52 protein-coding genes, 3 tRNA genes and 2 rRNA genes (1 of these 57 running past the window's edge) are annotated in these 57,671 nt (G+C 56.4%); 34 read left to right on the plus strand and 23 right to left on the minus strand.

Annotation, left to right across the window (positions count from 1 at the left end; translation table 11 throughout):
- From dnaA to rrf (QFX07_RS00080), 16 genes are all read left to right on the plus strand, one after another.
- Complete coding sequence (gene dnaA, locus QFX07_RS00005) at positions 1-1,701, plus strand: chromosomal replication initiator protein DnaA (RefSeq protein WP_279754404.1); 1,701 nt, start codon at positions 1-3, stop codon at positions 1,699-1,701.
- Positions 1,702-2,489: 788 nt separating this feature from the next.
- Positions 2,490-3,614, plus strand: a complete 1,125-nt coding sequence (gene dnaN, locus QFX07_RS00010; protein WP_279754405.1) for a DNA polymerase III subunit beta — start codon at positions 2,490-2,492, stop codon at positions 3,612-3,614.
- 205 nt (positions 3,615-3,819) lie between these two features.
- Positions 3,820-5,061, plus strand: a complete 1,242-nt coding sequence (recF, locus tag QFX07_RS00015) for a DNA replication/repair protein RecF (RefSeq protein ID WP_279741957.1) — start codon at positions 3,820-3,822, stop codon at positions 5,059-5,061.
- Positions 5,054-5,749, plus strand: a complete 696-nt coding sequence (locus QFX07_RS00020; RefSeq protein WP_279741956.1) for a DciA family protein — start codon at positions 5,054-5,056, stop codon at positions 5,747-5,749. Before recF ends, QFX07_RS00020 begins: the two co-directional genes overlap by 8 nt.
- A gap of 417 nt (positions 5,750-6,166) precedes the next feature.
- On the plus strand, positions 6,167-8,197 hold the full coding sequence (gyrB, locus tag QFX07_RS00025) for a DNA topoisomerase (ATP-hydrolyzing) subunit B (RefSeq protein WP_279754406.1): 2,031 nt from the start codon (positions 6,167-6,169) through the stop codon (positions 8,195-8,197).
- A 79-nt stretch (positions 8,198-8,276) separates the two neighbouring features.
- Positions 8,277-10,907 (plus strand): DNA gyrase subunit A, encoded by a 2,631-nt coding sequence (gene gyrA, locus QFX07_RS00030; RefSeq protein WP_279754407.1) that lies wholly within the window; start codon positions 8,277-8,279, stop codon positions 10,905-10,907.
- A complete protein-coding gene (locus QFX07_RS00035; RefSeq protein WP_279741953.1) occupies positions 10,907-11,488 on the plus strand; it encodes a DUF3566 domain-containing protein in 582 nt (193 codons plus the stop codon). The genes gyrA and QFX07_RS00035 overlap by 1 nt, the downstream gene beginning before the upstream one ends.
- Positions 11,489-11,687: 199 nt before the next feature.
- Positions 11,688-11,761 (plus strand) — tRNA-Ile (locus QFX07_RS00040).
- Between the two features lie 144 nt (positions 11,762-11,905).
- Positions 11,906-11,978, plus strand: a tRNA-Ala gene (locus QFX07_RS00045).
- 3 nt (positions 11,979-11,981) lie between these two features.
- Positions 11,982-12,098, plus strand: a 5S ribosomal RNA gene (gene rrf / locus QFX07_RS00050).
- Between the two features lie 556 nt (positions 12,099-12,654).
- Positions 12,655-13,884, plus strand: a complete 1,230-nt coding sequence (locus tag QFX07_RS00055) for an inorganic phosphate transporter (protein WP_279741952.1) — start codon at positions 12,655-12,657, stop codon at positions 13,882-13,884.
- 2 nt (positions 13,885-13,886) lie between these two features.
- Complete coding sequence (locus QFX07_RS00060; RefSeq protein WP_279741951.1) at positions 13,887-14,192, plus strand: hypothetical protein; 306 nt, start codon at positions 13,887-13,889, stop codon at positions 14,190-14,192.
- Between the two features lie 50 nt (positions 14,193-14,242).
- Positions 14,243-14,695, plus strand: coding sequence for a DUF3349 domain-containing protein (locus QFX07_RS00065; protein WP_279741950.1), 453 nt, complete (start codon positions 14,243-14,245; stop codon positions 14,693-14,695).
- 206 nt (positions 14,696-14,901) lie between these two features.
- Entirely contained in the window at positions 14,902-16,083 is a 1,182-nt protein-coding gene (locus QFX07_RS00070) for an acetamidase (RefSeq protein ID WP_279754408.1), read from the plus strand.
- Between the two features lie 91 nt (positions 16,084-16,174).
- Positions 16,175-16,247: transfer RNA gene (locus tag QFX07_RS00075), tRNA-Ala, on the plus strand.
- Positions 16,248-16,250: 3 nt separating this feature from the next.
- A 5S ribosomal RNA gene (rrf, locus tag QFX07_RS00080) occupies positions 16,251-16,367 on the plus strand.
- A 265-nt stretch (positions 16,368-16,632) separates the two neighbouring features.
- Here rrf (QFX07_RS00080) and QFX07_RS00085 read toward each other — a convergent pair.
- Positions 16,633-16,968: a hypothetical protein gene (locus QFX07_RS00085; RefSeq protein WP_070684764.1), complete on the minus strand. Its 336-nt coding sequence runs from the start codon at positions 16,966-16,968 to the stop codon at positions 16,633-16,635.
- Positions 16,969-17,141: 173 nt separating this feature from the next.
- Here QFX07_RS00085 and QFX07_RS00090 point away from each other — a divergent pair, with 173 nt between their 5' ends.
- Together QFX07_RS00090 and QFX07_RS00095 are read left to right on the plus strand one after the other, a co-directional pair.
- On the plus strand, positions 17,142-17,669 hold the full coding sequence (locus QFX07_RS00090) for a peptidylprolyl isomerase (RefSeq protein ID WP_279741948.1): 528 nt from the start codon (positions 17,142-17,144) through the stop codon (positions 17,667-17,669).
- Between the two features lie 158 nt (positions 17,670-17,827).
- On the plus strand, positions 17,828-18,610 hold the full coding sequence (locus QFX07_RS00095; RefSeq protein WP_279754409.1) for a rhomboid family intramembrane serine protease: 783 nt from the start codon (positions 17,828-17,830) through the stop codon (positions 18,608-18,610).
- 375 nt (positions 18,611-18,985) lie between these two features.
- On the opposite strand, the gene QFX07_RS00100 is transcribed toward QFX07_RS00095, so the two are convergent.
- The 5 genes from QFX07_RS00100 to QFX07_RS00120 all read right to left on the minus strand — a co-directional run bounded on the left by QFX07_RS00100 (position 18,986) and on the right by QFX07_RS00120 (position 23,485).
- Positions 18,986-19,804: a shikimate 5-dehydrogenase gene (locus QFX07_RS00100; RefSeq protein ID WP_279754410.1), complete on the minus strand. Its 819-nt coding sequence runs from the start codon at positions 19,802-19,804 to the stop codon at positions 18,986-18,988.
- Position 19,805: 1 nt separating this feature from the next.
- Positions 19,806-20,126, minus strand: a complete 321-nt coding sequence (locus QFX07_RS00105; protein ID WP_279741945.1) for a glutaredoxin domain-containing protein — start codon at positions 20,124-20,126, stop codon at positions 19,806-19,808.
- Positions 20,127-20,624: 498 nt separating this feature from the next.
- On the minus strand, positions 20,625-20,789 hold the full coding sequence (locus QFX07_RS00110) for a ribosome recycling factor (RefSeq protein WP_279741944.1): 165 nt from the start codon (positions 20,787-20,789) through the stop codon (positions 20,625-20,627).
- A 438-nt stretch (positions 20,790-21,227) separates the two neighbouring features.
- Complete coding sequence (locus QFX07_RS00115; protein ID WP_279754411.1) at positions 21,228-22,625, minus strand: galactokinase; 1,398 nt, start codon at positions 22,623-22,625, stop codon at positions 21,228-21,230.
- Positions 22,626-22,882: 257 nt separating this feature from the next.
- A complete protein-coding gene (locus QFX07_RS00120; protein WP_279754412.1) occupies positions 22,883-23,485 on the minus strand; it encodes a TetR/AcrR family transcriptional regulator in 603 nt (200 codons plus the stop codon).
- A gap of 296 nt (positions 23,486-23,781) precedes the next feature.
- Between QFX07_RS00120 and QFX07_RS00125 the strand changes: the two genes are divergently transcribed.
- The 4 genes from QFX07_RS00125 to QFX07_RS00140 all read left to right on the plus strand — a co-directional run bounded on the left by QFX07_RS00125 (position 23,782) and on the right by QFX07_RS00140 (position 27,823).
- Positions 23,782-24,726 (plus strand): biotin synthase, encoded by a 945-nt coding sequence (locus QFX07_RS00125; RefSeq protein ID WP_279754413.1) that lies wholly within the window; start codon positions 23,782-23,784, stop codon positions 24,724-24,726.
- A gap of 248 nt (positions 24,727-24,974) precedes the next feature.
- On the plus strand, positions 24,975-26,717 hold the full coding sequence (locus QFX07_RS00130; protein ID WP_279754414.1) for a cation:proton antiporter: 1,743 nt from the start codon (positions 24,975-24,977) through the stop codon (positions 26,715-26,717).
- 201 nt (positions 26,718-26,918) lie between these two features.
- Positions 26,919-27,446 carry a hypothetical protein gene (locus tag QFX07_RS00135; RefSeq protein ID WP_279754415.1) on the plus strand — a complete coding sequence of 176 codons (528 nt, stop codon included), beginning with the start codon at positions 26,919-26,921 and terminating at the stop codon, positions 27,444-27,446.
- A gap of 11 nt (positions 27,447-27,457) precedes the next feature.
- On the plus strand, positions 27,458-27,823 hold the full coding sequence (locus tag QFX07_RS00140; RefSeq protein ID WP_279754416.1) for an ATPase: 366 nt from the start codon (positions 27,458-27,460) through the stop codon (positions 27,821-27,823).
- Between the two features lie 151 nt (positions 27,824-27,974).
- Here the strand turns inward: QFX07_RS00140 and QFX07_RS00145 are convergent, their stop codons facing one another.
- The 6 genes from QFX07_RS00145 to QFX07_RS00170 all read right to left on the minus strand — a co-directional run bounded on the left by QFX07_RS00145 (position 27,975) and on the right by QFX07_RS00170 (position 33,919).
- Positions 27,975-28,499, minus strand: a complete 525-nt coding sequence (locus tag QFX07_RS00145; RefSeq protein WP_279741937.1) for a hypothetical protein — start codon at positions 28,497-28,499, stop codon at positions 27,975-27,977.
- A 161-nt stretch (positions 28,500-28,660) separates the two neighbouring features.
- Complete coding sequence (locus tag QFX07_RS00150; protein WP_279754417.1) at positions 28,661-29,434, minus strand: HAD family hydrolase; 774 nt, start codon at positions 29,432-29,434, stop codon at positions 28,661-28,663.
- Positions 29,435-29,616: 182 nt separating this feature from the next.
- Complete coding sequence (locus QFX07_RS00155) at positions 29,617-30,471, minus strand: PTS system mannose/fructose/sorbose family transporter subunit IID (RefSeq protein WP_279741935.1); 855 nt, start codon at positions 30,469-30,471, stop codon at positions 29,617-29,619.
- 11 nt (positions 30,472-30,482) lie between these two features.
- Positions 30,483-31,352: a PTS mannose/fructose/sorbose transporter subunit IIC gene (locus QFX07_RS00160; protein WP_279754418.1), complete on the minus strand. Its 870-nt coding sequence runs from the start codon at positions 31,350-31,352 to the stop codon at positions 30,483-30,485.
- Positions 31,349-32,329, minus strand: coding sequence for a mannose/fructose/sorbose PTS transporter subunit IIA (locus tag QFX07_RS00165; protein WP_279754419.1), 981 nt, complete (start codon positions 32,327-32,329; stop codon positions 31,349-31,351). Before QFX07_RS00165 ends, QFX07_RS00160 begins: the two co-directional genes overlap by 4 nt.
- Positions 32,330-33,049: 720 nt before the next feature.
- Complete coding sequence (locus QFX07_RS00170; RefSeq protein ID WP_279754420.1) at positions 33,050-33,919, minus strand: PRD domain-containing protein; 870 nt, start codon at positions 33,917-33,919, stop codon at positions 33,050-33,052.
- Positions 33,920-34,172: 253 nt separating this feature from the next.
- On the opposite strand from QFX07_RS00170, the gene QFX07_RS00175 reads away from it, so the two are divergent.
- The 7 genes from QFX07_RS00175 (at position 34,173) to QFX07_RS00205 (ending at position 42,458) form a co-directional block, all read left to right on the plus strand.
- On the plus strand, positions 34,173-34,916 hold the full coding sequence (locus QFX07_RS00175) for a response regulator transcription factor (RefSeq protein ID WP_279741931.1): 744 nt from the start codon (positions 34,173-34,175) through the stop codon (positions 34,914-34,916).
- A 93-nt stretch (positions 34,917-35,009) separates the two neighbouring features.
- On the plus strand, positions 35,010-36,665 hold the full coding sequence (locus tag QFX07_RS00180) for a sensor histidine kinase (protein ID WP_279754421.1): 1,656 nt from the start codon (positions 35,010-35,012) through the stop codon (positions 36,663-36,665).
- A 250-nt stretch (positions 36,666-36,915) separates the two neighbouring features.
- Positions 36,916-37,617, plus strand: coding sequence for a TetR/AcrR family transcriptional regulator (locus QFX07_RS00185; protein WP_279741929.1), 702 nt, complete (start codon positions 36,916-36,918; stop codon positions 37,615-37,617).
- 201 nt (positions 37,618-37,818) lie between these two features.
- Positions 37,819-40,614: an MMPL family transporter gene (locus QFX07_RS00190; protein WP_279754422.1), complete on the plus strand. Its 2,796-nt coding sequence runs from the start codon at positions 37,819-37,821 to the stop codon at positions 40,612-40,614.
- A 72-nt stretch (positions 40,615-40,686) separates the two neighbouring features.
- Positions 40,687-41,142 (plus strand): fluoride efflux transporter FluC, encoded by a 456-nt coding sequence (locus QFX07_RS00195; protein ID WP_279754560.1) that lies wholly within the window; start codon positions 40,687-40,689, stop codon positions 41,140-41,142.
- Positions 41,142-41,594, plus strand: coding sequence for a fluoride efflux transporter FluC (locus tag QFX07_RS00200; RefSeq protein WP_279741927.1), 453 nt, complete (start codon positions 41,142-41,144; stop codon positions 41,592-41,594). Before QFX07_RS00195 ends, QFX07_RS00200 begins: the two co-directional genes overlap by 1 nt.
- Before the next feature lie 222 nt (positions 41,595-41,816).
- On the plus strand, positions 41,817-42,458 hold the full coding sequence (locus QFX07_RS00205) for a VanZ family protein (RefSeq protein WP_279754423.1): 642 nt from the start codon (positions 41,817-41,819) through the stop codon (positions 42,456-42,458).
- A gap of 132 nt (positions 42,459-42,590) precedes the next feature.
- On the opposite strand, the gene QFX07_RS00210 is transcribed toward QFX07_RS00205, so the two are convergent.
- The 3 genes from QFX07_RS00210 to QFX07_RS00220 all read right to left on the minus strand — a co-directional run bounded on the left by QFX07_RS00210 (position 42,591) and on the right by QFX07_RS00220 (position 45,551).
- Positions 42,591-43,196: an aquaporin gene (locus QFX07_RS00210; protein ID WP_279754424.1), complete on the minus strand. Its 606-nt coding sequence runs from the start codon at positions 43,194-43,196 to the stop codon at positions 42,591-42,593.
- A gap of 446 nt (positions 43,197-43,642) precedes the next feature.
- Positions 43,643-44,872 (minus strand): acetylornithine deacetylase, encoded by a 1,230-nt coding sequence (gene argE / locus QFX07_RS00215; protein ID WP_279754425.1) that lies wholly within the window; start codon positions 44,870-44,872, stop codon positions 43,643-43,645.
- A gap of 136 nt (positions 44,873-45,008) precedes the next feature.
- Positions 45,009-45,551 carry a flavin reductase family protein gene (locus tag QFX07_RS00220; protein WP_279741923.1) on the minus strand — a complete coding sequence of 181 codons (543 nt, stop codon included), beginning with the start codon at positions 45,549-45,551 and terminating at the stop codon, positions 45,009-45,011.
- A 393-nt stretch (positions 45,552-45,944) separates the two neighbouring features.
- Between QFX07_RS00220 and QFX07_RS00225 the strand changes: the two genes are divergently transcribed.
- The 5 genes from QFX07_RS00225 (at position 45,945) to QFX07_RS00245 (ending at position 51,710) form a co-directional block, all read left to right on the plus strand.
- Positions 45,945-47,945 (plus strand): DUF6541 family protein, encoded by a 2,001-nt coding sequence (locus tag QFX07_RS00225; protein WP_279741922.1) that lies wholly within the window; start codon positions 45,945-45,947, stop codon positions 47,943-47,945.
- Between the two features lie 254 nt (positions 47,946-48,199).
- Positions 48,200-48,886 (plus strand): glycosyltransferase family 2 protein, encoded by a 687-nt coding sequence (locus tag QFX07_RS00230; protein ID WP_371567857.1) that lies wholly within the window; start codon positions 48,200-48,202, stop codon positions 48,884-48,886.
- Positions 48,887-48,888: 2 nt separating this feature from the next.
- Positions 48,889-49,266 (plus strand): DUF2304 domain-containing protein, encoded by a 378-nt coding sequence (locus tag QFX07_RS00235; RefSeq protein WP_279741920.1) that lies wholly within the window; start codon positions 48,889-48,891, stop codon positions 49,264-49,266.
- 50 nt (positions 49,267-49,316) lie between these two features.
- On the plus strand, positions 49,317-50,192 hold the full coding sequence (locus QFX07_RS00240) for a glycosyltransferase family 2 protein (protein WP_279741919.1): 876 nt from the start codon (positions 49,317-49,319) through the stop codon (positions 50,190-50,192).
- Between the two features lie 117 nt (positions 50,193-50,309).
- Positions 50,310-51,710: a hypothetical protein gene (locus tag QFX07_RS00245; protein WP_279754426.1), complete on the plus strand. Its 1,401-nt coding sequence runs from the start codon at positions 50,310-50,312 to the stop codon at positions 51,708-51,710.
- Between the two features lie 89 nt (positions 51,711-51,799).
- On the opposite strand, the gene QFX07_RS00250 is transcribed toward QFX07_RS00245, so the two are convergent.
- The 8 genes from QFX07_RS00250 to QFX07_RS00285 form a co-directional block, all read right to left on the minus strand.
- Positions 51,800-52,915, minus strand: a complete 1,116-nt coding sequence (locus tag QFX07_RS00250) for an acyltransferase (protein ID WP_279741917.1) — start codon at positions 52,913-52,915, stop codon at positions 51,800-51,802.
- Positions 52,916-52,976: 61 nt separating this feature from the next.
- The gene (locus tag QFX07_RS00255; RefSeq protein ID WP_279741916.1) at positions 52,977-53,969 is read right to left on the minus strand and encodes a glycosyltransferase family 2 protein; all 993 of its coding nucleotides are present in this window, start codon (positions 53,967-53,969) and stop codon (positions 52,977-52,979) included.
- Positions 53,970-54,010: 41 nt separating this feature from the next.
- The gene (locus QFX07_RS00260) at positions 54,011-54,307 is read right to left on the minus strand and encodes a hypothetical protein (protein WP_459741169.1); all 297 of its coding nucleotides are present in this window, start codon (positions 54,305-54,307) and stop codon (positions 54,011-54,013) included.
- A 104-nt stretch (positions 54,308-54,411) separates the two neighbouring features.
- Entirely contained in the window at positions 54,412-54,990 is a 579-nt protein-coding gene (locus QFX07_RS00265) for a glycosyltransferase family 2 protein (RefSeq protein WP_459741170.1), read from the minus strand.
- Positions 54,991-55,096: 106 nt separating this feature from the next.
- Entirely contained in the window at positions 55,097-55,309 is a 213-nt protein-coding gene (locus QFX07_RS00270; protein ID WP_459550500.1) for a phage holin, read from the minus strand.
- Complete coding sequence (locus QFX07_RS00275; RefSeq protein WP_279741914.1) at positions 55,302-55,526, minus strand: hypothetical protein; 225 nt, start codon at positions 55,524-55,526, stop codon at positions 55,302-55,304. The genes QFX07_RS00270 and QFX07_RS00275 overlap by 8 nt, the downstream gene beginning before the upstream one ends.
- Before the next feature lie 194 nt (positions 55,527-55,720).
- Positions 55,721-56,320 (minus strand): hypothetical protein, encoded by a 600-nt coding sequence (locus QFX07_RS00280; protein WP_279741913.1) that lies wholly within the window; start codon positions 56,318-56,320, stop codon positions 55,721-55,723.
- Positions 56,321-57,349: 1,029 nt separating this feature from the next.
- On the minus strand, positions 57,350-57,671 hold the end of the coding sequence (locus QFX07_RS00285) for a peptidoglycan amidohydrolase family protein (protein ID WP_279741912.1). It continues 329 nt past the right edge of the window; 322 of the gene's 651 nt are visible here — the last part of the coding sequence; the start codon falls outside the window, past its right edge — the gene reads right to left on this strand; the stop codon is at positions 57,350-57,352.

The raw sequence follows: 57,671 nt of genomic DNA on the forward strand, positions 1-57,671 counted from the left end.
ATGACCGACTCCCTTCAGGCGCGCTGGGCGCATCTGATCTCTATTCTTGCCGCTGATCCGGCAGTGACGGCACGTCAGCGTGGTTTCGTGAATCTTGCGCAGCCTCAGGGTCTGATGGGTTCTTCTCGTCTCATCATTGAGGTGCCGAATAAGCTGACCCGTGCAGTCTTCGAGGAACAGATTAGTGCTTCGTTCCGTGCGGCTCTGCACGAGGCTTTTGGCCCCTCAACCACCGCGCTTTTCGATGTGAATGAGTCGATGCTTCCGGTTGAACCTGCAAGTCAGGACGTTTTCCAGGGTGAGCGTGAGGTTCCTGTTGAGCACCAGCCAACCCCTTCGATAACGACGGCTTCTGTGCATCCCGAGACGCCCGCTGGCTCGCGTGCCTTTGAGTACTACACGGAGCCGCATCCGGGTCCGGACCACTACGAGGTGCCCGCTGATGAGCAGGTCACCTGCCCCTCTATGCATGCTTTGGAGGCGGAGCGTGCCGGATTCCCCTCCGTACAGCAGCCCGCTCCGACAGCTCCTGTTGAGGCGCCATCTCCTCGCGAATACCCGACACCTTCTTTCGTTCCGGACGCCCCGGCGGTACCGGAGGCTCAGCAGGTGCATCCGCATGAAGACCCGGAAAACGCGCCGACTTGGGATAGCTCTGCCCGACTGAACCCGAATTACACCTTCGACACCTTCGTGATTGGTCAGTCCAACCGCTTTGCGCACGCAAGCGCTTTCGCAGTGGCGGAGCAACCCGGCATTGTCTACAACCCGCTGTTCATCTACGGCGGTTCGGGTCTGGGTAAGACCCACCTGCTGCACGCGATCGGCCACTACACCAAGTATCTGTACCCGAATTTGCGGGTGCGCTACGTGAATTCTGAGGAGTTCACGAATGACTTCATTAACTCGATTCGTGACGATGAGGGTTCGTCGTTCAAGCAGATTTACCGCAATGTCGATGTTCTGCTGATTGACGATATCCAGTTTTTGGCGGGTAAAGAGGCGACGATGGAAGAGTTCTTCCATACGTTTAACGCCCTGTATAACCACCAGAAGCAGATCGTGATTACCTCTGATTTGCCGCCGAAGCAGCTGACCGGTTTTGCTGAGCGTATGCGTTCACGGTTCGGTTCAGGCCTGAATGTGGATGTGCAGCCTCCGGAGCTGGAGACTCGTATCGCGATTCTGCGGAAGAAGGCTCAGAACGAGATTTTGCCGGTGCGCGATGACGTCATGGAATACATTGCGTCCCATGTCACGGCCAATATTCGCGAGTTGGAGGGCGCGCTAATTCGTGCGAGCGCTGCCGCCTCAATGAAGAAGCCGCCGGAGCCCATTACCCTGGCTGAGGCTGAGACTTATCTGAAGGATTTGCTCTCTGATACCGGTGGCGCGGAGATTACATCAGCACTGGTTTTGGCGACGGTGGCGAAGTATTTTGATGTCTCCATTGAGGATATGCAGTCGAAGTCTCGCACCCGTACACTCACGAATGCGCGTCAGGTGGCGATGTATCTTCTGCGTGAGCTGACCGAGATGTCTCTACCGCGTATTGGCAACGATTTGGGTGGCCGCGACCATACGACGGTGATGCACGCGGTGCGTAAGGTGAGCGCACAGATGGCTGAACGTCAGACAATTTTCAATCAGGTGACTGAACTGACGAATTTGATCCGCCAGGAGCAGCGCGCCGCCGGCTAAATGTGCTTTTCTCCCCGTTCCGTAGCTTATTTTGCGCCTCGACTAGATGTTTTATAGGATTCCGGGCGAGCATTCACGCTGGATTCAAGGATTTTAGTGACTCGAAAAAGTGGATTTTCGGGGTGTGGATAAGCTGTGCTTTAACTCATGCATTCGTGTGGACGTTAAGTGCATGAATATTCAAAAGGTGTGGAATCGAGAAAATGTATAAATATCCATACACAATGCATCCTCAGCACTGAGTGGATTCTTCCACTTAATGTCCACAGGCTACTTCCGTGTCATTGCAGGCAAGGAAGGGGTTTTCCACCGTTTCCACAAGCGTTAACAATACTACTGTACTTAAAGAAAAAATCCTCCCCATAACAAGTCGTTCTGCTCAGCAAACCGGGTTGGTTCAGGTTTTTCTATGTGTCCCTACTGAAAATCGTAGATTTTTGCGGATTTGGATTGATTGCTGCGATGCTATCTCTGAGCTTGGGTTTGCATAAGAAACCAACACTGAATCATCATCTAGTTCGAATCTTTTTTCGACCGGATTCACTGCATCTTCCACCTATCTTTGTAATTACAAAAATACAGCGGCCCTTAATGCCTTTCCCCACCCAATTTTTCACTACAGGATTGACCTTCGAGTCTCTGTGTAATTACAAAATCCGGTAGGATGGATAGACGCGCGCGCGGAAGATTCACTGCGCATCAGAGCACGCGGTATTTCCGGCTCTATCGTCCAAAGTTTTACGTGCGCCCAAAAACTACTATCTAATTCCGTGAAAGGCGCCTTCTCGATGAAATTCACCGTTGAACGCGATGTCCTTGCCGAAGCAGTCGGCTGGACGGCACGCTCACTTCCGTTGCGTCCCACCTCCCCCGTACTCAACGGTCTGCTGATTACCGCCTCCGCAGGTGAGGTTAGCATCGCAAGCTTCGATCACGAGACCAGCGCCCGTCAGGTCATTGCAGCCGATGTTGAAGTAGAAGGCGTTTGCCTGGTTCCCGGCAAAATCCTGGCAGAAATTTGCCGTTCTTTGCCGAACGCGCCCGTCGAGTTCACTGCAGATGAGTCCGTTATTCGTATTCACTGCCGTTCCGCTAACTTCCAGCTGGCTGGCATGCCGGTCGTGGACTACCCTGAGCTTCCCGAGCTTCCCGAAATTTCCGGTACCGTGGACGGCGCTGAGTTCGCTGAAGCCGTTAAGCAGGTTCAGATTGCGGTGTCCAAAGATGAGACCCTGCCGCTGCTGACCGGTATCCGCGTAGAAATTAATGGCGACACCATGACCCTGCTTGCCACCGACCGCTATCGCCTGGCAATGCGCGAAATTAAGTGGAACCCGGTCAATCCCGATGTTCAGGCGGCTGTGCTACTGAAGGCTAAGACCGTCTCCGAGGTCGGTAGCACCCTCTCCGGATCTGGTGAACTGTCTATCGCTCTGCCCGCCGCCGGCGAGCTGATCGGCTTTACTGCCGGCTCCCGCCGCACCACCAGTGTTCTAATGGACGGTGACTACCCCAACATCCGCGCACTGTTCCCGGAGCAGACCCCGATCCACGCAGTTGTTCGCACCTCCGATCTGGCTGAGGCTGCTCGACGTATCTCCCTCGTGGCGGAGCGCAATACTCCCCTGCGTCTGAAATTCACTCAGGGTTCGGTTGCTATTGATGCCGGCCGCGGTGATGAGGCTCAGGCTTCCGAGACTCTGCAGGCGCACCTGTCAGGTAATGACATCACCGTTGCGTACAACCCCGCCTACCTCTCGGATGGTTTGAAGGTTTTCGGTACTGAGTTTGTTCGTTTCTCCTTCACCGATGCGCCGAAGCCCGCCGTGATTTCCGGTCAGAACGAGCCTCTGGCTGAGGATGACCGCAACTACCGTTACCTGCTGATGCCGGTTCGCCTGCCGTCGAACTAGTTCCAGCCTTTGCCGCCCCGTACGTCTTTCGGTGCCCATGCGCCGCGAGTATGTGCGGGGTTGCGCTGTTTTTTCTGTGCTCATCCACGCGGAAAAACCTAGTATTGTGACCTCTCACTGTGCCTTCCAGCAGGGTGCCGTGAAGCCCTAAGATAAGAACCCTAGCTAAGAACCCGCGTATGAAACCCCGTGAAAGGAGCTTCCGGTGTATATCGACCATATTTCGTTGTTGGATTACCGCACCTACGCTCTGCTGAGTCTGCCTCTTTCGGCGGGAGTTACGGTGTTTCTGGGCTCGAATGGTGTGGGGAAAACCAACATTGTTGAGGCGATCGACTATGCAGCGTCGCTATCTTCGCACCGTGTAAGTTATGACGGACCGCTGGTGCGGATGGGCGCTTTGCGAGCTTATATTCGCACCCGTACGGTGCGTGGTTCGCAGCAGACGGTGACTGAGTTTGAGATTGCTCCGGGGCAGAGTAACCGGGTGCGCATTAATCGTGCCGCGCCGGTTCGTGCTAAGGAGGCGCTGGGTATTGCCCGCACGGTGCTGTTTTCTCCGGAGGATCTTCAATTGGTGAAGGGGGATCCTGCGGGTCGTCGTCGTTTTGTGGATGAGCTGGCTATCTCTTTGCGTCCGGTGGTTGCCGGCTACCGTAGCGAGTATGAGCGGATTTTGCGGCAGCGTAATTCGCTGCTGAAATCCATGCAGCGTAAGGCGCGGGACGAGAACGCTTTGAGCACACTCTTGGTGTGGGATGAGCAGCTGTCGACTCTGGGCGCCCAGCTGCTTTCTGCGCGTTTTCGTCTGCTGCAGCGTTTTTTGCCGCAGCTTCGCCGTGCCTATGCGGGGCTGACGGACGGCTCTAAAGAGGTCGGGTTCAACTATGAGTCGACTGTTTTTTCGAGCATGGGCGAGCGCTCAATCGAGCATGCGGCGCTGATGCGCATTGAGGACCTCAAGGAGGCTTTGATGCGTGGTTTTGCGGAGCGTAGGCGCGATGAGATTGAGCGTGGCGTGACCCTGGTGGGTCCGCACCGTGAGGATATTACCCTGCTTCTCGGCGGCATGCCGGTGAAGCATTTTGCCTCGCACGGGGAGAGCTGGTCTTTTGCGCTGGCACTGAAATTGGCGTCCTGGTTTGTGCATGTTGAGGATGACTCCTCGGTGGGTTCTTCGCCGATTCTGATTCTTGATGATGTGTTTGCGGAGCTGGATTCTGCGCGCCGCCACCGCCTGGGTGCGATGGTTGCTGGTGCGGAGCAGGTGCTGATTACCTGCGCGGTACTTAGTGATATTCCGGAGGAGCTGGGCGACTACCGGCTGGTGTCGGTGACCGCGGGACACGCCGAGTATGCGCATCCTGCCACCGACTCTGTCACTGACTCTGCGGGACGGTCGAGCTCAACCGATTCTGCGCTCGAGGAGAGTGACGGCAATGAGTAACCCCACCCGTCCCCAAAACCATGTTTCACGTGAAACATTCGATGAATTCGCGGAATCGCAGTTTGTGGAGACTCAAAATCCGCGCGAGGTTGACTGCGTAGGTGAGTTCTACCGTGACGAGGTGGATGCCCCCTCCGCCCTGCTGACCCGCATGCGAGTGGCAGCTCAAGAACGCGGCGAGGCGCCCCTGAACGTCTTCTCAGCGAATAAAATTATGCGCGATTTTGGTGCGGTCATGTCCGGTACCGCCTCGAAGAAGAAATCACTGCGAGCGCAGGGCTGGGACCCCCGCGTTATGGGCGGCTATAGCGGCCCCGGAGAGAGCTCTCGCGATCCCAAACCCCTCGGTGGTATCGTCAGTGCTCTGATGCGTTCTCGCGGATGGAAAGAGCCCGTGGCAGTCTCTAGTGTGCTGGCTCGCTGGGCAGAGCTGGTGGGTCCTGAAATCGCGGCGCACACCCGCCCGATCAGCTTCGAAAACTCCATTGTTGAAGTCCAATGCGACTCTACCGCCTGGACGACTCAGCTGCGCCTGATGCAGGGGCACCTCATTGAACTATTCCGCCACGAACTGGGTGAAGGTATCGTAGCTCAAGTTCGAGTACTGGGTCCGAACAACGGACACTGGAATCAGCGAGGCTATCGGCGCGCCACCGGCATGCGCGGTGTACGTGACACATACGGGTAGCCTTCTGATTGACCCCGACCCTCGGGCACCTTCTGGTTGAACAGTGTTAGGTCAAAATAAGCCTTTTTCTACACGGCATGAAAGCTATAGAAGCGCCAGCAATCCCCACGAGGCTGTGAACTGTACCCCCTTACCTCAAGAGGGGGTTGAACCACTCTAAACCGCCTTTGTGGGCTTTTGAACGGGTGATAGCCCTCAAAAAGCTCAATAAATGACGTATACAGATGGTTTTATGCTCTCTTGCTCGGTAAAATAAAAGAGACAATGCGTAAAGTGTGCCCACCTATGGGCGCTACCGGCAGCACGGGTTGTAATAGGCACTTTCTTGTGCCCTCTGTGAGGCGTTCTAGGCTCCGCTCTTGACTACCCGTAACTTTTCTTCGCCGGTTGCATCATCTACTCAAGGAGTTCTGCCTCGTGGCATCTGAACAGAATGCATCTGAACAGCAGCATGAATACGGTGCATCCGATATTACCGTGCTGGAAGGTCTGGAAGCGGTTCGCAAGCGCCCCGGCATGTACATTGGCTCGACCACTGAGCGCGGTTTGCACCACCTGGTCTACGAGGTTGTAGATAACTCGGTTGACGAGGCGCTCGCTGGCTACGCCTCCGAAATTGACGTGACCATTCAGGCTGACGGTTCTGTCCGCGTGAAGGATGATGGCCGCGGTATTCCCGTGGATGAGCACCCCACCGAGCACAAGTCCACCGTTGAGGTTGTTATGACCGTGTTGCATGCCGGTGGTAAGTTCGGTGGCGGCGGCTACTCGGTCTCCGGCGGTCTGCACGGTGTGGGTATCTCCGTGGTGAATGCACTGTCGACCCGCGTGATTACCGAGGTGCACCGTCAGGGCTACGCATGGCATATCTCCTTCTCTAACGGTGGCGCGCCGGATGGCCCCCTGCGCCGTGGTGAGCCTTCCGATAAGACCGGCACTATCCAGACCTTCTACCCGGATCCTGAGATTTTCGAGACTGTTGAGTTCGACTTTGAGACTCTGCGCGCACGTTTCCAGCAGATGGCGTTCCTGAACAAGGGGTTGACCATTACCCTAACTGATGAGCGCGAGAAGTTCGTTGGTGACGAGGTTACCGACGAGGCGAAGGCGAATACCCTCAACCGCGTGCGCGCGAATGCTGAGGGTTTCACGACCGTCACCTACCGTTATGACAACGGCCTGTTCGACTATGTGCACTTCCTCAATGCAGGTGCGAAGACCATCGTGAACGAGGAGATTGTCTCCTTCGAATCTGAAGACACCGACCGCAATATGAGCCTGGAAGTGGCAATGCAGTGGACCGGTGCATACAAGGAATCCGTCTACTCGTACGCGAACACGATTAACACCCATGAGGGCGGTACCCATGAAGAAGGTTTCCGTGCTGCTCTGACCTCGCTGGTGAACCGTTATGCGCGTGAGAACAAGCTGCTGCGCGATAAGGACGATAACCTCACCGGTGAAGATGTGCGTGAGGGCCTGACCGCGGTGATTTCGATTAAGATTTCTGAGCCGCAGTTCGAAGGTCAGACCAAGACTAAGCTGGGTAACTCGGAGGCTAAGTCCTTCACCCAGCGTGAGGTGAATGATCACCTCGGCGACTGGTTCGGCCGTAACCCCGCGGTGGCTAAGGATATCGTGCGCCGCGCAATCACTGCCGCTCAGGCACGTATTGCAGCTCGTAAGGCACGCGAGACGACCCGCCGTAAGGGTCTGCTGGAAACCAGCTCCATGCCCGGTAAGCTCAAGGACTGCTCCTCGAAAGATCCGTCGATTTCTGAGATTTACCTGGTGGAGGGTGACTCTGCGGGTGGTTCGGCGGTCCAGGGTCGTAACCCGAATACTCAGGCTATTCTGCCGTTGCGCGGTAAGATCCTGAACGTTGAGCGAGCTCGCCTAGATCGTGCCCTGTCGAATGCTGAAATTCAGGCGATGATTACCGCTTTCGGTACCGGTATTGGTGATGACTTCGATATTGAGAAGGCTCGTTACCACAAGATTGTTCTGATGGCGGATGCGGATGTGGACGGTCAGCACATTACGACTCTGCTGCTGACTCTGCTCTTCCGCTTTATGCGTCCGCTGATTGAGGCCGGATACGTGTACCTGGCTCAGCCGCCGCTGTACCGCATCAAGTGGTCGAATGCGCCGCACGACTATGTATACTCGGACGCTGAGCGTGATGAGGCTCTGGATCGTGGTGCCGCAAAGAACCTGCGCCTGCCCAAGGATAACGGTATTCAGCGTTACAAGGGTCTGGGCGAGATGGACTACACCGAACTGTGGGACACCACCATGGACCCAGCACGCCGCACCCTGTTGCAGGTGAAGATGGAGGATGCAGCTGCTGCTGACCAGATCTTCTCTGTTCTGATGGGTGAAGATGTGGAAGCTCGCCGTGAGTTTATTCAGCAGAACGCCAAGGACATTCGTTTCCTTGATATCTAGCCCGAAACGGTATATACCCCATATGACATATGTCAAATGAGGTATATGGCTCTATGGGGCATAAACAAATGAGAAAGTTATGAGCGAAGAACACCAGAATGAGACCACCGAGGTTGACGTAGTCAGCAATGGTGGTGCTGAAAGCGTAGACCACCACGGTCACATTGAGCAGGTGGACCTGCAGACTGAAATGCAGCGTTCCTACCTGGACTATGCGATGGCGGTTATTATCGGTCGTGCCCTGCCGGATGTGCGTGACGGCCTCAAGCCGGTGCACCGCCGTGTGATCTACGCGATGTACGATGGCGGCTACCGTCCGGACCGATCCTTCAACAAATGCGCCCGCGTGGTCGGCGATGTGATGGGTCAGTTCCACCCCCACGGTGACAGCGCTATCTACGACACTCTGGTGCGTCTGATTCAGAGCTGGATTATGCGTTATCCGCTGGCACTGGGTCAGGGTAACTTCGGCTCTCCGGGTAATGACGGTGCTGCAGCGCCTCGATACACCGAGACCAAGATGGCTCCCATTGCCTTGGAGATGGTGCGTGATATCAACGAAGACACCGTTGATTTCCAGCCCAACTACGACGGCAAGTCCCTGGAGCCTACCGTTCTACCCTCACGCATCCCGAACCTGCTGGTTAACGGTTCTTCGGGTATTGCTGTGGGTATGGCGACTAATATTCCGCCGCATAACCTGCGTGAGGTTGCCGAGGGTGTGGAGTGGTTCCTGAAGAACCCGCACGCCACCAATGATGAGCTGCTGAACGCGCTGATGGCGCGCATTAAGGGCCCCGACTTCCCCACCGGTGCACAGATTCTGGGCACCAAGGGCATTGAGGATGCGTACCGTACCGGTCGTGGTTCCATTACCATGCGCGCGGTGGTCAACGTGGAAGAAATCCACGGTCGTACCTGTCTTGTGGTGACCGAGCTGCCGTACCAGGCAAACCCGGATAACCTAGCAATTAAGATTGCTGAGCTCATCAAGGACGGTAAGGTCAGCGGCATCGCGGATTTGCGCGATGAGACGTCGGGTCGTACCGGTCAGCGTCTGGTGATTGTGCTCAAGCGTGATGCTTCCCCGAAGGTTGTGTTGAACAACCTGTACAAGCACACCCAGCTGCAGGAAAACTTCTCCGCGAATATGCTCGCCATTGTTGATGGTGTGCCGCGTACCCTGTCCCTGGACGCGTTTGTGCGTCACTGGGTGGATCACCAGATGGACGTTGTCGTTCGTCGTACCCGTTACCGTCTGCGTCAGGCGGAGGAAGAGGCGCACATCCTGCGTGGCCTACTGAAGGCTCTGGATGCTTTGGATGAGGTTATCGCCTTGATTCGCCGCTCCCCCACCGCTGATGAGGCGCGTAGCAGCCTGATGGAGTTCCTGCAGATTGATGAAGCTCAGGCGCAGGCAATTCTGAACATGCAGCTGCGTCGTCTGGCTGCGTTGGAGCGTCAGAAGATTCAGGATCGCCACGATGAGCTGATGCGTATGATTGCTGAGTACAACGCGATTATTGCCTCGGAGACTCGCCAGCGCGAGATTATCTCTGAGGAGCTGGGCGAGATTGTGAATCGCTACGGCGATGAGCGTCGCACCCAGATTATGTACGGCTACAACGGTGACATGTCCATGGAGGACCTCATCCCTGAGGAGGAGGTCGTGGTTACGATTACTCGCGGCGGCTACATTAAGCGCACCCGCAGTGATCAGTACCGTAGCCAGCACCGAGGTGGTAAGGGTATTAAGGGTGCCTCTCTGCGCGGTGATGATGTGGTGGAGCATTTCTTTGTGACGACTACGCACAGCTGGATTCTGTTCTTCACGAACCTGGGTCGCGTGTACCGTGCGAAGGGTTACGAGCTGCAGGAAGCTGGCCGTGACGCGAAGGGCCAGCACATTGCGAACCTGCTGGAGTTCCAGGGCAGCGAGCATATTGCTCAGGTCATGGAGCTGAAGAGTTACGACGATGCTGAGTACCTGGTGCTTGCTACTCGCGGCGGTATGGTGAAGAAGAGCCGCCTGAGCGATTACGATACGAACCGTACTGCCGGCCTGATTGCGATTAACCTGCGTGAGGGCGATGAGGTTGTTTCGGCGTTCACTGTGTCGGCTCAGGACGATATTCTGCTGGTGTCGCGTAACGGTATGTCGCTGCGCTTCCACGCTGATGATGAGTCGCTGCGTCCGATGGGTCGCTCCACTTCCGGTGTGACCGGTATGAAGTTCCGTGAGGGCGATGAGCTGATTTCTGCGAATGTGGTCACTGAGGGCTCCTTCGTCTTCGTGGTCACTGAGGGTGGTTACGCGAAGCGTACGAGCGTGGATGAGTATCGCGTGCAGGGCCGTAACGGTTTTGGCATTAAGGTTGCTAAGCTAGTTGAGGATCGTGGCGCCCTGGTGGGTGGCCTCATTGTGGATGAAGAGGACGAGGTGCTGGTGGTTATGGCCAGCGGTAAGGTCGTTCGCTCGAACGTGAATGAGGTTCCCGCGAAGGGACGCGATACTATGGGTGTTATCTTTGCAAAGCCCAGTAAGGGCGATTCTATTATTGGTGTTGCGCGCAACCAGGATCGTCAGCTGGATGATAGCGACGATGAAACCACTGAGAACACCGAGGCTTCGGAGTCTTCTGAGACGCCCGGTACGGACAACGAGGGTGAAGCGGCAACTGCCGATCTCACCGCTACTGGAGGTAACTAATGAGCAGCACTCCTGCGTCGACACAGCGTTCGGCGTCGGCTGGCGCATCCAAGTCTTCGGGTGCGGCTAAGGCTGGTGCGCGTCGCCCGGCTCAGTCGCGTTCGGGTCAGGCTCGTCCTGGCGGTACCGCTAAGCGTCCTGCTGGCAAGCGCCCTGTAAAGACTAAGCGTCCGACCGGTTCGCGCCGTCAGTTGGTGCGTCCGGCGCCGCGTTCGAAGATTCGTCGCGCGCGTTTGGTGGTTCAGAAGGTTGATACGTGGTCGGTGGCTAAGCTGATCTTCCTGCTGTCTATTGCTCTGGGCATTGTGACTGTGGTGGCTTCGGTGATTCTGTGGCTGTTCCTGCAGGCTTCTGGCGCGTTTGTCGGTGTGAACCAGCTGATTAGCTCTCTGGGTACCGGTTCGACTGCTGTAGATATTTCGCAGATGATTTCGCTGGGTCAGGTTGCTTTGGTGACTACTATTTTTGCTGTGGCCAATACTGTAGTCTTTACTCTGCTGGGTATGATTGGCGCGATTCTTTACAACCTGGCTGCGAAGCTGGTTGGTGGCGTGACCTTGACTCTGAGCGATGAGTCCTAGTTTGTAGCTTTTTGAGCTTTGTATGCGGGCGGTACTGTCTCCGATGGAGACGGTGCCGCTCGTTCTGTATGTCCCCGTTCTGTATGCTCGGGAACCTTCGATATTAAATGTGATGCAGAACATGCTTTTTTGGTTTGGTGTTACCTTCAAAAACCTGTATAGTTATATTTCGTTCTACGGAAGAAATTCCGCAGAGGGAGGGCGTATAGCTCAGACGGTTAGAGCGCTTCGCTGATAACGAAGAGGTCCCAAGTTCGATTCTTGGTACGCCCACTCCACACTATGAAAGGCAATAATGAAGAGATTATTGATTCTTACTGTTATTTCGTGTGTCACTGTGAAGATCTTGAAGAAGTATCAGAGCAATGAAGTCGTGAAGGCTTGGAAGAATAACTAAACAGTGGTTTCCGCTGAGACGGGGGCGTGGCGCAATTGGTAGCGCATCTGCTTTGCAAGCAGAGGGTTAGGGGTTCGAGTCCCCTCGCCTCCACTTTCCGGTGATTATAGCAAGAGGGAAACGCCTGGCTCCATTCCGAACCCAGAAGCTAAGACTCTTCGCGCCGATGGTACTGCACTTTTGAGGGTGTGGGAGAGTAGGTCATTGCCGGTTTCTTTTTGAAAAAGACCCCGTATCGAAAGATGCGGGGTCTTTTGTTGTATGCTGAAGCTGGTATATGGCAATCTGGGCATCTGTCCCATGTTGTATCTGACCTATGTATGCTTGCGGTCTTTGAGGGGAGCTCTTGACTGTAGCTTGGTGATCTTGGCGTGTGATGGCAAGTACAGTTGATCGAAACCCACATCTGCAGCGAAAAGGGTGCTGCTTGGGCGTGAATGAGGGATAAATGAGGTCTGAATAATAAAGATGAGTCACAAAAAAGAAAGCTGGGAGGTTCCTGAAGGTGAACACTTGGTGAACACACTTTAGCCTATCGATGGATATAATCGCCCCTCTCCCCCACGTCTACGCTTAAGCCACATAAACCAACTTAAATATTCTGTTGGGTGCACCTATCCTGCCGCGGAATTTCAGTGTTTTTGCTCCTAAAATGTAGGCTCTCCAGTGAAACCCTCACGAAAACCCGTAAATAGATATGGGTTCATCTGTTATTTCGTGTTAATCCGGAATACTTTAGATTTCGCGAAAACCGACAGATAATTTTCTTGTGACTACAGAACTCATTATTCTCGTGATCGTGGTGCTTACCGCGCTCGCCTTCGACTTTACGAATGGCTTCCATGACACCGGTAACGCGATGGCAACCTCCATTGCAACCGGTGCTCTGAAGCCTAAGACCGCCGTGGCGCTTTCTGCGTCCCTGAACCTTGTGGGCGCATTCCTCTCCGTTGAGGTGGCACGCTCGGTCGGTAGCGGTATCGTGAACCTAGACCGTATCGATGTAGCGACGGATGGTTCAGCGCTGATGCTCATCGTCTTTACCGGCCTGGTTGGCGGCATCCTCTGGAACGTTTTGACCTGGCTTTTGGGTCTTCCCTCCTCCTCGTCGCACGCTCTGTTCGGTGGCCTGATTGGTTCGGCTATTGTCGCTATCGGCTTTGACGGAGTGCAGTGGATGGGCGTTCTGTCCAAGATTATTGTTCCCGCGGTTCTCTCCCCCGTCATCGCGGCTATCGTGGCAGCAACCGGTACCTGGCTGGTTTACCGTATTGCTGCTCCGGTTGCTGATGACCGTAAGCACGGTGGTTTCCGCAAGGGACAGATTGCGACCGCCTCCCTGATGTCTCTGGCACACGGTACCAACGATGCGCAGAAGACCATGGGCGTGATTTTCCTGGCTCTGGTTGCTTCGGGCACCCTGAACAATGACGATGCGATTCCCATGTGGGTGAAGGCATCCTGTGCTGTTGCTATTGCCCTGGGTACTTACCTGGGCGGCTGGCGCATTATCCGTACCCTCGGTAAGGGCATTGTTGAGGTGGATACCCCTCAGGGCGTTGCTGCTGATGGCGCGTCTGCTGCGATTATTCTGACCTCTTCGCACTTCGGTATGGCACTGTCCACCACTCACGTGGCATCCGGCTCGATTCTGGGTAGTGGCCTGGGTCGTAAGGGCGCTGAGGTTCGCTGGTACGTTGCTGGCCGTATGGTGGTTGCTTGGCTGATTACTCTGCCGGCTGCTGCAATTGTAGGTGCGCTGACCTGGTTGATTGGTCACGGCCTGAATACTCTGAGCGGTACTCAGTTTGTTGGCGAAATGACCGTGTTTGCGTTGCTGATTATCTTCTGCTTCCTGATGTGGCGCCATTCCCGGAAGGACAACATTGATGCTTCGAATGTGACTGGCGACTGGGATGAAAAGGAAGGCGCTGCAGTCACCAGCGCTGAAGTATCCGCAGAAGCTCAGACTCTTGCTACTGAGAAGGCAGGTTCGTAGCCATGCAGTACGTAATCGACATTCTAGATAAGGTCATTCCGGTGTTTATCGCCGGTCTGTTCTTCGGTGCGGGCCTTCCGGCACTGTATGCGATGGGTCTGCGTCTGCTGGCCGGTCGTACCGAATACACGGCAGACGGCAAGCTTGTGGAAATTGAGCCTCCGGGAACGATGGCGAAGATTGCCGCGTCCTGCATTTTTGCTATTATCGTAGCAATCGTAATCATCGGTATTCTCTGGGTCGCTAAGGACTTTATCGACCACACTTTCGGCTGGAATATCTTCGGCGTAACCGGTGGAGGCCACTAATCCCGTGAACACTAAATTGCATATGATGACTGCTTTGAAGGAGGGGCTCGGTGCCTGATAAGAGCATAATCTCTCGAGTAATCGACTGGCTGAGCATCGGGTATCCCAAGGATGTTCCGGTGCAGGACCGTGCGGCAGTGATGGCTATTTTGAAGATGCGTCTGACCGATGAGCAGCTGCAAGAAGTTGTTCGTCAGCTCATGCAGTCTCGCGCTGCCCGTGGTGAGGCATATGTCAGTGACCAGCGCATTAATGAGTACATGCGTCGCGTGGTGGACCATACTCCGACTCCTCAGGATATTGATCGTGTCGCTAAGATTCTTGGTGCTCACGGTTTCCTAATTGCGGAGAATCACGTGAACGAGGATGCAGAGCCCCTCGCAGGCGGCACCGAGTATGTTGCGTATGAGGATCCGACGACCGGTGAGATTCGCATTGCGGAGCTTGCTGCTGAGTCGGCTAATATCCCGGCTCCGAACGCTGCTTCGGTTGAGGAAGCCTAAATAATCTGTGCTGAGAGTTCAGAGCTCTCATGAAGCTTATGATCTATGGGGTGGACTGAGTCCACCCCATAGATTTTCTTTATGCCCTTGTGATTGATGCGCCGCGATTCTTTAGCAGATGTAAGGACGCGAGCGGTATTCTAGAGGGACTTCACTCCCCTCAAACCGCCGGTGGGCTTTGCGCTCGCTCTCACTATGGAGATTCTGTGTCTTCTTCACCTACCCCTGAACCCGAGAACTCTCACATTACATCCGCTCAGGGCTCTTCTGAGGCGGCATCGGTTGCCGCTGAGGACTCTGTTGCTCAGACCCCATCTACTCGCGTAAATGCCGCTCGCAAGGCTATTGCCGGGCAGATGCGCCACCTCGTGGTGCCCCGCCGCTCACTGCTTCTGACAGGCGGCGTGGTTGCCGCCACCGGGGTGCTCGCCGCAATGCCGCAGATTGCGGCAACCGGAGTGCTGGGCGAGGATGCGGCAGCGGTGGTTTCAACCGAGAAGCTGTTGGTGCGCCGCGAGCGTCTGATTCGTGAAAATATCGATACCCGCTACCTGAAGATTGAGTCGCTGGGGCGTATCTATGTGGGTCAGGGGCGCCGTGAGCAGGATCTGCGTCTGGTGGGTTCTTTCTCCCTCACGGAGGCGGCACAGGCCGATTTGCCGGTGGCTGCTACAGCGCTGACAAACCTGTCTGTCTACGGTTCTTTGAATCGGCTGAGCGTCACCTACGGAGGTGTGGACTTGGCGAATGACCCGCAGAATATTGCTCATACGGTGACGGATGCGCCGGTGAGCCCGCTACGCGTGAACGAATCGGCAATCCTGAAGGAAGAGCAGTGGCTGAAGGTGCTGACCGCTAACGCGGCTCTGGGAACGACTGCGAGCTACGCCCAGGTGGGCCTGCTGGCAGATGAGCTGCATCTGAATACTGCAGTGATTGATGAGAACTATGAATCCCTGATGAAGCGTTTCCGTACTCTGGCTGAGCTGGATTTGAAGAACGAGAGGGTACAGCAGATTCACCTGAATATTCAGTTGGCTCCGGAGAAGGCACTGAGCCTGCCCTCGGGTGCGCAGTCGAAGATTTCGGTGAGTGTTGCCGAGTCTTCGCGTGTGGCAACGGTCACTGATGTGTTGTCGAAGGCTGCCACGAAGAAGGAGCTCAACACTTTGGCGTCGTTCTCACTGGTGTGGAATGCTCGCGAGAAATATCCGTCGGCGAGCCAGCGGGATGGGTTTAAGGTGGGTTTCACGGCTCCTGAGTCGAAGGAGGAGACTGCGAAGGAGGCACAACGCACTGCGGTTCGTAAGTACCTGCAGGAAGTTAGTGCCTCCCTGCAGGCTCTGACGAAGCGTGAGGCGACAGTGCCGGGTGAGGTTATTACCTAAATCCCTCAGTAATGTGATGGGTTTAACTAAAAAAATGCACCTGAGGATTTGGTGAAGTCGTAAAAGTTGTTATAGACTAGTAGGGCACCACGGGGGCGTGGCGCAATTGGTAGCGCATCTGCTTTGCAAGCAGAGGGTTAGGGGTTCGAGTCCCCTCGCCTCCACTTTCCGGTGATTATAGCAAGAGGGAAACGCCTGGCTCCATTCCGAACCCAGAAGCTAAGACTCTTCGCGCCGATGGTACTGCACTTTTGAGGGTGTGGGAGAGTAGGTTATTGCCGGTTTATTTTTGAACCGAGAACCCCATGTTGAAAGACATGGGGTTCTTTGTATATCCGGGTATCTCAGGGAAATACAGCAGGGTGCACCCAAGGAGATTTAGTGCTCTATCTCTAGCGCCTCCTTTTGCCTCTGCCCCCCTAAAAAAATAAATAAATAGCCGCCCACCAGAGCACAACTCTAGCGGGCGGCTATCTTTCATAAAGCACTCCCTCACGCCGCTAGCGGCGTCTCAGAACGTGTAGAGAGGAAAAACGGGGAATATAACGCTTATGCGTTCTTCCAGGGGTCCTCCACGGGGCGAGCTGCGTTATAGGCTGCAGCGCCCGCAACACCCAGAGCAACCAGCAGACCCAGGAACGCCAGCCCCTTACGGGGGCGCTTGCCGCCGTTACGCTCAATACGAGCCAGTTCCTTCTCAGCGGAACGAACGGTCTTCGCGGTAGCCTTACGAGCCTTGTTCAGGGCCTTCTTGTTGCCGGTCAGCTTCTCAGCGAACATCTCAGCGGTCTTGCCTTCCAGCGCGGATTCAACAGCAGCCAGAGAAGAGACGATAGCCTGAGCCTTAGCGGCCTTGCGTGCCTTACGCTTCTTGCAGCAGAACATAGGGTGACCTCCATCGGTTAAAATGCGCTAGCAACCAGAAAACGCCGCCGCGCGCGTAGTGTTCACCTCTCAGGATATTCAATTCCCGCCCAAAAAGCCCGCTCAACGGTGCGCCCGGGGCGAAAAAATATGTTAGATGGCGAATGAGCACCGCCCCGTGCCACAATAGAGCCATGACTAATGCAACTGCTAAGGCAACTATCCACACTAACTACGGTGACATCATCGTCGAGCTCTTCGGCAACCACGCACCGCTGACTGTTGAAAACTTCATCGGCCTGGCTGACGGCTCCCGTCAGTGGAAGCACCCCCGCACCGGTGAAATCATGAACACCCCCCTGTACAAGGACGTCGTGTTCCACCGCATCATCAAGGACTTCATGATTCAGGGTGGCGACCCCCTGGGCATGGGCGTTGGTGGCCCCGGCTACCAGTTTAAGGACGAGATTCACCCCGAGCTCTCCTTCTCCAAGCCCTACCTGCTGGCAATGGCTAACGCAGGCCCCGGCACCAACGGTTCTCAGTTCTTCATCACCACCGTTGAGACCCCCTGGCTGAACGGTCGCCACACTATCTTCGGTGAGGTTACCGATGAGGCATCCAAGAAGGTTGTTGACGCTATTGAGGGCGTTGAGACCGGCTTCCAGGACCGCCCGGTCAAGGACGTTGTCATCTCCTCGATCGATATCGAAAAGCTCTAACAAACCCGATCAGAAAGCTCATACAAGCATTCTGCTGAAGGTATTGAGAAAACACGTATAGTTCAGGGGCCCGCCAGGATTCTTCCGGTGGGCCCCTGCGCTTATATGCCCACATACACCACCTTCGGATGAACTGGTACACAACCTTTGGAGGTTCAGTGGAGAACTTTCCCAACTACGCAGGCTATGCACAGACCCCCACGGTCTGCATCAACCACCCCAACCGCGTGAGCTACGCCCAGTGTGGGCGCTGCAATCGAACTGTCTGCGGCGAATGCCAGGTGGCACTGGACGTGGGGATGGTCTGCCCCGATTGCTACCGCGATCTCACGGGCGGCAGCTCGAAGGCGCAGGGCTCCTTCCTGGCGCACCATTGGCATATTAGCTACACGCTCATTTTGATAACCGCTACGATTTACGGCCTGCAACAGATCATCCCCAGCCAATGGGTCGTTAAACATGGCGCCATCTGGTGGCCCTACGTCCAGCACGGCGAGTACTACCGCATCATTAGCTACGGTTTTCTGCATTCGCAGAATGACCCGATGCACCTGGTGTGGAACGTGATTAATCTGTTTATCTACGGCGTGTCCCTCGAACGCATGATGGGCCGCTGGAAGTTCCTCTTCGTGTATCTGGGCTCAATCGTCTTTGGAGCCATCGGCGTGTATGTATTGGCTCCTGCAACCAGTGTGGTGGGTGCCTCCGGAGGTATTTTTGGCCTGATGGGTTCGTTCTTGACCCTACTGATCATCATGAAGCAGAAGGACACCGCCCGTGTGTTTGCCATGATTACCGCGGTAAATGTCATCTATAGCCTTGTGGCTTCGTCAAATATTTCCCACGCGTGCCACGCGGGTGGCTTTATAGGCGGCGTACTGCTGACGCTGCTACTTTTTCCTTTTGCGAAGAAGCCCGAGTCCTCGAATCCGCTGCCGTAAAGCCCTCAAGAGTGGCTCAACGGCAGGTATTGAGCCTGAAAAACCGCGAAATCCGACACTGATATACGTTATCCACAGTAGTTTTCCACACTGTGTATAACTACATTCGTGTAATTCCACGATTGTGAGTGTAGGTTAAAAATCTGTAGATACAGGCTAAAACAATCGAATTACACAGGCTGAATTACACGGGTGTAAGAGTTTTCCCCAGATTTCTCCACAGATGTGGAAAACTTTAAACACCAGGGTGTGTGTAATTACAAAAAATTCCGGTGCTATGCACCGGAGAAAATAAAAAGTGCCCGGACAGATCAACTTTCCGGGCACTTTCACGTATCGAGCCCCTCACGGGGCAAAGAAGCAGCGGGCGCGAACCTAATTTGCCTGAGCCTCCGCCTCCTCAACCTCCTCGGGAGTGAGCTCCACACCGGTGTACAGACGGAACTGCTCAGCAGCCTGCAGAGCAATCACTTCACCGCCGTGAATAACTTCCTTACCTGCCGCGCGAGCTGCACGCACCAGTGGAGTCTCAACGGGCATCGCCACCACATCAAAGACCACCTGCGCCTCAGTAATAGCCTCTTGCGGGTAAGACAGCTCTTCGCTCTCCTCACTGCCAGCCATGCCAATCGGGGTCACGTTCACCAGAATTGGCGCTCGCAGATTGCCCACCTCCGGTGCCCAGGCGTACTCGTAACGCTCAGCCAGCGCACGGCCTGTCTTCTCGTTGCGGGCTATAATCATGCCCTGCGAGAAGCCTGCGTCAAAGAACGCGCCAGTCACAGCCGCCGCCATACCGCCCGAACCACGCAGCAGGAACGGTAGCGACGGATCCACATTATGCGAACGCAGCAGGGAAGCTACCGCAATCACATCCGTGTTGTACGCTTTCAAGAAGCCGTCAGTGTTCATAATCGTGTTTACTGCACCAATAACCGCAGCCGAGTGATCCATATCGTCTATCAGCGGAATAACAGCCTGCTTGAACGGCATAGACACCGAGCAGCCGCGAATACCCAGTGCACGCACGCCGGCGATAGCACCCTCAATATCAGTGGTGGTCATCGCCTTGTATAGGTAATCCAGACCGTGCTTCTCATACAGATAGTTATGGAACTTAATGCCGTGATTTGACGGATGACCAGACAGAGAAATACAGATCGCCGTATCGCGGTTCAGCGCAGGGCGAGCCATCTTAAGCCTCGCCGCCAGCGTCGAGAGTGTTCTGAATCAGCTTCTTCACCTTGTTGCGGCTCACCAGGTCAGCAACCACAAAGTGGGTGTCGCCGGTGTCCACGGTGGGAACGATTGCGTTGCCGTCGTTGAGGGACTTCACGTGTGCCTCAGCCTGCGGGTCTTCCCAAATGTTGACCCAGGTAGCGTGGTCGCCCAGCTCACCCAGCTTAGAATCCAGAGCCTCGCAATAAGGACAGCCGGGACGCCAATAAATGACGACGCCGCCATCCTTCATGACCTCGCGTGCCTTCTGCTGATCGGACTGCTGACGTTCAAACATGGTTCCTCCATAGATGGGGTGCTCCGCGGTCTTCAGGAGGCGCTGAAACCTGCCTGAGAGCGTAGCTTAATAAAATTGACATATCAAGCATAGCCTGAGGTTACAGGGGTGGGGGAGAGGTCCTCATAGGGCGAACATCCGAGCAGTACCCCCCCAGCCCGCGCAACACTCTCCCAGAAGTCTTCGCCCCGCGCTTTAACGGCATACGCCCCACACCAAGGTTGCCGGACCAATGATGCGGGGCGTATACAGTTCGCGAGAAAGTGCGAGCACTTGTGCTGAGTAAGAGTAAAAGAAGAGTGAAAACAGGATACCCGGTGGTAACTGAAGCTGAGCAATAAGCCGAGTGAGTTGGTGAATGAAAGAACCCAGGTGGGGCAGAGCGCCCCATTATTCGAGAGAGATGTTGAGCGAAAGCCTGAAATGCAAATCCAGAGGAATGGTGCCCTACCCCATGAGGAGGTGAGGTAAGGCGCCAATCCAAAGGATGCTGTTGCCTTACTTGCCGAACTTCTCGGTCAGCTTGGAGACGTTGTCGGTCACGACCTCTTCAACCTTGGCAATCTGCTCGTCGGTGACGACCTCCTTGCCAGCCGTGTCGTTGATAACTTCCTTAGCCTTGTCGAGACCCTGCTCAACGGTGCCCTTGATGTCGAAGCCCACGGGGGCCTCCTTTCTGCACTTTCGCGCTCTAAGCCTCACTTGTGGTGAGGGGTGATTCGCCGTGCTGGCGAAATCGGAGTGTAATGCTTTGGTAGACGAAACCTGCAAACTGGGTTTATGCCTGACGGTAGAACCCAAGTGCAGATACTATCCATGTGCCGGATTATACGCATTGAAACTTTACAGCTCACGGATTGTGTCCGTCGATAGATAAGTCTACATACCCGCGAGGGAAAGAAAAACCACCCTCAGAAAACGTAACACCACTTTTGATCAATGACCAAAAAAATTATAGCTTATCAGTGCGCTATTACGGGGGATAAGCGGAGGAAATTTGCAGAAACTCGCAGGAAACTTCCAGCTATGAATATTGTTCAAAACCCCAAAAAACGCCCCTATGGCACCCCACCGACTTATGACAGACCTCAGTGCCCAACCCTACAACACAGGAATATCCGTAGGAGTAGCGCCCGCAGCCCAATCATGAGACGCTGCAAAACCAGCAACCATCGGCAAAAAACGAGGCGCCGCATAGCCGCGCACAGCATACGCAGTTGCCACCGCATCCGCGGCAGCCTCCAGCTGAGAGGTCGGAATCAGCGCCATCACCGCGCCACCAAAACCGCCACCCACAATACGGGCACCCAGCGCGCCCTGATCCAGACACACCTGCACCGCAACATCAATCTCAGGGCGAGAAACACGCAACTCATCACGCATCGACACAAAGGACTCCATAAAAATACGGCCCGCCTCCTCAAACGCCGCGTAACCCAACTCATCAGTATGCTGCAACAGATAGCTCGCACGACCCACCAGAGTCATATCGTGGAATGCATGACGTACCCAACCACGCGGGAACGAACACGGACGACCCGCGTCCTCGAGAGCATCCAGGGCACGATTCACCGAAGAATCCACCAAATCAGCACGCCATGCCTTCGCCACACGCGCATCCATACCCCCGCAGGACAAATCCTGTGGCAAAGCATCACGCAAAAAACGCAGACCCAAAGCGTCAGCGCACGCCTCAGACGCCGCACGACGAGCCGCAAAACCGCCATCCGTCAGCTCATGTGGAGTGTTCGTATCAATCACCAAAAAACTCAGACCATGCTGGGCAATATCCACCGCAACCGGCTCAATCGAAAAATCACGGAAATCAACCACCAGAGCCTGCTCCGGATGCGAACGCAACGATGCCGTCTGATCCAGGCCACCCGTATGCGCGCCAGCTACCTTATTCTCAGCCGTAATGCACACCTGGGCCAGACGCGCACGCAATGCATCACTATCAGCCGGGGTAGCATCCGCCTCAGGGCAATCCTTACGCACCAGACACGAGAGTTCCAACAACGCCAACGCAGTAGAACACTCCAAAGCCGCTGACGACGACAAACCGCCACCCACCGGAACACGAGAATTAATCAGTAGGTCAGCACCAAACTCATCGGGCAGCATAATATCCCTGCCGCCCTCCTGATTCATCGCCCACGCAACACCCGCCACATAGGTGAACCAGCCCTTCAAATGACCCGGCTGAATATCGCGAATCACAACCGTGCGCTCATCGCCGGGCATCTGTAAAGAAGCCGCACGCAACACGCCATCACGACGCAACGCACCCGCCACATAGGTGCGGTACGGCAGTGGCATCGGCAGGCACGAACCACCCAAAAAATCAATGTACTCGCCCAAAAGATTCAGACGCCCAGGCGCAGACCACACACCATCCGGCTCATAACCATACGCAGTAATAAACTCCTCACGTACACGCGCAATCTCCGCACTATGGTCCGGAAGAGCCGCCCACTGGGCGGTAGCGGTCATCGACATGGAACACCTCTAATCAAGCCCCAACAGGGCACCAAGACATAAACGACACCCCGCCCATACCCGATACACTCCGGATATAAGCACCTGTCACATCTAGACTAAAACAGAAAACCAGCGAACATCGACTCAGCCACCAAACCGCACCGGTATCAGAGTGTGGCAGGGCACTCAAAGCCAACGCATGCAAAAGCCCCGCACCCCACAAGGGGGCACGGGGCACCATACATAACTAATAAACCAAAAGAAGGGTCAAGCGATTACGCATCCTGCGTATAGGGCTCCTGCACCACCATTATCGTGTCAATGGCAGATAGCAGATCCTGACGGTAACGGTTAAACGCATTCTCAATCAGAGGAACATCGCCACTCGCCACAGCCTCCTGAGGCGAAATCAGCGGCAGAGTCTGATACTCCTCCACCAGGCTCAACGCAATATGAGTCAGCAAACGAGCACGACGCAGCGCCTCCGCATGACCCAAACCAAGCGCCTGGAACTCATGAGCCATCGCCACCACCGGCTTCAACTCACGCGGGTGCAGAGTCAAACTCAAGCGCACCACCTCAGGGCATTCACGAATCGGGTAGAGCAGGGAGAACAGCGTATCGCCGCGGCGAATCATTGAAGCACGAATAGCCTCCGGATTCGCTTCAGCCTCCTCAGACATCGACTTCGGGGCACGAGCCAGAATATAATCCGCCAACAGAATCAGAAGCTGCTGCTTATTCTTCACGTGGTAGTACAGAGCGCCGGGAGCCACGTGAAGCTCCTGAGCGAGTCGGCGCATGGAAAGGTCCGCCAAACCGTAGGTCGCCAAGACCTCGTAGGCGGTATCTAGAATCTTTTCACGGGAAAGTACCACTCTTTCATTTTAGGGTGTTCAAATCTGTAACGTGAGCAAGATGCACCCCACCGCAAACAAAAATCGCGCAAATACACGGCATAACCTCAAAAATGAATGTCGATTCTCACCCCCCCCCCCGGAGCGAACGTTTCGCGTTTCAAGGGTAGTTTTGCACCAGAGCGCACCCCAAGAAGCAGAGAAAAACAGTCACTCCCACGCTCTTGGCATAAAAACACGTCTTAAACCGCCCAAAACCGCCAAGACAGGCAAACCTCGCGGGCGCACAGGGCAAAAGGGGGTGTTTAATATTCGGTATGAGCAACGCATTTTCTGAACTAATCGAGCGCGCCACCGCAGGCGAAGGCCTCAACCGCGAAGAAATCCACACCCTCCTCGTGGACGGTGAAGGCCAGGACTTCGCTCTCATCGAGGCAGCCTCCGTAGTGCGCCGCAACGAATTCCGCAACATGATTGCGATCCACACTAAAGATGAAGCGCTCGCCGATGCGCTGGGTACCCGCTCCATCGCCGTGGAATCCTACGAAGTTCTGGATATCTCCCGCGACATCGACTCCGAAGAACTCGCGGCAGCCATCGAACGTATTGCAGAATCCTCCGCAATCGGCGTGACCGTACTGCTGCCCGAAAATGCAGTGCCCATGATGCTCATGCGCGTACTGTCCATCCTGCGCCTAGCAGCACCCGCCAAGGTCATTCACCTGCCCGAAGGCTACGAACAGTCCCTGCGCTCGCTGACCTCCCTCGCAATGCACGTGGTCAGCGCTATCACCATTACCGACGACATCGAGCAGTGGCCCATGGTCAACGAGGTGCTCAAGGCACTACGCCACGGCGGCATCGTCATTTCCGGCACCGGTGGACGCGACGCTCTCGCAGGTTACCTGCGCTACCTCTCCGACCTCGGCGTGGACCTCATGGGTCACCGCGACGCACGCGGCTCCGCCTGCGGCTCGGTTGACGGTGGCGGCTGCGGTTGCGGTTCGGGTGGCTGCTGTAGCCACGATGAGCCGGCACCTTCCACCGGTGGTTGCGGCTGTGGCTCGGGCGGATGCGGTTCCTCCGCTGAAGCTCCGGCTGAGCCTCACGGCCACTCCCATGGCGGCTGCTGTGGCGGCCACGACGAGCCCAAGGAAGAAAAGGGTGGCTGCTGCGGTAGCCACGACGAGCCCGAGCCGGTCGTGGAGGAAGCTCCCGTTGGTGGTTGCGGCTGTGGCGCTGGCGGTTGCGGCTCCAAGTAGCCCGCTAAAGGTAACTACCCTAATCGACATATTCTAAATATGGAATTTTCCCCTGAATAACCTGCCGAAAAGCAAGGATATTCAGGGGAAAACTCTATATTCCACACAAGACATTAGGCTTAGAGGTAAACAACACCACAATAAACGCTACAAAACCCCATATCCCAAAAGCGATATGCACCGCTCCGGTAGAGTAGAAAGACGTAGCCGACTAATCCTAGCCGCGCGAAAGGAACAATACCGGACTAATGCTTTACCTCTCCGTTATCGTCATCATCCTCATTGCGACCGTGTTCATGGTCAGCGTCGGTGATCGACTCAACCTCCCCTGGCCGGTCATGATGACCCTGCTCGGTGCCGCCGCGCTCTTCATCCCCAACCGACCGGACCTTACTGTCGACAGTGACATCATCCTGCCAATCTTCCTTCCGCCACTGCTGTGGGCCATTGGCGTTAAATTCTCCTGGGGCACCCTGCGTCGCCGCTGGAAATCCGTACTGCTCTACTCGGTACTGCTCACCACCGTCTCCGCCCTGGCAATTGCCGGCGCCACCATGTGGTGGGTCCCCGGCATGACCACCGCCGTCGCCCTTGCTGTGGGCGCAGCCGTTTCCCCACCCGACCCCGTCGCCGTGGAGGCAGTGGCTGAGCCCGTAGGTATTCCCCGCCGCCTCATCGGCACTCTGCAGACCGAAGGTAGCTTCAACGACGCTATCGCAATCGTTCTTTTCCACGCCGCAATCCACTCCATGACCAGCGGCCACCACATTGACCCGCTCTCCGTTGCCAAAGACTTTGTGCTTGGCTCAATCCTGGCGGTCATTATTGGTTACATCTTCGGTTGGCTCGGCGGCTACGTTCGCCAGCGTGCCCACGACGTGGTCACCAGCAACGCCGTGACCCTCGTGATTCCCTTCGGTGCCTACCTCGCTGCTGAAAGTGTGCACGCCTCCGGCGTTATTGCCGTGGTTATCGGCGCTATCCAGTTCACCAGCACCAAGTACATGGCGGCACTTGAAGCGGAAGAACGCCTCTCCTCCACTTCCTTCTGGCAGATTATTGAGCTGCTCATGACCGGTGTCGCCTTCGGTCTCATTGGCCTGCAGGAAAGCAACATTATCGCCACCGCCGACCCCTCCCGCATCACTGGCCTCCTCGCTGACGGTGCCCTGGTCGCCCTGGTCGCCATCCTGGTACGCCTCATTTGGTTTACCATTGTCTGGCTGGCAGGACGCAAGAGCCCCATCCACGAGGGCGCCCCCGAAAGTTTCGCCGAAGTTATCGTCATGACCTGGTCCGGCATGCGAGGCCTCGTGACCCTGATTCTTGCTCTGTCCATCCCCGTGGTCAACGGCACTGAACAGGTCCGCCAGGATGCTATCGTCATGATGCTCTCCGTACTCTTCTTCACCCTTGTGCTGCCCGGCCTGACTCTGCCCATGCTCGTGAAGGTCCTTGGCGTGCGGGCTAACCATGAAGAAGAAACTGCAGTACCCGAACTACTCAAGATTGCGCAGGACGCCGCCCTTGAAGCACTGCAGGCAGAGGCGAAGGCAAGCACCGACCCTGAGACCTACGCTCGCGTGATGGAAATGTGCTCCGCCATTACCCGCCGCGATGAAATCAGTGAAGCACTGCCCGAAGAATATAAGCAGCACATGGAGAAGATCAAGGGCAAGAGAAATGACTTCGTGCGCCTGCGTGACGCCGCCCTCGTCGCCGCGCAGAACGAGGTCATTGCGGCGCAGGACCGCTACGACTCCCACGACGTGACCCGCGTGGTGCGTAAACTGGACATCCTGGCGCAGGCTGAAAGCATCCGCTCCTCCGGCGTGTTCATTCTGCCCGCTATGACCGCCGGCGCGGTCGCTATGGAACGCTACAACCTCTGGAAGAAGTACCAGGGCACCTTGAGTACCCGCGCAATCCCCGTGGTGGAGAACGCGCCCGCCTCGCCCCTGGTCACAAGCGAGGTAACCCCCAAGTCCTAGCGGGAACCCTCACCGCGTACCCGAACGCCACGTTTCTGCCCCTGCCTACCGCCCGCAAGTTAGACTGTCCTTCCTCTTTAGCTCACAGGCGATAGACGGGGGTAGAGGCAGATTAAGCCTCAACTATCACCTAAAATGAGACAGGAAACGTAGTGAACGTACGTTAGCTCTCTCAAACTCACGAATACATTGAAAGTAGATATGGACTTCAAGACTCTCTCGCCTGCGTACCTGACCTCCCTCGGCGTGATTTTTTGTGGCGCGCTCATGGTCGGATCCTCTATTCCCTGGCTTCTTTGGTTCGGCTGGATCCTTCTCATCCTTGCATTGGGTCTGAACGTTCTTGCTTTTCTGCTGTCCGTGGGTAAGGCGAAGGGTAACCCGACTCCCGCACTGGTTACCAACCTGGACGGTTTCGAGTCCTCCGTGGAGAACCGCATCCGCGGGCGCGCTGAGCACCGCCGCGAAGAACGAGAAGCAGCTGAGCACGAAGCTGCTGAGCAGTCAGTGGAAGCAACCGCAGAGGCTGATCAGGAAGTGGCTCCAACTGAAGCTGCTGAGGCTGTTGAGGCAACCGAGCACGCTGAAACTGCAGAGGCTACCGAGGTTCGTGAGGAGGAGCCCACCGAGTCCCAGCCGATTGTTGAGCGTGCCTCCGGTCGCATGAGCGTTCTGCCCTCGCGCCACCGTTCGGGTCGCGCCCCTAAGCCTCGCTCCAACGCACGCTAGGTAGGTCGGTAGTGAATACGAAGTTTTTGCTCTCCCCGGCGTATCTCGCCTCTATCGCCCTGATGCTTTCCGGAGCGGTACTTTCCGGTGGTCGGTTCATGCTGATCGGTTGGATTCTGTGCATTGTGGGTGTCTGCCTGAATGCCATGACCCTGGTGGTGCTGACGAACCGCGAGCAGCTGTACACCCTTGACGCGAAGGTAACCCGAGGCACCCGCCGCAGCTTTGATTACCGCCCCGCTGTGGTGCAACGAGTGGACGAGGCTCCGGCTGCTGGCGACGCCCCGGTCACTGAGGAAGCAGACGAAGAATCCGCGGAGTCTGTCGAGGAAGCCGCAGAAGAGCACGTTGAGGCACCCGAGCAGAAGACCAACTAGGGTGTATTCCCCTAAGACGTAAAGACCGTAACCGCCTCCCCGTATGGGGCAGTGGTTACGGTCTTTTGTATTGTGCCTCAACGTTCACCTCACTCGACGCTAGGCGAATACTTTTTGGAGGGGGGAGAGGCGAGTTAGCGCAGCGGGGTCTTTAGCGCTGAGTGCCCAGCTTCTGTGCCGCGAAATCAGCGTACTCCTGCACATGTGCACGAGCCTGCTTGGTCAGCGCCTTATTCTCATCTAGGATGCGCGCTGACTGCGCTGCCATCAGCTCCAGATATTGGCGGTCGCGGGTCTTTTTCCATGCGGTGCGTGCCGCCTCCAGCTCCGCAAAATCGTTGAGCACCTGACGCTGCATTGTGTACCGCACCCACATGAGCGCCAGAATCAGCACCAGCGGGATGAGGCACGCCCAGCTCTGCCACAGTCCGTACAGTGCCGCCGTAATAGCGCTCAAAATAATCAGCGCCGGGGAAATCGAGACGATGGGGGAGTTCGGGCGGCTCTTCTGGTTCTTCACGAGTGATTCACGCGCCATAGCGCGGAAGGTGTCAGAGAAGCTGGATGGGTCGTAAGACTGGGCAGAATCGACCTGCGGGCTCTTCTGAGACTGGCTCTTGGGATACTGATACTTGCCGGTCTGGTTCTTACGGGGCTGAGAAGCGGAAGGGCACATAGAAAACCTTACGGGGATACACGGGGAGTAATGGGAAAGTGGGTGTTTCACGTGAAACGGGGGGAGTAGGCGGCGAGTACATGCGAGAGAAGCGACAAGTACACGGAAGCGGCTGGCAGGCGTTCAGTACTTGCCGCGCCTGAACGCCACCTCGGGAGCTTCTACAGGGAAGTCTCAATAAACTCGTACGCCTTATCCACACAATCGGTGGTGACAGCTTTAACATCATCGGGGGAGTAACTGAACGACGCCGAACGGTCAGCGTAGCGGTGCATGTCGATATCGTTCCACGAATCACCAATCGTATGCACTTCATAGGAGCTACCCGGACGCTCAGTCTGTAGGTACTCCACCAGATGCTGCAGGCCGGTGCCCTTGGTGCAGGTGGGCGGCACAATATCCAGGAAATCCTGGTTCTTATGGCAGTCCACCGAATCACCAAAACGCTCCAGAATCCAGGTGTACGCTGCCTGGCGGACCTGCGCATCCGGAATCCATAGGGGCACACCCACGTACTCGTGGTTCTGCAGGTCATTAGCCGGTAGGGGAGTGAACTTCGGCAGAATATTCGTCGAGGACCCCACCCTATCGCAGAGGCTGTAATCGTTATCCAAGGTGGTCGCGAATAGTGCCACGCCGTCCACCGTGCTGAAATGCTCGTAGCACGCCTGCACAATACTTACCGGAAGAGGCTGATGGTAAATTACCCGGTACTGCCGGTCAGTAATCACCGCACCCGTGTACAGCACGTGGTAATCAAAGCGGATGGCGGTCGGGTTCAATGCCAGCTGAGCGGCAAAAATACTCTTACCCGTGCACGAGACCGCCAGGTTACCCTCCGCCTGCCAGCGGGCAATCGCCTGCTCATTGGCAGGGTCCACGGCACGGTTAAACAGGATCGTGCCGTCAAGATCGAAAGCCATCAACTTGGTCATCGAAACTCCTTCGCGGGAGGGCTGCGCCAATAGTTCGCATACACCGCCCCCAGCATAAACCTGCGCAAAAATAGGGATGCGGCCGGCACCTCTCAGTGTACCGACCGCATCCCCTCCATATGAGATATAGCCTGTGAACTTCACGCCTTCAATGAAGAGTGAATGGGCTCATTCCCGAATTCTTAGAGAGCCAGGAAGCCCAGGTAAGAACCGAAGATACCCACGGCAAACAGGGCGAAAATCAACCAAATAGCATTGACCTTCTTCTTCAGTAGCCACATGCACAGGAAGCACAGACCCAGCGATGCAAGGCCCGGCAGCAGATCGTTCAACACAGACTGAACGGTCACATCCACCATAGCGCCCGCCTGGTTCTTGTAGCTGGTCAGCGGCAACGGAATGTTCACACTTGTCCAGCGGTACACCAGCGCGCCCATCACGAACAGACCCATCACGGAAGCGCCCTGAGTGATCTTCTGCAGGGTATTACCGCCCGCCTCAGTCACAATCTGGGTACCCTTCTCATAACCGTACTTGAAGCCGTACCAGCGGGTTGCCCAGCGAATCGCGGTCAGACCAAAGAAGAACAGCAGCGGGCCCAGGATATTACCGGTCACCGCCAGGGAAGCACCCAGAGCAGCCAGCACAATACGTGCGGTACCCCAGTAAATCGGGTCACCGACACCAGCCAGCGGGCCCATCAGACCCACCTTCACGTTGGTGATAGCGGCTTCGTCAATGTCCTTACCGGCTGCCTTCTCACGTTCCATCGCAGCGGTCACACCCATAATCGAGGATGCAACCCACGGCTGGGTGTTGAAGAACTCCAGGTGGCGGGTCAGCGCCTCTGCCTGGTCTTCCTTCTTGGTGTAGAAGCGCTTAATCGCCGGAATCATGGAAACCGCGAAACCGATGGACTGCATACGCTCAAAGTTGAACGAACCAAGCAGGAAGGTGGAGCGGATGTAGGTTTCGACCTTATCGCGCTGTGTGAGCTCGGGAACTTCAACGAGCTCGACGTTCTTGTTCTCAGTCATGATGATGCTCCTTACTCGAGCTCGTTATCAAAGTCGTTTGCTGCGGCTGCCGGTGCTACGGCGGGTGCCTCACTCTTATGGAAGAGCGGGTTCAGCTGGGTGTACAGCAGACCCAGGCAAGCGCCCACAATACCGATAGCAACCAGGTTGAACTGTGCCTGACCGGACAGGGTTGCGATGAGGTCCTTTGCGCCCTCGGTGCCAGCAATTGAAATCGACTGGGTTGCCGGGATAGCGGCAGCAGCGATGAAACCAAGGAAGAAGAAGGGCATGAGAGCCTTCGAACGCATCATGTTGATAACCATTGCGAAACCGACCACGGTAATCATGCCACCGGCGATACGCAGACCGGTGGTCACCTCGGCAGGAATCATGCCCAGCAGGCGGGTCAGCTCATCGGAGCTAATCAGAGCCACAATAGCGGTCGGAATAGCAACACGCAGACCCTGCAGAGCCATACCGCTGATATGCATCAACTCAATACCGCGGAAGTTTGCCGTCTTCGCGAAATTATCAGCCTGATGCTGGAAGAACACCGTAATGGTACGAACGAAAATGGTCAGAACCTGACCTGCTGCAGCCAGCGGCACAGCAATAGCAATACCGGTGGTGATGTCCTGGTGACCCTGAATCACAACGACAGCGGAGATGGTGGATGCCAGAGCCGAGTCGGGAGCCATCGCCGCACCAACATTCATCCAGCCTAGGGCGATGAGCTCCAGTGCGCCACCGAGCATAATGCCGGTAGTCGGGTCCCCCAGTGCGAGGCCCATCAGGGTACAAGCGACCAGAGGGCGGTGGAACTGACGCTCGTCCACCACGGATGCGACGCCCGCAATGAACGCCACGAGAACAACGAGAATAAACGTCAGGGCGCTCATGCGTCCAGGCCTTTCTGCTTGAGGATCTTTTTCAAATCAACCGGGGAATGGTTGGGCAGCTGCTGCACCGTCAGCTTCACACCGCGCTTAATAAGTTCACGGTAAGCATCCAGATGCTCCTCGGAGGCGTACACCGCGTCCGAAAGCTGAACCATACCGGTCTTGAAGGTGACGCCACCAACGTTCACTTCGTTGATTTTGACACCTTCGTCGAGCAGTCGCACCACGTCAACGGGGGATTCCACGACGAACATGGTCTTCATGCCGGTGTACTTAGGGTTGTTGTACACGCGGCCCGCCTTAGCGATGTCCAGGACGTTGGTCTTCACGCTGGTCGGTGCGACCTGCAGCAGCAGGGACTTGCGCAGCTGATCGTGTGCCGCATTATCGGATGCCGCGATGAAGGTCTGCGGTGCGATATGGGGAACCCAGGTGCCTGCCACCTGACCGTGAATCAGGCGGGAGTCGATGCGGGTGAAGATAGCGTCCATGGTGCCGCCGGGAACCTGTTGAGCAGCCGGAACCTCGACCGCCTTGGTCTCTGCGGGCTTCGCCTCGGCGGGCTTAGTGGCTACGGGCTGGTTTGCCTCCTGGAAGGAGCGAATACCCTTAGTGCCAGCCTTGTGAGCCTTAGCGACCAGGGACTTGAGGGTTGCGTTCTTACGGCCTGCGCTGGAGATGACCTCGATAAGCATCGGTACGTTGACACCGGAGACGACGTCGACACCTTCGCGGGTGGCTGCAAACTGCGCACCGGCGTTGTAGGGGCTACCGCCGAAGAGGTCGACCAGCAGCAGGGTTTCTTCTGCTTCAGATGCCTCAACTATGCGGGTGTACTCTTCGATGAGATCTTCGGGGCCCTGACCCGGCAGGAACGTGACCGGGTGGACGTTTTCGAAGTTACCGAGGATCATGCCGGCGGTCTTCAGCAGAGCCGGAGCCGACTCGCCGTGTGCCGCCACAATGATAGTGACCATAGTGGTCCTCTCGTGTTCGTGACATGGTGTGTAGTGGCCCATGAGGAGCCTCATAATTCTCAGATAGTAACATGTATATTGTGTGTTTTGTGGGGTTTTTCTGGCTATGCACACTTTAGGTTCGGGTGACATTTTTTCAAGTGTTGGAATATGGGTTTTTGGTGTCAAAACACGTATTTATTACCGGGGCCCAAAAATTTTAAACAGAACACCGAAAAAGATTGCCAGTGTGAGAGGCGGAGTGTTATTTTTGTGAAAAATTGAGAGCCTGGACATTTTGCAAGTGGACTGACGAGGCACGTGATGTGCAATATTTGGATCCCAAGGGTGCGAGAAAAAGATTTACGATGAAAATATTGAATAAAAAATCGGCGCACAGATCAAAAGGTGTGGGATTTATAAAAAACCCACATTTTCTTGCGGCCTGTCCACAGAATGATATTTCTGGAATGTACCGACATGAACCATCATTTAAAAATTTAAATCAATGCGCTAATGTGTGAAAAACTCGGCAAACAGCATTTTAGTGACAGGTTGTATATATAAATAGCAGCTCACCTTTAAATACCACATTCCACCTGGTAACACCTCTCTAAAACCTTCACTCCCAAATCCCCCGCCCGAACCCCTCACCGGGATTCAGAAGTATAGAATTCGGGGTATATATTTCAGAGCATAGAAAAAGCGACGGAGAGCCCCCGGTTGCTTTCTGCACATGCGTTACGCGTTAATGCCCCACATATCCCGCGCCAGACGCGCAATATGAATCGTCAAATACGTCAACTCATCACGAGTCAGGCTCTGCTTCAACTGCATCTGCAGCACCAACAAAACCTTCTGTGCACACGCGTAGGCGCGCGGTGCATCCGCACGAAGAGCCGCCAACAAACTCGGCTGCGACACCTCATCAACATCCTCCGTGCGATTTGCGGAGGCGCGGCTCGCCCGCACAAATAAGTACCGTAGATGCGTCACAAAACGTGCCGCGCTCATCGAGTCGGGATTAATGGTCCGCTCATAGCTTGCCTCAATAATTTCAAAAACCTGCGCGAAAACCTCAGTCATGCGAAATGCCTGAGACATATCCGCTGTCGCAAATTGTGCGTTGACAAGGTGCAACGCCAAAGGAATAGCCTCATTCGGGTCTAGCTCAACCTGCAGGCGCTCGCGAACCATCTTCAAAACCGCGCGGCCGTACTCCACCTCGCGCGGGTAGAGAACAGCCACCTCCGGGGCAAGCGGATACTCCACCCGAACTCCATCACGCGCACGAACCACCGCATAGTGCAGGTGATCAGCCAGCGGAAGAATAAACGAGTTCGATAGCTCCAACACACCCTCGGCGCGCACCTTCGACTCCAGAAGAGTGGCAATCGACAGAATCTCCGCCGGAATCTCAGACAGGGTCATACTCAGACGCTCACCCGACATGCCCTGCTCCGGCACAAAGGTCTGCTCCACCGCAGACGGGTCAATCAGCTGACCCTTACGCTTACCAAAAGCAATGCCGCGACCAATCATCACGGACTCCTTGCCGTAATGATCCACAGTGAGGACAACATTATTGTTATAAATGCGGCTAATGCGCATGCGTCATCCTCCTTCATGGGTGTTGGGTCGCCAGAGCAGAAATGGCAAAATCAAAAGATACGCAAGGTGATTGAGTGTTACCTAAGCTAGTACAAATTCTACCGAAAGTTTGAAACCGTCATAAAGGGTTAACGCGCAAATGTGGGGTAAAGCTGTGTCCCAACTGTGATGAAGGTAAGCATTCCATAAGTTTGCGACTGAAAACCGACTCCCGCCCCGCCGCGAACCCTAAAATCGCGATACCCTTAATCACATGAGCAGTAAAGCAACCGAAATCGCAAAGAGTCTTCCCGCGCTAGAGCACCCGGATGGTAGCCCCATCCGCGCCCTCGTTGTTGATGACGAGGAGATGCTCAAAGAACTCGTCAGCATGGGTTTGAAAATGATTGGCTGGGAGGTGCAGTCCGCAGGTGATGGCCCCTCCGCGCTCGCGATTGCCCGCGATTGGCGTCCCGATGTGCTCGTGCTGGATATTATGATGCCCGGCTTCGACGGCCTTGAGTTGCTCTCCCGTATCCGCAAGTTCTACCCCGAAGTTCCCTGCCTCTTCCTGACCGCTAAGGATTCAGTCGATAACCGTATCGAAGGCCTTGCCGCTGGTGCGGACGACTACGTGACCAAGCCCTTCTCCATGGAAGAAGTTATGATTCGTCTGCACCGCCTGGTGCAGCGCTCAGGTGTTGCTGCCATTGACGACGCTGAGCTGGTCGTCGGCGATCTGGTGCTGAACCAGGACACCCGCGAGGTGACCCGCGGTGGTGAGCAGATCAACCTCACCGCAACCCAGTTCGACCTGCTGCGCTACCTCATGGAGAACGCGAAGCGCGTGGTCTCCAAGAGTCAGATTCTTGATAATGTCTGGAACTACGATTTTGGTGGTCAGGCAAATATTGTGGAGCTGTACATCTCGTACCTGCGTAAGAAGATTGATGTGGGCCGTGAACCAATGATTCACACCGTGCGCGGTGCTGGTTACGTGCTACGTCCCGCCGTCTAAGTTTATTCTCTGCTCTTCATATGGCGCGGTATAACACTCGGTTATGCTGCGCCGTATCAGTTATATTCCGTATTTCGAATACAGAAAGAAAGGATGTTCGTGGGCTTCTACTCACCCGGTGAACCCGCCTCCCCGGATAACGAAGCAACCCGCTCCCTGCGCGCGGGTACCCCCGCACGAGACGGTGCCGCACCTTCCCGCACGAACTTCTTCGTGCGCCTACGCGCCGCCTGGAAGAGTATGAGGAACCCCGAGGCATCCCCCGAAGAACTCGGGTACGTGCCCCACCTTCGTTCGCGCCTTATCGCCATCCTCGTGACAGCCCTCGGCATTGCATGCCTCATCATCGGCCTGTCCACCTACGTGACCCTGCAGAACTCCCTCTACCAGCAGGCACAAAGCGACCTCAAAGAAACCAGCCACCGCGTAGTGCAGCCGACCTCCCGAGACGGCAAGCGAGAAGAAGTGGACTGCAGTGACCTGCAGAAGAGCAGCTCCCTCTTTGCGCCCGGTCAGGCGTCCGGAACTATCATCACCTGCGTGGAATCCGAAGGTGCCGTAGAAATCGCCAGCAAGCTCACCAAGGAGGGCACCGTACAAACCCTCTCCACCAACGACCAGGTAACCCTCGGAACCATGGCACTCAACGCCACCAAAGAGGAAGTCCGAGAGATCAAGCTGGAATCCGGCCTGTACCTCGTGAAAATCACCCCGAAGGCTAATAGCAGCGCCGACGCCCAGGTGGTTGGTATTCCGCTCGCCAACGTGCAACAGACCCTCACTATCTTCGTGATTGTGGTAGCCCTCGGTTCCATCGCCGTGATGGTTGGTGCCGGTGTAGCGGGCTCCTACATTATTCGCGGCACCATGAAGCCCCTGGAGCGAGTCTCCGCGGTGGCAACCGATGTGGCGCACCTGGACCTGGAAGAGCACACCATCTCCTCGGCGGTGCGAGTGGAACCGCGCGATTCCGACCCGCGCACCGAAGTGGGTGCCGTGGGCTACGCCCTCAATCAGCTGCTGGATAACGTGAACTCCGCCCTCGAGGTGCGCGAACGGACTGAACACCAGATTCGGGCCTTCATTGCGGACGCCTCCCACGAGCTGCGCACGCCCCTTGCCGCCATTAAGGGGTACTCCGACATGCTCCGCTGGACCGAGCCGCTCAGTGAATCCGGTAAATCCTCCCTGGCGCGTATCGACTCGCAGACCGAACGTATGTCACGCCTCGTGGAGGACCTGCTGACCCTCGCTCGCCTGGATGAAGGCCGTGAACCCAAGTTTGAGCTCGTCGATCTGACTGAACTGGTGCTTGAATGTACCTCCGACATGCAGGCTGCCGCGCGCACCCACGAATGGCACCTGAACCTATCCGACGAGCCGGTTGAGGTCGTGGCGGATCGATCCCAGATTCAACGCGTCATCTTGAACCTGCTCTCGAATGCCCGCAAGCACACCGATGAAGGTACGCGTGTGACTGCGGGCCTGGCTGTGGATACTGCACGCCGTGAAGCTGTAGTGACTGTGAGTGATAACGGTCCGGGTATTGCCCCTGACTTCTTGCCGAAGATTTTTGACCGCTTCACCCGCGCCGATAAGGCACGCTCCGGTTCGGTTGGAACCACTGGTCTGGGGTTGGCGATTGTGCAGGCGATTGTGCAGGCGCACGGCGGTTCGATTCAGGTGCAGAGCCAGCCTGGGCATACGGTCTTTACGGTGCGTCTGCCTTTAGAAGCGGCGCGCGCCTAACGCACCTGCTTGGTGGCTCGCTGAGCGGGTAGCCGGGTGAGCGCTCGAGGGTGGGGTGTGTTGTGCGCTCCTCACCCCTTTGGTGTGTTTTTTAGGGTGTTCTAGCGTTCTGGCAGGCTAAAATACTAAATCACATATTGATTAAACATTAAATCTTCACCTCAAGTTTATTGCCTCGAGTGCAAATATATGGTGAATCTAACCCCCAAATAGTTACTCTCAGTGAAACATTGCGCGTATTGTAAAAAGCATGGCTAATCTTGTTGAATCCCCCGCAAACATCACGGACAAGCGTTCCGCCCGCAAGGCAGAGAACCGCATTGCAATCGTTGAGGCAGCAGAATCCCTCATCCTTGAGGGCGGCTACGGCGCCCTCAACACAGAAGCACTCGCAGAACGCGCAGGCGTCTCCCGCCGCACCATCTTCAACCACTTCGCCTCCGTAGACGACGTGCTGGTCACCCGCATGAACCAGTACTTCAATCGCATCTTCGAAAAATGCGACTTCACCGTCTCCGGTGAAAACGCAAGCATGGAAGCCGAAATGCTCTCCATCGCCCGCAAGGTCTTCATGAGCAACACCCTCGAAGAGTACATCGCACCCTTCGTACACCTGCTCTACGCCCTCGAAATGGACAGCCCCGCGAAGTTCGAAGAATACTCGCACGTCATCCTTGAGCGCACCTACGACATCTTCCTCGAACAGTACCTCGCGGCATACCCTGACCTGCCATACCTGCGCGTGGCAGTCTTCGCCTCCAACCTCTCCGAAACCATTGGTGAAGGCATCTACTACTACCTCACCCGCGCCGAAGAAATAACCGCCAAGGTCTCAGTGGAAGCCCCCGAAAGCATCCACCCCGAAGCGCTCGCCATTGAAACAATGCGCCAGTGCGTACTCGAAGCACTCGATTACCTGAGTCGTCTGGTCCAGGGCGAATTCGCAAGCTAAGCCCCATAGCTTCAACGCTCAAACACTCTCGCTCGGGCAACTCATGTACAGGTCCCCGGGGCGGGGTATTTTTTGCCCAAAACAGGTAGTAGCGTTCGTAGTGCGGGGCAAAACTGCTCGGTAAAACGGCAGGGCAAACACTACACGCACCCAACCACCTCACCGCTCCCTACTCTTCACTCAACTTCAAAGGACTAAATCATGGCTACATGGCTCTACCGCATCGGTGAAGCCGCTGCCCGTCGTGCATGGACTGTCATCCTTATCTGGGCACTCATCATTGCCGGTGTAGCGGGTGCCTATGCCGTGTTCCACGGCAAGCTCAGCAATACCTTCACCATGCCTGGAACGCAGACCCAGCAGCTCTCCGATGAGCTTGCACAGCGCTTCCCCAGCGCCAACCGCGGCTCCGGTCAGATCATTCTTACGACCGGTGATGGCACCGGCCTCACCGAAGAGCAGAAGCAGGCATTCTCCACCGCACTGCGTGCACTGCCCAGTGAGGTACCTTCTGTGGATGCGGTCACCGACCCGTTCACCACCACCTCCAAGCTCGCAGAAGCAAAAACCCGGCTCGACGAGGCGCACGCCAAAATTGACGCCGCCCCCTCCCAGATGGAGGACGGCAAAAAGCAGCTGAATACCGCCGCCTCGCAGCTTGAGGTAGGTATGAAGCAGATTGCCGACAACGAGAAGAAACTCGACGACTCACAAGCACAGATTAGTGCGGGTCAGGAGCAGGTCGCCTCTGCACAGAAGCAGCTGGATGACGCGCAGGCACAGCTGAAGGGCGGCTACGCCCAGGCGGAGGCGGCAGGCTCACCCGCCGCCACGATCGAGCAACTCGATGCTCAGCAAGCGCAGCTGACCGAGCAGCAGGATGCCCTCAATCAGCAACGCGATACCCTGACCGAGAGCCAGAAGCAGGTTGATGCGGGCCGTGCAGAAATTGCCTCTAAGAAGGACGAGCTGGCTGAGGGCCAGAAGAAGCTGGATGAGCAACGCAACCAGCTGCAGAAGACTGAGAGTGAGCTGCCGGCGCAGCGTGAGCAGTTAGAGCGCCAGCAGAAGCTCTACGACTTTGCCTCCGGCTACCGTATGGTCTCTGAGGATCAGTCCACGGCGATTGCGACTGTCTCGTTTAAGAAGAAGATTTACGAGGTGCCATCCACTGAACTGCAGAAGGTCATGTCCAATCTCGAGTCGGCGAACCTGCACGGGGCGATCATCCAGTTTGACGTGAATCTGAGTGAATCCGCGCTAGGCGGCGGCTCACACACCGGTGAGGTTGCGGGCATGGTCATCGCCTTCATCGTGCTCATGGTCATGCTCGGCACCCTCGTGGCTGCTGGCCTGCCGATTCTCATGTCTCTGGTGGGCGTGGTGGTGGGTGTGCTCGGTACGCTTTCCCTCTCTTCCGTTGTGGAGATGAGCTCCACAGCCTACACCCTGGGCCTGATGCTTGGCTTGGCGGTCGGTATCGACTATTCGCTGTTCATTCTGAACCGCTACCGCACGAACCTGCTGGACGGTCTGCCGAAGATCCAGGCAATTGCCCTGGCGAACGGCACGAGCGGTAACGCCGTGATTTTTGCGGCGAGCACTGTGATTATTGCACTCGTAGCGCTAAATGTGACCGGTATTCCCTTCCTGGGCGTGATGGGTAATGCCGCTGCGTTCTGCGTGGTTGTTGCCGCCCTAATCGCGGTGACGCTTACCCCGGCGGTGCTGTCCCTGGCGAGTACCAAAATCATGTCGAAGAAGCTGTGGGCTTCCATAGACACCCCGCAGAAAATTGCGGAACGCCGCGCGCGGGATGCCGAACGTACCGAGAAGCCGAACGGCTGGTTGCGCCTCGTGCTGGCGCGTCCGCTACTGACTCTGGTGGTCGGTACGCTGGCGCTGCTGGCGGTTGCCGCCCCCATGTCTCAGATGCGCCTGGGCCTGCCGGACGCCTCGAACTACCCCTCCGATAGCGCCGCGTACAAGTCGTATGCGCTGGTCAAGGACAAGTTCGGTGAGGGTATGAGTGCCCCGCTGATTGCGGTCGCGCACACGCCCGCGAACATGAGCGAGGAGCATGCTCAGCAGGCGCAAATTGATATCGCCTCTGCGGTGAAGGAACGCGGCGGTGCGAACGTGCAGGCTGTGGTTCCCGGCGGCATGACCGATGACCGTACCCTCATGATTTTCCAGGTGATTCCTGCCTATAGCGCAAGCTCTGTGGAGACTGAAGAGCTCGTCCACGAGCTGCGTTCCGTGACCGTTCCGGTTCAGGGCTCTAAGGTGTCTCTCGGCATTGCGGGTCAGACCAGCGGCAATATTGACGTCTCCGAGGTGCTTGCCCAGAAGCTACCCCTGTACCTGGGCGTGGTAATGGGGCTGTCCTTCCTGGTGCTGATTCTGGTGTTCCGTTCGATTATGGTTCCGCTGGTTGCCTCGGTGGGCTTCCTTTTCTCGGTGCTGGCGAGCTTCGGCGCCGTGGTGTCGATTTACCAGTTAGGCTTCATGAGCTTCCTCTTCGGGGTTGACCACCCGGGTCCGGTGCTGTCTTTCCTGCCGACCCTGCTCATCGGTATTCTTTTCGGTCTTGCCATGGATTACCAGATGTTCCTGGTGACCGGTATGCGTGAAGCGTACGTGCACGGCAAGGATGCGACGACCGCCATTGTGAGCGGCTACAACCATGCGGTGCGTGTGGTGGTGGCTGCCGCGATTATCATGATTTCAGTGTTTGGTGGCTTCATCTTTGCTGATTCGACCATGATCCGCCCGATGGGCTTTGGTTTGGCGTTCGGTGTGTTCGTGGATGCGTTCATTGTTCGCATGACGCTGACCCCGGCGATTATGGCTCTGCTGGGCGATAAGGCGTGGTGGATGCCGAAGTGGCTGGATCGCCTCACTCCGAATATGGATGTTGAGGGCGCCGCACTGAGTGAGAAGATTCAGCATGGGCGCGACTCTGCTGCTACTGACTCGGGTAACAAGCTCGGGTAAGAGTAAAGTATTTAGTGTGCGCTATAGCGCACACTAAATACTTATGCGATGCGAAAGGGCAGGTGCACGGTGATGAGGAGCCGCGCGAGTATCCAACAGAGGATAGGAAGCGTTCTGAACCGTGTGCCTGCCCCTTTTCTTGTCTTTCTAGGTGGTGGCACGGGTACGCTGTGTCGCGTGTATACCCCCGGCGGCGTGCTGGTGGCGAACCTGCTGGGGTCGTTCACGCTGGGTCTGTTGACGGTGGTGTGGAATGCCTACGCGCGCCGTGACGGTGAGGATCGGATTCATTCGTTCCGCCTACTGTTTGGTGCCGGTATGATGGGTGGATACACAACGTATTCTTCAATTGCGGCGGTAGTAGCGCAGACGATTTTTCTGCCGTACACGGTGCATAGCGGGTATATGGTGTTGGCGGTGCTAGTGCTGCTTGTGGGTGGTTTAGTTGCCGCCGCTGCGGGCATGCTGATGGGGCGTTTTGTGGCGTTCCGTCTGGTGCCTGCCAGTGATGTTGAGGAGGGCCGCTAATGTTTTTTGCTCTGATGGTTTTCCTCTGCGGCGGTCTGGGCGCTATGGCCCGCTTCTTTGTGGATAAGGCGATGTCGCCTCGCCTGCGTACGGAGTTGTCGATTATTAGCCCGGTGTTCGTCATTAACCTGGTGGGTTCGTTCTTCTATGGGTTGCTGATTATGCCGGTGTCTAATCCTCGTGCGCTGGGCGTTCACTATAACGCTACGGATCAGGTGGCGTTCTGGTGCACGGTGATTACGACCGGTCTACTGGGTGGCTTTACGACATTTTCGACTGCCATGGTGGAAGCACTGACTGCCCGCTCTGAGGGTAAGATGGTGAAGTTTCTGATGCTCTGGCTGGTGCAGGTGCTTGGTGCGATGGTGGCTGCGATTGCGGGTGCCTTCGTGTTCGTGTTGCTTTTTGGGCGTTATATTGCTCCGGTGTTTCCGTTGGATGTTTTGTACTGATGGGACCAGCTGTGGCGATTCTCATGGCGTGTTGGGTGCCGTACAGATTTTTCACAGTTTCCCTAGGGTGAGCCATAGGGCAGTCTTTTACACTGGTGGTGAAAGATATGCGGCGGGTATGAACAATAACCCGCTATATACCATCAAGAATACATATTAGAACAGGCATATATACAGGTGGAGTTCATATAAATCACTCTCACGACCCAAGGAACACACAGCATGCAGGAACTACTCAGTAAACATATGATTGGCACCTTCGCTATCGAGATTGCGGCACTCACAGTCGCGCTCTCCATCATCGGATTTATTGCTATGCGCCTGCGTGCCAAGAAGACCGGTCGAGTGCACGGCGTCCGCCAGTACCTGCTGACTGCGTCCTTCGCGCTGTTCCTCGCCTCAATTCTTTCACTGACGCTAACTCCGATTGGTGGCGCAAATAGCGTCACGAACCCTGAGCTGTACTACCCGCGCTTCTATGTGGGCTGGAGCTGGCAGCAGGCGTGGGAGCTGACTGCCGGCATGGGTCTGAACCGCTTCGCAACCACCGTGTATGCGCAGCTCTTCTTCAATGTCGCCATGTTCATCCCCTTGGGCTTCTTTACTGCGGGCTGCCTGCGCTGGGGTCTGCGCGCCACGGCGCTGAGTGGCTTCGCGTTGTCGAGCTTTATTGAGTTGAGCCAGTTGACCGGTAACTGGGGTCTGGCGGGCTTCACCTACCGCACTTTCGATGTGGATGACATTGTGAATAACACTGCTGGCGCGGTCTTTGGCGCGGTCTGCATCTGGGTGGTGCGCGCGATTCAGAAGCGCCGCGCGGCTAAGCATGACCGGGTGCTGGAAATGGCTAACGCCGCCGCGTAGAATCCTCTGAAACTCCCCAAACTCCCTTCCGCGAGGGGTTCGCTGTTTTTAGGTGCAACCTCGCCGGATAAATCTACTCAGATATACCCGGCTAGATGAAACCTTAGACAGGGAAGTTCCCAAACGGGAAGACTAGCCGTCTTCGGTCACCAGGTTGACGATGCGGATACTACGGTTGCCCTTGATCTCCTCAGGCATCAGGATCGGCATGGAACCGGTCGGCGTGTATGTTGCCGCGCGTGCCGCCGCGGTAGCGTGGGTGTCTTCATACTCGGGGATAACCTCGGAGCTGGGTGTGCGGTACAGGTGGCTATTGGCCCACCACGCAAAATGCAGAATCGCAATCGTCAGAGCGCTGGAAACGAACAACCACGGGCTGACCTGACCCTCGTAGTAGAGCTTGAAGAACGCGCCACCCATGAAACCACCGGCAATCGGGCCGCAGATCGGAACCCACGTATAGAACCAGTGCGAAGTGCCTTTATCGTGGATGGGCAGCAGGGCGTGCATGAGGCGCGGACCGAAGTCACGGGCGGGGTTGAGGCGGCCGCCGGAGTATGCGTGGGAGGCGTAGACACCGAAGGTGACGGCGAATCCCCAACCGAAGGCAATGGTGAAGAAGTTGTCGCCGTGGCCTTTGGATCGGCGAAGTTCGACGTTGGCGATGACGCCGCAGCCGATGGTGCACATGATGAGCGTGCCGAGGAATTCGGCGAGGTAGGGGCTGATGGTGTACACGGGATGTCCTTCAGGTAGTGAAGTGCAGGTGGTGCAGTGCCGAGCGCGAGGGGGTGTGATTTTGTGTGTGCTATGCCACATGGGTAGCATGTGTAACCTTCGGCATCTATGGAATCCTGAATACCCTGGGAGGGCAATACTTTAGTGTTATTTCACCCTTATACATAAGCGATTTTTCGGGTTTTTCATTTAAAAATAAATGTGGAAGATGAGGGAGAAACCAGTCATAGTCCACACCGTGGACTCACTCCCTCAGTTTGCGGTTTCTCCCCATGGTTGATTCCACGGCTCAATCAACACTCGCCCCCGCCATCAGCACAGAATGCCCGGGCACCCCAATGGGGTGCCCGGGCAGATTCTAGAATTTCTAGGTTATGGCGGTTTTGGGCAACTCGTGCGAGCCGCCGTGGACTGGCTGTTACGCTGCTACACGGTTGCTACTTGTACTACTTGGCGCTCGCCCAGTCGAGAATCGCCTCGAAGAAGCGCTCACATTCGCTCAACTGCTCCAGCTCAATCCACTCGTTCGGAGTGTGCGCCTGGGCAATATCGCCGGGGCCGCAAATGATGCTCTGCACGCCGGCACGCTGGAACTGGCCCGCCTCGGTGCCGTAGGTGACCTTCTGCGGTGCACCGTCGGTGCCCAGCCACTCGTGCACCAGGTGAATGAGCGGCGCGTCGTCTTCGGTACCCAGGCCCGGCACGGCGGCGAGTAGCTCGTGCTTCACACTCACGCGTGAGGTGAGGCTACCGGGCTGTGCGCCGGTCAGCTTCTCGGCGCGTGCGGCGCGTGCCTGCAAATCCGGCAGGATCACCTCTGAAAGCTCGCGGTCAATGCGCTCCACGAAGGACTCGGTGGTCACCTGCGGCAGGGTGCGCACATCGTACTCTACGACCGCCTGCTCGGCGACGATGTTGTACTGCAGACCGCCAGTAGCCAGGTTCACGCTACCGGTGGAGTGGGGAATGATGAACGACTCGTCGTAGGGGCCTTCTTCTTCCCACTGGTCCGCCATGTCGGTGAAGAAGGTGATGAATTCGCCGGCTGCGGCGACCGCATTCACGCCGTGGGTTGCCAGGGAGCCGTGTTTGGGCACGCCGGTGAAGGTGACGCGGCCGCGGTGCGCGCCCTTGTGCGCGGAGATAATGCGCATGCTGGAGGGCTCACCAACAATCGCGTAGTCGGGGGCGAGGTCGCGCGCCACGAACTCCTCAATGAGGGAGGGCGCACCGATGCAACCGATTTCTTCATCGTAGGAGAACGCGAAGTGCAGGGGAGTGCGCAGCTTCGCCTCGGCAACGCGCGGCAGCAGCCAGAGCGCCACGGCGAGGAAGCCTTTCATGTCGCATACACCGCGGCCGTAGGCGCGGGTACCCTCCACGCGCAGGGTGAACGGGTCTGCGTCCCATGCCTGACCCGCAACGGGTACAACGTCCGTGTGGCCGGAGAGGATAACGCCGCCGCGGGTGGTGCCGTCAGTAGCGGGAATCGTGACCAGTAGGTTAGCGCGGGTGCCGTCCTCATTGTAGGTGCGCACACCGCTGTAGCCGTAGCGGGCAAATTCGGCTTCGACGAGCTCAATGAGTTCCAGGTTGGAGGTTCCGGAGACAGTGGGGATCGCGATGAGCTTTTCGAGCCAGGGGAGGGATGCGGGCTGGGTAGTCTGAGCCGTCATGACTGTTCCTTCTGAGCTGTATTGGGTGCGCTGTGCCATCGTGTGCCGTATGCGCTTTTATGTTTAGGGTACGCCGCGGGGCGGTATTCGTCGCTTCATGGTCGTCGAATACCGCCCCGTGACCCCTGCGCGGGGGTTAGATGCTGTAGTTGTTCACGTTGGAGTGGTCACCCAGCGCGTGGAAGTTACGCGAGTGGTAGACCAGCGGGGTGCCTTCGCAATCGTTACGGATGAACTCTTCAACCTGGGCGGTGAAGACGATTGCGGGACCAGCCTCAACGCGGCTGAGCGGGGTTGCGCGCAGAACGCGGCGTACGCCGTGGACGAGTGGCTCGCCGGTGTGGACGAATTCCCAGGCGCTAGTGTCTTCGAAGCGGGGGTAATCGTGGGTGGCGAAGTTCTTGGCGATGGTGACATTCTCAGCGTCGAGCATGTGCACGAGGAAGGAGGAGGAGGCAGCGATCTTTGCTGCGGATCCGCTATTTGCCTTCAGGGAGAAGGCGATGATGGCGGGGTCTGCGGACACGGAGGTCAGGGAGGAGGCGGTGAAGCCTGCCGGTTCACCGTTTTCGTCGGTTGCGGTGATGATGGCGACGCCTGCGGGCTGGTGGCCGAAGGCTAGTTTGAATTGTTCGGAGGTATCGGCGATGAGCGCCTGTGCTGCAACGGTTTCGGTCATAATCGACCCTTTCTTCTGCGGCTGCGTTTGAGGGTTCGTCCTGTGGTGTTTGCTCTGGGCGACCCTTTAGTTAAGGGGAGATATGTTCAGAGTAAAGGTAAAGGATGCCGAACACCTTATTTATTGCCCTATGTTTCTTAGGCGAACCTTTCGTGACATTGGGTGTGAAATATTACGTCATAATCTTCGTCTTTTGGGAGCTTCGAAGATGCACTTCGCCGATTGCCCCGCATTAGGGCCTGAGTAGCGGGTTGTGGGTGCTATCCCTCTCTCTTCTGCGGGGTTTCGCGGGGTGTAGAGGCCTCTGAGGTATCCTTGCTAGGTACTTGAAAGCGTTTCGTGCCCCGTATTTGAGGGTTTTTTGGTGCGTGAACTGTGGTGAGATGAGGATTAATGAGCTGGTTGGCAACTATTCCGCTACTCCTTTTTGCGGTCATGTTGGCTTTTGGCCCCGGCTATGCAATGGGCTGGGCGTTGCGTGTTCCTGCACGTCTGCGTGTTTTTTACGCACCGTTGCTGACGTTTGCCCTAGTGACTGTCTCTGCGATTGTGCTGGGTAAGACCGGTATTCCGTGGAGCCTGATTTCTTTCGTGCTGGTCGCTGCAGTGCTGGTGGCTGCGGCTGCTGGTCTCATGTGGCTGGTGGGTCGCCGTTGGCCTGCTCTGGCGTCTGTTTCGTGGCCGGGTAATGATGTTCCTGTCGCGTGGCCGGTGGTGGGTGCAGTACTGGGGGGTTTCCTGGTACTGCACATGACCGAGGACATGGTGTTCGGTCCGGAGGCGTTCTCGCAGACCCTCGATAACTCCTACCACATGAACGCGATCCGCTGGATTCAGGAGCACGGCGACGCCTCCAGCCTGACCATGGGCGCTGTCTCCGGCATGAACCAGGAGCCGTACTTCTACCCCGCCGGTTGGCACGATTTCGTGTACCTGATTTACAACACCACCGGCACGAGCATTGCTACGGCAACCATCGTCATGATTCTGCTGGTGGCGGGCATTATCTGGCCTTGCTCCCTGGTGGCAATGTGCTTGAGCATTCCGCATCTGCGCCGCCTGCAGGCGCTCGCCATTCCGGCACTGACCTGCGGTTTCTTTGCGTTCCCCGGTCTGTTGCTGTTCTGGGGCGTGCTGTTCCCGAACCTTCTTGGTTACGCCCTACTACCCGCGTTCGTGGCGCTGCTGTCGCACATGATTCAGGTAATGGCGCGCCGCGAGTACTCCCTCGTGCTGTCCCTGTCGCTGACGATTCTGGTGGGTCTGGGCGGTTTGGCTCTGGTGCATCCGAACGCGGTGGTTTCTGCCGCAGTGTTTGCGGTGCCCATGCTTCTGGGCGGCGTGGTGCAGGTTCTGCGGACTCGTGGCGCGTCCACGCGTGAGCGTCTGGTGGGTACCGGCGTGCTGGTTGCCCTGATCGCCGGATGCGTCACCGCCTGGTCCGTGCTGCGCCCGAGCCAGGAGGCGAGCGAACTGTGGACCTCCATCATGGGCGAAGGCGAGGCGGTCTACCAGTTCCTGTTCCTGGGCCTGGAGAACGCGAACCCGCTGGGTGGTAATTTTGCTCCCGCCTACCTGGTCGGTTTCTTGGCGCTGTGGGGCGTTGGCTACCTGCTGTATAAGCGCCGTAACCTGTGGCTGATTGGCAGCTGGATGCTGGTCGGCTACATGTGGATTATTGCGGCTTCGGTGCCGCGCGGTGACTTCCGCCTGCTGATGGTAGGCCCCTGGTACACCGACCACTTCCGCCTGGCGGCGCTGGTGGTGTTCCCCTCCGTGCTTCTTGCCGGTATTGGCCTGGGCGGTGCCGTGGAGGGCATCTTCGTGCGCATCATGCACGCTATTCCGCGTGAGAAGCACGCGAAGGTCGCCCCGGCAATGATGGGTGCCGCCATGGTGCTGGTGCTCGCGGTTGCGGGCCTGTCCTCGCGTACCCCCGCAATGCATGACGCAACCCTCGAGGTGGCGAAGAGGTACCAGGTGACCCCGACCTCCGACATCCTGAACCAGGATGAGATGAACGTCATTAACGAGATTCCGAAGATCGTGCCCAAGGGCGACACCATCGTGAACAACCCCTGGGACGGTAGCGCCTACATTTACGCGCTGGCTGACCGCCACCTGACCAGCTACCACTTCGAGTTCCAGACCTCCCCGAAGTACGCGGCGATCCTGAACGATTTGAAGGACGCCCGCACGAACCCGGAAGTCTGCCGCGAGGTGAACCAGTACAAGGCTCACTGGTACGTGCACCTGGAGAACCAGGGCAACTTCGGCCCCAGCGAGCAGAAGAACTATGACGGCCTGGTGGCTGCTATCGACACGGACGTTCTGACCCCGGTGTACTCCTCAGGCCCGATGACTCTGTACCGCATTAGCGCCTGCGATAACTAATGCGCTAACTAGAAGGTGCGCCAACACCCCCTTATAGAGCGTATGCATCTCAGAGAATAAGTGGTGCAGTCTACAATCTGTCACCAAATCTTAGATGCCGCGGAACCACTGATATGATGAAAACCGGTATGTCCACTAGGGCATACCGGCTTTCACACGCACGGTAAGACACATTCATTAGGAGGGGTAACTGCCCTATGGGTTCTCCCGCACCGCCTCTCACCCCACTCACTTCACCTCGTACGCTGGTGATTATGCCCGCCTGGAACGAGGAAGAAGCACTGCCCGGCAGCATCGCTGAACTGAAGGAGACGGTACCCTACGTGGACCTGGTGGTGGTCAATGACGGCTCCACCGACAACACCTCCGCTGTGGCTCGTGAGGCGGGCGCTTTTGTGATTGACCTGCCCTACAACATGGGTGTGGGTGCCGCCATGCGCACCGGCTACAAGTACGCGCAGCGCATGGGCTACGACTACGCCATGCAGGTCGATTCGGACGGTCAGCACCACCCCGAGAGTATCCCTTCACTCATCGAGGCGGTGCAGGGTTACGACATCGTGATTGGTTCCCGTTTCGCTGATGGTGCGGCTGACTACGAGGTGTCCGGCCCGCGCAAGTGGGCGATGGGCCTGCTGTCGTTCCTGTTCACCCGCTCGGCGGGTACCCCGTTCACGGACGTGACGAGCGGTTTTAAGATCGCTAACCGCCGCGGTATCGACTTCTACTGCCGTAACCTGCCCGCCGAATACCTGGGCGATACGATCGACATCACCGCCATGGCTATTAACAATGGCTTGAAGGTGCGTCAGGTGCCGGTGCATATGCGTGAACGTCAGGGAGGTACCCCCTCCTCCGGTCCGCTGAAGTCTGCTGTCTATCTGGTTCGTTCACTGTTTGCCTACGGCATTTCGGTGAGCCGCCGTCCTGAGGAGAAGTAGCCGTGAGCGCCAGTGTTTTCTTCTTGATCCTTGCCGTACTGATCTGCACTTTCGTGGTGATTCAGGTGCGTAACCAGCGCATGAAGGAGCGGTACGCCGCCCTATGGCTGATTATTGGTACCACCATTATTGTGTTGGGTGTTTTCCCGAATCTTCTGAATGGTGTGGCGCATTTTGTGGGCGTCGCCCTGCCGGTGAATCTGCTGTTCCTCCTGTCTATTCTGCTGCTGATGGGTGTGAGTATTCACCTGACTCTGGAGCTGTCGCGCCTGTCGGAGAAGACCCGCATTCTGGCTGAGGAAGTCGCCATCCTGAAGGCGCTTCAGGAGCAGCCGGAGGGCGCTGCCGGTGCGAAAAAGCGTAACCAGCAGGAATCTTAAAAGCTTTACTGTCGAACTTTTCACCCCTTTGTGAGTTGGAGTAATACCTCATGACCGTTGATATTCTGTTCCCCTACTACGGCGACGTCGCCATGATGAAGCAGGCTGTGCTGTCTGTGGTCGGTCAGACCAACCCGGACTGGCGCCTGATTGTTGTTGATGACGGCTACCCGGACGACTCGATTCCCGGCTGGTTCGAGTCGCTGAAGGACGAGCGCATCACCTATATGCGTAATGAAACCAACCTGGGTGCGAACGCGAACTACTGCAAGTGCCTGACCTTTGTGGAGAACGAGCTGGTCACCGTCATGGGTGCTGACGACGTCATGCTCCCCAACTATGTGCAGTGGCTCGTGGATGCGGCGGCTAAGCACCCTGAGGCGTCCATTTTCCAGCCCGGCGTGGTCGTGATTGATGAGAACAACGGCCTGTCGAACACTCTGGTGGAGCAGACTAAGGCGTTCTACCGCCCCAAGGGTGAGGCTGTTCTGCAGGGGGAGGAGCTGGCTACCTCCCTGCTGCGCGGCGCGTGGTTCTACTTCCCCTCCCTGGGTTGGCGTAAGGACGCTATCGTGGGCACCGGCTTCCGTGAGGGCCTGAACGTTATCCAGGACATGGCGCTGATCCTCGACATTACGATGCGCGGCGGCTCCCTGTACTACGATCCGCAGGTTGCGTTCATGTACCGCCGCCACGGTGGTTCTGACTCGTCCTGGCGTGCCCTGGAGGGTACCCGCTTTGAGGAGGAGCGCCGCTACTACAACACCATGGTTGAAGAGATGACTGCCCTGGGTTGGACGAAGGCTGCTCGTGTGGCGCGTATTCGCTTCTCCTCGCGTGCTCACGCGCTGACTCTGCTACCGAAGGCGGCTCTGGCGAAGAAGTGGCAGGGTGTTAAGAACCTTGCTGAGCATGTGGTGAAGTAAACTCTATATTTGTGTGCGGTGCGTCGTACATCCTGCGATGGATGTGCGGCGCATCTGCGTATGTAATGATGATTTGTGTTGGCGGCTATGTTGGCGGCCTGGAACGAGGAGGATGCAGTGAGCGAGTCGGTGCAGCACCCCGATAAGAGTGGGGTGGAGGAACAAACCTCCGAAAAGACTCAGTTGTCGGGCACGGTTACCCGCTACCAGTCCCTGGCGCTTTTGGGTTCGTCCCTGTTGGCGGCGGTCTCCACACTGGTGGTGACTATGATTGCTCAGCGTGCCCTGAACGGTTCGGAGCTGACGGAGTTCCTGCTCTTTTGGGCGGCGCTTTTCACGGTGACGGGTATTATCACGGGTATTCAGCCGGAGATTACGCGTGCGGTGGGTACGGCACGCACTCATACTGTAACTGACAGGGCGGTATCGGGCAGCGCTACATCTGCTGAGGGTTCCGTGTCGCAGGGCGCTCTCGTGATTACGGTAACCGCGGCTTTGGGCGCTATCGCCGCCGCATTGGTGCTGGTGAGCTCCCCATTGTGGGCAGACCAGCAGATTCCGCATTCGGCGGCGATTGGTGTAATCGTTATGGCGGTGGGCGTGTTCCTCTACGCCCTGCAGGCGACCATCAGTGGCGTGACCGCCGGTGAGGACCGCTGGTACCTTTTCGCGGCGGTAGGCGGCCTGGAATCGGTCGGGCGCCTCATCCTCATCCTTGCGGCTGCGCTCATGATTCCTTCTCTTGCCGGTCTTGAGGTGGCAATCGTCGTGCCGATGGGCCTGTGGCTCATCCTGGCGCTCGCGACCGTCTCGGGTCGCCGCCTGTGGGTTGCCCGCGCCGATGTGCCCGCGCGCCGTCTGAGCGCCAATATCCTCTGGTCGTTCCTGTCCTCTGCCGCCGCGGCTGTACTGATGATGGGCTTCCCGAACGTGCTGAAGGCGAGCAGCACCGCAGAGAGCGAACCGGTCGTGCTGGGCACCCTGATCCTGGCGATTTCCATTACCCGTTCGCCGATTATGATTCCCCTGCAGGCGTTCCAGGGTGTGGCGGTTTCTGCCTTCTTGAAGCAGAGCCACCGCCCCGTAGCGGCGTTCATTAAGCCTGCCGCCGTCGTGGTGGTTGTGGGCGCTGTAGGCGCGTTGGCGGCGTACGTGGTGGGTCCGCTGCTGTTCCGCCTGATTTACCCGCCTGCTACAGGTGCAGAGTCCGCCTACGAGGTGGCAGCCTCCGGCATCACCCTGGGTGCGCTGGTCTTCGCCTCGGCACTGCTGGCGCTCATGACCCTCTCGGGCAATATGGCGCTCGCAGTGAACCAGCACCGCATCTACCTTGCCGGCTGGGTGGTTGCCGCGGCGGTGACATTGAGCCTGGCATTCTTGGTCCCCACCCCGCTGGTACCGCGCGCTATTGTGGCGCTGGCGGTTGGCCCGGTCTGCGGTTTTGTGGTGCACATGGTGGGTGTGTCTTTGGCATCCCGCACGAAAGAAGCTCGCGCCGAAGAAACCCACGCGGAGTAGTTTAAAACCTCTGATTAAAACCTACGGGAGGGGTACGTACGTCACGTACGTTCCCCTCCCAACGTTTTACCCCGGTAGGCGGATCACCGCTAGGGAATCAGCCACTTACGAACCGGCGGAATCCAGCGCAGTAGCCACACCAGAACCAGCGAAGAAGCCCACACCAGCAGCGCGTAGGGTGCCTCCAGGCGGTAATCCACCAGCGGCCAACCGTAGGCGGCGAGGCCCTGAATAATCAGCAGGTGAATCAGGTACACACCAAAAGTCAGAGCCGAGAGCTTACGCAGACCCGTCTGAACCGCCTCCGGCAGGCGATTCAGCGGCAGAGACTTGAAGAATACAAAAACCGCCGAAGCCCAGAAAATCGTCGGAACAGACAGGTACTCGGTCGCCAAACCGCCCAGGCCCTGGTGGTTCAGCACCAGGTACGGGCCCACCAGAATATGCGTGAGCGAACCGGCAACACCCAGCACATAGATGACCAGACGCCACGGCAGGCTAAACTCCGTATTCGCCAGCGCGTAACCCAGGAAGCAGAAGCCCACATACCCCACGATGGGTGCCGAGAACTCCGGCATAAACTGCGGGTTAATCTTCTGCAGAGAAGCAGTCGCAATGGGCATCAGCAGACCCAAAGCCGCCATCAGCCACGCCAGCTGCACCTTCTTCTCACCGGCACCACGCAGGGCGTACGAGAAGATCGGCAACACCAGGTACACGCCGATGAGTGCTTCCAAATACCAGAGGGTCACGCCCACCTTGTTTGGTGCCAACAGCACCGCCAGAATCTCCTCACCCGTGGGCAGGGGAGTGTGCTTAAACCAGCTGCGCGCAAAGAGGTACACCTGACCCCACACCAGTAGCGGAATCAGAATCTTCGTGAAACGCTTCTTATAGAACGTGCCGACGCTCTCACGGTTCGTGAAATTCAGCAGGGTAATACCCGAGGCCATGAAGAAAAGCGGCACTGCAGCCACCGCGGTACCCGACAGGATATTCTCGAGAACCCAACCGGGCGAATCATAATCCACCCGGTAGTTGAACCGCACATGCAACGCCACCACGCAGATAATGGCGAGAACATTAATGAGGTCCAGATACACCTTTCGCGCAGGTCTGGGGCGCGCGGCAGGCACCTGAGACTCAGGCTGAGCATCCGCAGGTTGAGAGAACGCCACCTGCGCCGATGCAGGTTTGGAGGACATGAAAATCCGCTCCAATCAATGTGTGTGAGTGTGATGAAAAATGGGTGCATGCACCCGAATTCTAGAGGTTATAGACCCGCTTAACGTACGCACCATACAGCAGACGGTACAGTGTCGTGCTGGTCTTCAACAGTAGACCGGCGGCACCAAAAACCGGGCGGATGGGCAACGCAAGCAGTGCATCGCGCACCGTAAAACCACTACGGCAACCCGCCAGTACAGCCGGTGCGCTCTCACCGCCCACAATCAGTGCCTGCTGCGCATTATTCAGGTACGCAAGAACCCGGGCAATCGTCAGCGCCTCCTGACCGGCAGGCAGATGATACGTGCTCGTACGCTGCAGAGACTTCTCAAAATACTCCAGCAGGCGGGCAGTCTCAGATAGGGGAGTAATACGGCTCCATGTCAGGCTTGCCGCGCTCACAGCGTAAGCGTACAGTGGCTCATCGATGATGGTCACGCTCTGTGCTCGCAGGTAGCAGTCCAGTAGCGCGCATTCGTCCTCAGCACGTTCAATCTGGGGGTACCTGACGTTCTCAAATAGTTCGCGGCGAATAATCTTATCCCAGGCGTAAGGAGACAGCTCGTCCTTGAGTAGAGCAAATGCCGCCTCCTGACCAGTCATGGTGCCGGGGGAGCCCTTCAGACGCTTCCTGTTAGCACCATTGGTTGCCACCATATTGTGGGCGCAATTGACCACCTGCGCACCAGTACGCTCGGCGTGGTAGTGCAGGCGCTCCAGGAAGGTCGGGTAGAGAGCATCGTCAGAATCGGGGAAAGTCACCCACTCGCCACGTGCGTGGTCGAGACCTTGGTTACGCATTGCAGACAGGCCCTGATTCTTGGGGTTATTGAACACGCGCACGCGCTCATCCGGGTTCTGCTGCAGATACTCGGCAATCAGGTGCGCCGAATGATCCGGGGAGCCGTCAATCATGACCAGAAGCTCAAAATTGGGGTCGGTCTGCGCCAGCACCGACTCGACCGCCGCAATGACGGTGGAGGCGGTGTTGTAGACCGGCATGATAACGCTAGTGCGAGGGGTGGCAGACATAAAGACGGGAACCTTTGAAAACGGGGCTGATAAGAACAGGGCTACATTCCGTAGGTGCGCTTAATATATGTCCGATAGATGGGGTAATAGATTTTGGGGAAATATTTGAAGAGCGCACCTGCAAATCCATAGACGGAACCGGCGGACATCGCAAGGTATAGGGTATGGGGTGTAATTTCTTGGCGGCAGCGATGTAGGAATTCTTTACCCCCGGGAGGATTCTGTCGCAGGATGCTATTACCGCTGTTCACAAAATTGATGATGCGCGAGATGGCAAGCGCGGTCCGAACCTTCTTGCCGGCGTGGGGAGCATCTACTGTCGCATCCACGTAATCCATGAAGGCGACTAGATCTTCGAAAGGAGGAGTAGAACCCCAAGTGATAGATTCGGGGTTAACGGAGTAGAGATTCAGGGAATCAGGGATAATCTTCAGTGCGCGGGCTACGGTGCAGGCCGCGATGCTGTATCCGGCATCTTCCACTCGGTTAAGAGAGGGAATCGGATGTCTTTGAGTGTGGTGCGACGAAAAATTTTGTCCCATGCGAAGGGCGCGATGCGGCTGCTAAGAACCCGTGCTAGCGCGTCATCACCGCTAAAGGTACCGTCCTCGCCCATGAGACGGTACTGGGTTGATCCGTCCGGGTAGTAGATGTCGTGGGCGCAACCGACGATATCGACGTCATCGGTTGCGGCGGCGTGCATGACTTCTAGGAAGTTGGGCTTGTATGCATCGTCAGAGTCGAGGTAAGCGAGCCATTCGCCGGTCGCATGGCTGATTCCAACGTTGCGCGCACCAGCTAGTCCCAGATTCTTTTCGTTAAGGTGGTACGAGATGCGTGAGTCCTGGAGTTTCTGGAGATACTCCTGAATTACACGGTGAGAATCATCCGGGCTTTGATCGTTGATGATGATGAGTTCAAAGTCCGGGTCGGTTTGAGAGAGTACGGAGTCGATAGCCCGAACTACAGTGTTTACGGTGTTGTAGACCGGCATGATAATGCTGGTGCGGGGTGACGGCATAGTACCTCTTCGGAATGCGGTGGCTGGAACTTATACAGGTACATCATACGGTGGGGGCGGTGGGGAATCGAAATATGTTCCACCGCCCCCACGGTATGTGACGGACCTACTGATGAGGAGGGATATGCGTAGTATTGCGGGGCTTGCAAGTATGGTCGGTGTTAGCCCAAGCTATCCACAAACCCCAGAGGGCTATCGCGAGACCAGCCCACACACTAGCCTGCTCCTGCGTGAGGATTCCGTAGGTCTGCAGGACGGCAGTGGTAGCTGGAATGACCGCGTACAGCTGCTTACGCCATTCCGGACGGTGTCTAAGCACGGCGCTTTGACTTTGCGAGCTTCTCGATATCTTCAATACGCTTAGCAATGAGAATCACCTGATAATCGAACCATTCCACAACGGTTCGAGTGTTGACAGTAGCATTGCCAAATTTAGCAACCGCAAGATGACCCTCTCGAACAAAGGGCTCGTTATACACATCGGTTAGGGCTCGATGTGCTGCGCGGTAGGCGGATGCTTCAGAAATAGGTGCCATGATAATCTCCTTGGCGGTTGGGCAGCTATGATAGCTGCGGTTTAACAGAAAACCCCGCCAGGATAAACCTGACGGGGTGAACTACAGCAGTGAAATAACAGCTTCCTGCGGTAGCTTTATCTGCCTGGGAAAATGATGTAATCCTACTGGAACGCTTACCTATTTTCACAGGCAGAAGTTTAATGCGGACAGTATTAGTCCTGGCTATGAAGTAGCAGAGCTAAGGCCTTCATGCCCTCTAAACCTTCCCACATAGCAGAGCAAGAACGACAAGATGCCCTTTCAGCGGTGTAATACAGTGCAGGTCGGCGTATTGATGTTGAGCCGTCGCAGCTTGTTTTCATGACTTCCTGCTGCCCGCAGTTAGGACAAAATCCCTGCAAATCATGACTGGGATGGCGCAACGCAACAATGGCCCGAATCCAACTGGTCGTCGTTGCCAACGCCTCATCATGAAGCTCCTGATGTAGGTGATTGTGAATCCACGCAGAAACCTGATTTTTCAGCGGTGCACCTGGGAATGAGGGCATAACAACGGCACGAATAGACTCTTGGATTTCTAATGCATTAGCAGAAATAGGTATACGACTTCCAAAGCGGCTGGTGCTGGATGCTCCTCCAGTACGTGAACCACCGGCTACGTAATCTGCCAGCTCATCCAATAATGCCTGATGGCGTGGAATACGGAAATTTGTGCGATGTAGACACTGACGGTCTGAGTCCTTCACTGGTGTGCCCACAGTTAGAGCGATTAGATGCTGCTGCAGTTGCTCGCCAGACGAAATGGTAGCCATATGATGTAGCCTCTCTGCTAAATGAGTGAATTATTGATATCCGCTACAGTGCGGAAGGTGCGTGAACCATAGTGTTGGCTCTACAAAGAGTTGCTCTGCTTCTGCTTCTTGGCAGGGAAGTTGAAGCATGTGACAGGCGTTTTCTCCGTGCGTGTAGGAATGATGCTAAACCAGCATCATGAACGGCCCACTCATCCTGTCCGCTCTTCTTGCCGATTGGAGCTTCAGTATCCTGGTGCGCATTCTGTCGCTTCTTTTGCCGGTAGTGCTTGCGGCATAAGGGATGCCCGGCATGTCGAGAATCCACATCTATTGGCTTCTCGCAACGCGTGCAATGAGAAAGCGGAAGAAAAAGAACCGGATTTGCTCGCGAAGGGTAAATTCGCTGCTTTGAAGTTCGTCGAGCTCTAGGATTGACAGGAAGATAGACCCGCGGTGAATCAAGAGGAACGGTACCTTCTGGCGCGTGGATACATGCACGGCAGATGGAATAGATGGGATTCCATTGATTCTCTATTACGAGCGGTTGCCCGTAGTTCTCCGGGCGTACACTACTTGCCGGTAGAGAGAGACCTGCCGTACGCCAACACCGAGGGCATATTGAATGCCCCTGCATTAGATAGGGACTATCGTGCGTCTGTATAGCACGGCGTCGCGCCTGGCAGGTGCGGCAGTCCTCTCTATAGGAACTGGTTGGCTCCCTGCACCCTGCGCAGGGACGGGGTAGGTGTTTCATGGTTTCTCCTGAATACTATGCCTAGTCAAAAGAGTAAACAGATACTTTTCAATGTTCTAAATCGACATTTAATATTTAGGTTAGGGGGGAGGTGTATTTGAAGGTAGATGATGCTATTTAATTCGTAAATTAACTTATATTGGTTTATTTATCGATAAATATTCATTAGGTAAAATTTTGTAATTTATTGAATGCGTTATATTTAAAGTTTTATGGGTGTTTGGGATAGGGCCTAGAGACCCTCCCCCAAACACCCTGATGGTTATCTCTTTGGTTTCAGTAGATAAATCTAACTAGAGCGCACGCACAGCTTTTTCTGCATCATCGAGACGCTGCTGAAGGTGCAACATGGAGTTGTCGAACCAGTGGATTACGCCGCGCAGGCCAGTGAGGCGGTTGCCGAATGCCTTTTCTGCGAGATCTCCCTTGCGGATGAAAGGTTCGTCATAGATTGCATTCATTGCATTCTTAGCTGCGCGATAGATAACCTCTTCTTCGTTTACGTCTGCCGGGGGACGATAAATAGTGATCGCCGGACTACCGTTGTACGACCAAATCGTGTCGTGCGGATTGATAGAAATACCATTATGACCAGCGTTGCAATGGATAATCGTG

The organism is Rothia similimucilaginosa, from assembly GCF_029850985.2.
Taxonomy (GTDB): Bacteria; Actinomycetota; Actinomycetes; order Actinomycetales; family Micrococcaceae; genus Rothia.

Coding starts and splice junctions, on each gene's coding strand:
- QFX07_RS00190 (WP_279754422.1), top strand. CDS start 37,819: ATGGCTACATGGCTCTACCGCATCGGTGAAGCCGCTGCCCGTCGTGCA.
- QFX07_RS00155 (WP_279741935.1), bottom strand. CDS start 30,471: ATGACTGAGAACAAGAACGTCGAGCTCGTTGAAGTTCCCGAGCTCACA.
- QFX07_RS00280 (WP_279741913.1), bottom strand. CDS start 56,320: ATGGCTACCATTTCGTCTGGCGAGCAACTGCAGCAGCATCTAATCGCT.
- QFX07_RS00115 (WP_279754411.1), bottom strand. CDS start 22,625: ATGTCGATGACCGCTACCGCCCAGTGGGCGGCTCTTCCGGACCATAGT.
- QFX07_RS00170 (WP_279754420.1), bottom strand. CDS start 33,919: ATGCGCATTAGCCGCATTTATAACAATAATGTTGTCCTCACTGTGGAT.
- QFX07_RS00185 (WP_279741929.1), top strand. CDS start 36,916: ATGGCTAATCTTGTTGAATCCCCCGCAAACATCACGGACAAGCGTTCC.
- QFX07_RS00265 (WP_459741170.1), bottom strand. CDS start 54,990: ATGCCGTCACCCCGCACCAGCATTATCATGCCGGTCTACAACACCGTA.
- QFX07_RS00035 (WP_279741953.1), top strand. CDS start 10,907: ATGAGCAGCACTCCTGCGTCGACACAGCGTTCGGCGTCGGCTGGCGCA.
- QFX07_RS00090 (WP_279741948.1), top strand. CDS start 17,142: ATGACTAATGCAACTGCTAAGGCAACTATCCACACTAACTACGGTGAC.
- dnaA (WP_279754404.1), top strand. CDS start 1: ATGACCGACTCCCTTCAGGCGCGCTGGGCGCATCTGATCTCTATTCTT.
- QFX07_RS00230 (WP_371567857.1), top strand. CDS start 48,200: ATGCCCGCCTGGAACGAGGAAGAAGCACTGCCCGGCAGCATCGCTGAA.
- QFX07_RS00205 (WP_279754423.1), top strand. CDS start 41,817: ATGCAGGAACTACTCAGTAAACATATGATTGGCACCTTCGCTATCGAG.
- QFX07_RS00275 (WP_279741914.1), bottom strand. CDS start 55,526: ATGGCACCTATTTCTGAAGCATCCGCCTACCGCGCAGCACATCGAGCC.
- QFX07_RS00060 (WP_279741951.1), top strand. CDS start 13,887: ATGCAGTACGTAATCGACATTCTAGATAAGGTCATTCCGGTGTTTATC.
- QFX07_RS00085 (WP_070684764.1), bottom strand. CDS start 16,968: ATGTTCTGCTGCAAGAAGCGTAAGGCACGCAAGGCCGCTAAGGCTCAG.
- QFX07_RS00200 (WP_279741927.1), top strand. CDS start 41,142: ATGTTTTTTGCTCTGATGGTTTTCCTCTGCGGCGGTCTGGGCGCTATG.
- QFX07_RS00165 (WP_279754419.1), bottom strand. CDS start 32,329: ATGGTCACTATCATTGTGGCGGCACACGGCGAGTCGGCTCCGGCTCTG.
- QFX07_RS00130 (WP_279754414.1), top strand. CDS start 24,975: ATGCTTTACCTCTCCGTTATCGTCATCATCCTCATTGCGACCGTGTTC.
- QFX07_RS00125 (WP_279754413.1), top strand. CDS start 23,782: ATGAGCAACGCATTTTCTGAACTAATCGAGCGCGCCACCGCAGGCGAA.
- QFX07_RS00240 (WP_279741919.1), top strand. CDS start 49,317: ATGACCGTTGATATTCTGTTCCCCTACTACGGCGACGTCGCCATGATG.
- QFX07_RS00175 (WP_279741931.1), top strand. CDS start 34,173: ATGAGCAGTAAAGCAACCGAAATCGCAAAGAGTCTTCCCGCGCTAGAG.
- QFX07_RS00255 (WP_279741916.1), bottom strand. CDS start 53,969: ATGTCTGCCACCCCTCGCACTAGCGTTATCATGCCGGTCTACAACACC.
- QFX07_RS00020 (WP_279741956.1), top strand. CDS start 5,054: ATGAGTAACCCCACCCGTCCCCAAAACCATGTTTCACGTGAAACATTC.
- gyrA (WP_279754407.1), top strand. CDS start 8,277: ATGAGCGAAGAACACCAGAATGAGACCACCGAGGTTGACGTAGTCAGC.
- QFX07_RS00145 (WP_279741937.1), bottom strand. CDS start 28,499: ATGTGCCCTTCCGCTTCTCAGCCCCGTAAGAACCAGACCGGCAAGTAT.
- dnaN (WP_279754405.1), top strand. CDS start 2,490: ATGAAATTCACCGTTGAACGCGATGTCCTTGCCGAAGCAGTCGGCTGG.
- QFX07_RS00105 (WP_279741945.1), bottom strand. CDS start 20,126: ATGTTTGAACGTCAGCAGTCCGATCAGCAGAAGGCACGCGAGGTCATG.
- QFX07_RS00260 (WP_459741169.1), bottom strand. CDS start 54,307: ATGGATTACGTGGATGCGACAGTAGATGCTCCCCACGCCGGCAAGAAG.
- QFX07_RS00150 (WP_279754417.1), bottom strand. CDS start 29,434: ATGACCAAGTTGATGGCTTTCGATCTTGACGGCACGATCCTGTTTAAC.
- QFX07_RS00180 (WP_279754421.1), top strand. CDS start 35,010: ATGTTCGTGGGCTTCTACTCACCCGGTGAACCCGCCTCCCCGGATAAC.
- QFX07_RS00195 (WP_279754560.1), top strand. CDS start 40,687: ATGAGGAGCCGCGCGAGTATCCAACAGAGGATAGGAAGCGTTCTGAAC.
- QFX07_RS00135 (WP_279754415.1), top strand. CDS start 26,919: ATGGACTTCAAGACTCTCTCGCCTGCGTACCTGACCTCCCTCGGCGTG.
- QFX07_RS00225 (WP_279741922.1), top strand. CDS start 45,945: ATGAGCTGGTTGGCAACTATTCCGCTACTCCTTTTTGCGGTCATGTTG.
- argE (WP_279754425.1), bottom strand. CDS start 44,872: ATGACGGCTCAGACTACCCAGCCCGCATCCCTCCCCTGGCTCGAAAAG.
- QFX07_RS00160 (WP_279754418.1), bottom strand. CDS start 31,352: ATGAGCGCCCTGACGTTTATTCTCGTTGTTCTCGTGGCGTTCATTGCG.
- QFX07_RS00220 (WP_279741923.1), bottom strand. CDS start 45,551: ATGACCGAAACCGTTGCAGCACAGGCGCTCATCGCCGATACCTCCGAA.
- QFX07_RS00100 (WP_279754410.1), bottom strand. CDS start 19,804: ATGGCTCGCCCTGCGCTGAACCGCGATACGGCGATCTGTATTTCTCTG.
- QFX07_RS00250 (WP_279741917.1), bottom strand. CDS start 52,915: ATGTCCTCCAAACCTGCATCGGCGCAGGTGGCGTTCTCTCAACCTGCG.